The organism is Desulforhabdus sp. TSK (assembly GCF_022836495.1).
Lineage (GTDB): Bacteria > Desulfobacterota > Syntrophobacteria > Syntrophobacterales > Syntrophobacteraceae > Desulforhabdus.
Map to the genome: position 1 here is coordinate 1 of NZ_BQXM01000033.1, position 57,671 is coordinate 57,671.

Here is a 57,671-nt window from a genome sequence, read left to right on the forward strand (position 1 = left end):
CCACTTTTTTCCCTTTTCTGCCAGAAAACCCTCTTACTTCTGGCACAGAGAGACCATGCGACAGTCCCCCTATCCAGGTAAATCCGCATCCACTATAGCTCTCGGATTTCAATTCCGAGAAACCTCCCAAAGATACGCTGCCCCAGGCTGATCAAGGCGAAGTTGCATTTCTGCTTTGTCGAGTTTGCATACACCTGAATGAACATCGTATCGTCAATAATCATCCGGAATCGCAGGGCATTATCTGTTCGGTCCAGGTCGACGATGCTCCGGATAAACGCATGCACATGGAGAATCGATTGAGCTTCCTGCAGCAGGTCGTCAAGCATCGGGTTTTTCTCCGAGAAGCTCATTGAGTCCTCGTTTCATGCTCTCTATTCCATCAACGGCCATCTCCCATTCGTCCGAATCCGATTCTACCTCCCAGGCAAAACCCTTCTTTTTTACGGTTTCATTGCGCTCGAACTCATCGAAGCTCATGCCGTACTTCTTCCTGAAGAGCCTGTCGATATGCTCATATCTGGTCAATCTCCGCCGGTACTCGGACTCGAGCACTTCTCGGATCTTTTCCTCGGTCTTTACACCGTGAAGGCCAAGGTATTTGAAATGCTTAATGATCTGTTCGGAAATTGCTTCCATGGCATTCCTTCCTCTCGTTTTATTGCCTTAAGTGGAAAAGTGGAGCAACAGCACCTCAGAGCCTTCAAGCTGTCGACACAATCACCATATTGAGAGGTTCGGGTGCGGGGAAAGCGCCCAATCGCATATTCTCAACCTCGGTGCGGCGTTCCAGCATACGGTGCTGGTGCATCTTGAGTTGGTTCTCGAGTTTTGTTCGCTGCCCCTTGGTCGCGGGATCTTCGAACATTCTCATCTGGCCCCCACGGATTTCGAGCAACCGTTTCTGGAGGTGCTCCATGATGCCTTTATCAAACCGCTCGAGGTCGTCCAGGAGAATCGCGATTTCTTCGTCTCTCTTTTTCTCTACACGCTGGTAGTACTCCTGATATTGAGCGCGGGTATAGTTTTCGGCGCAATCCCTGAGATCAGCGATCTTCTCCCTGACAAGATCCAAGGTGGTCAGGTTGGGCTCACATTTTGGAACGCTCGGCCCGAGGAAGAGTTTTCGTCCCAACTCTGGATGAATCTGTCCCTCAATATCTACAAACACAGGTTCCAGTTCTTCGCGGATGACCCTTCCCACACGATCTTCGAAGCGCAGGAGGTAGTTCAAGATCACTCCCGGCAGCCCCACATAATCCGCGACCAAGCAGGTCAGCTTACTGCCCAGTTCTGCTGCCTTTGTTTCGCGGCAGTAGTGCACCATACGATCGAGCAACGGGTGTCCAAAGGCAAGAAAGTCGGGTTCGTGACCACGGGGCCAATCGCGGGTTGCTATGGAGCGTTGAAATGTGATGCGGGAATAAATCCTGGAGATCTTGTCGTCCTGGATGACTGAGGGGACCAGCAGTCGGTATACCTCTTTATGTTTAGTGGGGTGCAATTTGGTCCCGTCACGTTCACTGGAACCGGGATCGCCATAGACACGAAGAAAAGTCTCTACAAAGGCTTGGACATCCACGTACTGGGGGATAGCCTCCTGCGAGTCTTTGATGGATCCCTCTGCAGCCAGAATATCTTCCCGTGTAAACTGACGACAACCAGAAAGAAACTGCGTCTCGCGTAGCTTTGCCGCCATATCCTCCATCTTTTTGAGCTCTTGTTCCGCAATGGAGCTTACATCCTCTTCACCGAGGGATCGATCCAAAACACGAAGAATGAGATCGTCCAGAGAGACCCTTTCCAGTACGCCCAAAACTTCAGCCATGTTGCCGAGCTGCTTCCGAATGATTTCGATCTTTTCCTGCAAACGCTTAAAAATCTCGGCCTCTTTGGAACCCTTGATCAAAAGGTTGTAGATGCTTGCGATGCGCTTCTGACCATATCGGTGAATACGGCCAATTCTCTGTTCAAGCCGATTGGGGTTCCAGGGGAGCTCATAGTTTACCAGAATATGGCAGTAGCGCTGGAGGTTGAGGCCTTCAGATGCAGCGTCAGTTGCCAAAAGAATTCGTGTGTCGGGATCGTTGAAGCGGCTTTCAGCATAAAGCTTGGAGTCCACTTCCTGTTCATTCTCTCCCAGAGGCATACCTCCGTGGATGACCACAATACTGTCCTTCCCGAGGAACCATAGCTTTTCGATCTTGGACTTGAGGTATTCCAGCGTATCCCGGTACTCCGTGAAAATGATGACCTTCTCTTGAGGGTCGCGGGCGAAGAGCTCTTTCAGGAACTCCTTGAGCCATTCCAGTTTGCTGTCCTGCTCACTGCCAATAAGTATTTCCGCCTGTTCCAGGAGGCTTCGAAGAGTTTTGACTTCGTTCGTACGTTCCGCATACATACCCTCGACCCGGCGGGTCTCAATATATCTCTCCACGAGCTCACGATCTTCGTCTTCGAGGAAAGTGCCTTTCTCGTAATCCTTCACAAGATTGTTGATCTGGCGAATGTTGGTCCCGTTGATTTTTGTAACGGTCCTGGCTTCAACAATGCTGCCTATGCGACGCTTAAGGGTTTCTCTAAGAGCATAGAGGCTCGAAACCATGCGTTTCTGCACCAAGGTGAACAGAAATTTTCCGATGTTTCGCTCTGTAGCACTGATTTTTCGTTTTCGTGTCAGCTGCGCCCAACCTGAAGCCGTGTACTCCGATACCGTGTCGTAGATCTCTTGTTCTGCCTCGCTGAATTCGATCTCGATAGGATGAGGCTCACGATCCTTGAACTTCTTTATGAGCTGGCCGCCAGAGAGCTCATAGATTGTCTCCTTGCCTCTTCGGATCATGACCTTATCCACTCTCTCCAGAGCATCGCTTCGGTCCAAGTCCTCGGGAGTGGCAAACATAAATGGATCCAGTAAATGGAGGAGGTTGAAAAAATGCTCCGTATTGCCCGAATGAGGAGTGGCAGTGAGCAAGAGCAAGCTGTCTGTCTTCTCCTGAATGGCGGTGCCGAATTCAGCCCGATTGGAGTCGGTGGAAACGTAGTGGGCCTCGTCGATGATCACCAGGTCCCATTGTTTTTCTACCTTCATCAATTGATCGAAAATCAGATTTGTATTTCGCCGGGATGCTCCAGTGCCGTCATACTGTGGCTTCACCCAGTCAATGGAGGTAATGATAGAATTCTTGGCGAGCCAAGGGTTTAGATTCTCATCGACCAGTTCCTGAATGCCCTCCATCTTACGGCTGTTATAGATGTAGAAAGTCCTCAGGAAATGCCGCTGCATTTCCTTTTTCCATTGATCCTGAAGGGAGGCAGGGACGACAATCAGTATCCTGTTGCCGCGCTGTCGGGCGGTGAGCTCCTGCATGATGAGTCCCGCTTCGATGGTTTTTCCCAAGCCAACATCGTCTGCAATGAGATGGCGCTGCCGAAGGGATTCCATGACCTTCTTGACCGCAAGGAGCTGGTATGGCTCAGGGATCATCTTGGAATTACTAATGCTGAGCAGCTTATCGTACTCATAAACGAGAGAAAGCCGGGTAGCGTTTGTGTACAGGCGGTAATGATCGATGTGATCGATGCGGCCTTCCGCAAGATGATCGAATGCGGAGCCTACCGGCTCAACCGGCGTCAAAGGATAGAGGAAGGAACGGGGTTTTCCTTCGGCTTCGGGATAGAGTCGAAGTGTCCACGTACCATCCTTATTCTCATCGATTTTGCCTACTTCCCATATTTGGTTACGGCATCGAACCTTGTTGCCGACCAGAAAAGGACACGTCATGGTTTCTGTCTCCTCTTAAGGCTCCGAGCGATCCATGCGGAAAGCCGCGGGTCCAAGCTGAAGCCGCAATCCGGTGCAGGGCACGCTACGCGCATGAACGGCCCTCGGCGGAGTTCCATTGGCGTCATGCAATTGGGACAAGGAAGCACTAGCTCCTGCCGCAGCTCGCCATTTGAATGGGCATCGTCGGAACTCACTGGCGACTCGCCCATCGTGGTGCCTGAGCATTGCGGGGCTCGAACGCATATCCACAATCCAGCATCCGCGAACCAACTCATCGAATTTCCGCATAGAGGACAGGCATGCCCTGCCGCCAATTGTGCAGTGCTATCTTGAAGGAAATCTTCTTTTGACAAGCCATTCGATGCATCCGTCTTCATTTTATGTGGGTCGATAGAAAGGGACGTCACAATCTCCGCAACAAGATCCTCTGATTCCAAACGGAGCATGGATTCCCTGGTATCGTAATGTGAAAGAATATTGAGACTCCCGTGCCAGAGTACTTCTTCATCTATGATGGCTAATTTCTCATGCATGCCCACACGTGTATGAAACCATACTCCCAGCCTTTTCAATTGAGAAACGATTTCGTCGTATGATCCCTGTAGCCATTCGGGCTGTTCGCTTTGAGGCTTGGCAAAGACATGCATCTCGACGCTTCTCATCCTCAGGGAATTAAAGACCGGTGCATAGTAAGCCGCCCTATTCTTGGACAGAAAAGGTGAAAAAACTACAATGGACCTTTCTGCGTCCGAGAGATCGTCCCGAAAGGCGTGCGCGAAATGTTCATCGGAAAAATGTTTGATTGACTTGATTAGCATGGCGATTCCTTGATGGGTTGCTCTTAATGTCAAAGCCACCTAAATAGACTTCATGTTGCAGGCTGGTTTGGCTTTTGGAGGCAGATGGAGCTTAAGTCAAGAGCCGAGTTTTCAGGCGTTGTTGACATCTGTAGGCGCGCAAGCACTATCATGTTTGAGGACAAGCCAATTCTTGCCGCGTTTCAGAGACTGAGGGATGCACTCGGGCTTTGAGGAGAGATGGCACTGGAGGTCGGTGAGGGCAAATCACACCTAGCCATTGGTTGGCCCCTGTAACTCGTCGGCGTTGTCCATTTCGGTCTGCGCATAGCGGTGGCGGTTTCGTAGATCGTAGTCTATAAGGTCCGAAAGGTGTCTTTGACGGTGTTGGCCTTGCGTTCGAAAAACAATAGCGTGCCTCAAATTTGAGCATGCTTTCTTTGACCATTCGACGCATCAAATCCGAGGCGTCGACCACGTGGCCCCGATCCGGAAGCGGCCTTCGAAGCGGTCGCTATCGAAGCTCCGTGGTCGGCCTTCTTCTATGAGATCAAGTCGCGGCTCGTCATGTCGATGGAAAAGCTCGTTGGCGACCCTGCCGGTGGGCGTTTTGTAGGTAAGATCCAAAGCTTCAGAGGCAAACCATTGTACGCTGACAACCGCAATGAGGCAGACCGGAAGGATGCCTCGTTGCGGTGCATTGGGTTGAAGTTCTTCGCGTCGAATCAATGGATTCCTTGGTTGGGGGAGCACGAGTTTTAATCGTCACGGGTGAAGTAGCGTCCAGAGTCTGTCCACACGGCAGTTTCGTCCGTCGGAAAAAAACGAGAATGTCATCAGTGCGTCAATATGCGTTTTTTGGGCTTTGCCTACAAGAGCAAAGACTCGAGACGAGCATAACATGTGAGACATATGGCAACGTTGCTGGAATCCAAGTGCCCTCTTCCCCAATAGGTCGGATTTTCTGAGAGGAAAAAATAGATTTTCTCACACACGTGGAGGTTGAAAGTCGCTTTCCCGAACCCGATTTTAATGCTTATGCGGAAGATGAAGATGCATGGTGCAAGAAAACGAAACGAACTCATTCACTCAAAACGGTAATGCGCACCATGAGCTTCAGGCGACATGCGTGCACACTATATGCACACTCTGGTCTACGAAACAAAAAAGGGGTCACACTCACCCGTGTAACCCCTTGATTTTTCTGGTGCCGAAGCGGGGACTCGAACCCCGACAGGCGTACGCCCACTAGACCCTGAACCTAGCGCGTCTACCAGTTCCGCCACTTCGGCAAATAAAAGCGTTGCATTCAAGATTTGCGTACAGTATGTTAATTTTTTTTGTCTGTCAAGGTCTATTTTACTCGCTGTCGGAGGTCGAAGAGTTCTCTATGGATGTTTTTGTAGGCATAGATAACATTTCCAATTCTTTAAAGAATCCAGTTATAACCATCGGCAATTTCGATGGAGTGCACTACGGTCACCAAATCCTTTTTCAACAGGTCAAAGATTGGGCGCATGAAATTCAAGGGCAATCGGTGGTCATGACCTTCAACCCTCATCCCCTGGAGGTCCTCTTTCCCGGCAAAGGTCCCGCCTGCATCACTCCTCATGAACAGAAGCTGGAATTGATCGCCGCATACGGCATCGATGTGACCATCGTTATCCCCTTCGATAAAGACTTCGCCAAGATTTCAGCACACGATTTCGTCACCAGGCTGTTGGTCGAGAAGATCGGAGTCAAAGCGGTAGTAGTGGGGTACGATTATCGCTTCGGCCGGAATCGTCAGGGAGATATCGATTTCCTTCAAAAAATGGGAGAGCAGTACGGCTTTGAGGTCAGGACCCTCTCGGGCATTCGCATGGCGAAGACCGTCGTGAGCAGTACGGCCATCCGCCAGCTCATCAAGGATGGCAATATCCGGGAAGTGAACCGCCTGCTCGGCCACCCTTATGAGATTTCCGGCACGGTGGTGACAGGCCGGCAAAGGGGAGGACACCTCCTGGGGTTTCCCACGGCGAACATCAAAATGTCCTGCCAGGCCCCCCCAAGACCCGGCGTTTATGTCGCTCAGGCCATCGTGGACGGCACGACTTACGGCGGAGCCGTCAACCTGGGCTACAACCCCACCTTCGGTGACACCCCCTTCACCCTGGAAGTACACATTCTCGATTTCAACGAAGACATCTATGGAAAGACGGTCACTGTGCGCTTCTTCGATCGCCTGCGTGATGAGATGCGTTTTTCAGGCATCGACGAGCTCCGGGAGCAAATCAGCAGGGATGTGCTAAAGACGCGGGAAATGTTGAAGCACTTCCCCGTTGCCGCCGCTCACTGACGGAAGCGGCGCGCAGCAATGAAATTGTTTTAAAAATTAGTAGTTTACAATTGTCACTCCAGAGCATCGCTCAGCACAACTCTATGGATTAGAATGTCTACGACTCGAGCCGTCATTCCGGCAGCGGTTAGCCGGGATCCACAGAAAAAACTGGATGCCGGCCTAAAAACCGCCGGCATGACGTGGGGCGAAATGGACATCATACTCTGCGGACGTGCATTAAGCCTAAGTATCTGTTATTGCTAAAAGCTAATCACTAAAAGCTGAACGGTCACGAAAGATCCGCTTCCTCGGAATTCTCATCCTCCCCGATTTCATCCGTCTCCGCCTCCTCTTCTGCTCCTTCTTCATCGGGAGCGGTGAGAGCCGAGGGCCAGCCCTCACCCATGAGGGCTTCCACCCGGTCCTGCAGGGCCAGGATGAGAGGCTCCAGGGTATGGGTGGAGAGGGCCGAAATGGCCACGCCTTCGTGGCGATGCAACTGAAGGGCCAGGTATTCCGGTTCGACCCGGTCCATCTTGTTGAACACCAGGAGGGTCGGCTTCCCGTCCAGCTCCAGCTGCCTCAGAATCCTTCCCACGGCGGCCATCTGTTCTTCGAAACGATCATTGCTGATATCCACCACGTGCAGGAGCAGATCGGCGTCATTCAGCTCCTCGAGGGTGGCTCCGAAAGCATCCATGAGATCCTGGGGGAGGTCCCGTATGAAGCCGACGGTGTCCGTGATGATGACCTCGATCTCCCTGGGAAAGCGGAGCCGCCTGCTGGTGGGATCGAGAGTCGCGAACAGCTTGTTTTCCACGAAAACGCCGCTCTGGGTGAGGGTATTGAGGAGGGTGGATTTACCGGCATTGGTGTAGCCGACGATGGAAATGATGGGAGCTTCCTTGCGGAGCCTTCTGGAGTGCCGCTGGGTTCTGTTCTTCCGCACGGTCTGCAGCTGGTTTTCCAGGTGGGCGATGCGGTCTTTGATGCGCCGCCGGTTGATTTCCAGCTTGGTTTCCCCCGGCCCCCGCGCGCCGATTCCGCCCGTCAGTCGTGAAAGGGCATCGTCTTTCATGCCCAACCGCGGCAGGAGATACTTGAGCTGGGCCATCTCCACCTGGATTTTGCCTTCGCGGCTCTGGGCCCTCTGGGCAAAAATATCCAGGATGAGCTGGGTCCGATCGATGACACGCAGCTCCGTCGTGTCGGTAATGGAACGGACCTGAGACGGATTGAGCTCCTGGTCGAAAATCAGCAGGTCCACGCCACGCTGGAGCGCATTGAGTGCAATTTCGCTCAGTTTGCCCTTTCCAATAAGATACTTGGGATTGATCTCCCTCTGCCGCTGAATGATGGTTTCCGCCGCCTCGATTCCCCCGGCGTGGGCCAGCTCCACCAGCTCGTCCATGGACGCCTGCGCCTCTTCCCTGCCGGCGCTCGTGACGCTCACGAGCAGGGCGCGCTCTTCTTCCATGCCGGCGCGAATGGCAGGACGATTCCGCTCCAGTTCTTCTTCCAGAGACTGCACCAGCTGCTGGAAATCCAGGGCATCGGCATCATGGCAGGGCAGGAGCGGGAGCACCTCCCACCCCGGCTGATCCTCGCCACCGGCCGGGAGGATGTGGGCCACTTCCAGGTCGGTGGCCCCGCCGTGGGAATCCACCCGAATGGAGGCCATGCAGTCCAGGCGCAGGAAAACCAGGTCCATGAGATCGTCCTGGGAAACCGGCTCCCCCTGGAGATGAGTGTGCACCAGCCGGAGTCCGCGCAGGCGTCCCCTTCCTCCACGGCTCTTGGGGAGGTCCGGGATGAAAAGGGAACGAGGCCCTCCCACGAGAATCATCTCCACCACCCCGTCTCGTCCTACCAGGAGCCCCAGTTGACGGCCGCTCTCAAAAGAGAGATGCGCCAGGTCGCGGGCGAGGTCCGTGGAAATCACCTGGCGCGCGGGAACCTTACGCCGGTGGAGCTTTTCGATACGCTGGCGGACACTGCTTTTAAGGCCGGAAACATGGCCCAGGAGTCTATTGATGAGAACCCTCCCCTCGCATCTATTTCTTGCGCTCGTCGATCAGGCGGATGGCCTTCCCCTCGCTCTTGGGAAGGCTGTTGGGCTCCACCAGCTCCACCATGGGGGTCACCAGCAATTCACCTCTCAGCTCATGAGCGATCTTCTTCTGAATGCGCTGCAGCTGCCGCATGTCTTCCACGAAGATCCTGTCGTTGACCTCCACCCGGACGATCATGGTGTCAATGCTGTTTTCCTCGCGCAGGACGATGACATAATTGTTTCCCACCTCGGAAATGTTCATGAGGACCTGCTCCACCTGCACGGGAAAAATATTGACCCCCTTGATGATGAACATGTCGTCGGATCTGCCCTGCATGCGGTCCAGGCGCCGATGCACACGCCCGCAGGGGCAGTCACCGGGGATGATGCGTGTGAGATCCTTGGTGCGGTAGCGAATGATGGGCATGCCTTCCCGCTTGATACTCGTCAGCACCAGCTCGCCATACACGCCGTCGGGGACGGGCTCCAGCGTCCGCGGATCGATGATCTCCACCAGGTAGGCATCTTCCCAGACATGCATGCCTGTCTGCTCCGGACACTCGAAAGCCACTCCCGGACCATTCAGCTCGGACAGCCCATAGCTGTTGAAAACACGGATCCCGTAGAAATCCTCGATGCGCCGCCGCACCTCTTCGGAATAAGGCTCCGCCCCTACAAAGGCGAGGCGCAGCGAGAGATCCCTCCGGGGGTCGATCCCCATTTCCGTCATGATGGGCATGAGGAGGAGCGCATAGCTGGGAATGATGTGGATGACGCTGGTGGAGAAGTCCTTCATGAGCTGGATCTGCCGCTTGCTGTTGCCCGCCCCGGCAGGAATCGTCAGCATCCCCAGCCGTTCGGCCCCATAGTGGAACCCCAGTCCGCCCGTGAAGAGCCCGTATCCCGTGAGATTCTGAAAGGTATCCCCCGGACGGGCTCCAGCCATGTACATGCATCGGGCAAGAAGATCGGCCCAGGTTTCCAGATCGGCCCGCGTGTAAAAGATAGCCGTGGCCTGTCCCGTCGTTCCGGAAGACACGTGCAGACGCACCAGCTCGTCCTTGGAAACAGAGAGGAAGCCGTAGGGATATTCGTTGCGCAGGTCGGCCTTGGTCGTAAAGGGCAACTTCCGGATATCGCTGACGCTCTGGAGAGAGGAGAGATGCTCCGAAACATCCCCCAGCTTCTTCTTGTAAAAAGGAGAGAGCGATGCATGCTGTACGGTCTGTTTCAGGCGCTCCAATTGAAGGGCATCCAGTTCGGATCGAGACAAAGCCTCGACCGAGGCATCCCAGTATGAATTAGTTTTCGTCATGATTGGCTCTTGATAGAACTCATGGCTGCAAATCGCCGTCTCACGGCTGAGGAGGCATCAAAGCGCAGCTCAACCCCGGCATATTCGAGCACATGGCTTTGGTCTGAAGATTAAGTAGAGTACGCCTCCCGACCGATGAAACGGGCGCATCGACCCAGGAGGATGACAAAAAAGCGAAGGGGATGGCAGGAACGGAGGCTCCAGCCGGCGGGAAAGCGCCGTGGAGAGCCGTCGTCGCTGCGCCGCACGCAGGCATTCATCAGCTGCGAACCGACACGTCACCCCCATACGCCAGATTTTCGAAGCGGGTGTATGAGTTGATGAAAGCGAGCTTCACATCACCCGTCGGACCATTTCGCTGCTTGCCGACAATGATTTCTGCAATGCCCTTTTCCGCCGTGGTGGGATTGTACACCTCATCCCGATAGATGAAGGCGATGACATCGGCGTCCTGCTCGATGGCCCCCGATTCGCGCAGGTCGCTCAACATGGGGCGTTTGTTGTTGCGCTCCTCCACCTTTCGATTGAGCTGAGAAAGGGCGATGACCGGGATGTTCAATTCCTTGGCGAGGCTTTTCAGCGCTCTGGAGATATCGGAGATCTCCTGCTCCCGACGCTCGGAACTTTCCCTCCCGCGCATGAGCTGCAGGTAGTCCACAATGACCATCCCCAGCCCCTTGTCGAGCTTCATCCGCCGGGCCTTGGCACGCAATTCCAGCGTGGAAATGGCCGGAGTGTCGTCAATATAGATGGGGGTTTCCATGAAGGCTCCCGCGGCGGAAAGCATCTTGGCGCATTCCTGCTGGCTCAGAAATCCCGTGCGGATCTTGTGGGAATCCACGCGCGCCTCGGCGCAAAGCAGCCTCATGGCCAGCTGCTCCTTGCTCATTTCAAGGGAAAAGACTCCCACGGGCACGCCACTCTGGAGAGCCGCGTTCCGGGCGAGATTGAGGGCAAAAGCCGTTTTCCCCATACTGGGGCGGGCAGCGATGATGATGAGATCCGAGGGCTGAAATCCCGCCGTCAGCTTATCGAGGTCCGCAAAATGACTGGGTACCCCCGTGACCATGTCGCGATATTCCTGGAATCGCTCGATGGCTTCAATGCTCTTCTTGACGATTTCCTTCAGTGACGAGTAATTGTTGCGGATGCGATTCTCGGTGATGGCAAAGATGGCGGCTTCGGCATGATCGAGGATTTCTTCGATCTGCTTTCCACCTCCATAGCACAGAGAGCTGATTTCGTTGGCGGCCTGAATGAGACGGCGCAGGAGCGCCTTGTCATTGACGATCTTGGCGTAGATGCCCACGTTGCTGGCGGAGGGCACCGTGTCCACAAGGGACGCCAGATAGGGGGCCCCCCCAACGGAATCCAGCTGCTGCTTTTCCGCAAGCAATGAAACCACCGTCACGAGATCGATGGGCTCATTGCGTTCGAAGAGCTCCTGAATCGCCTGAAAGATGATTCGGTGCGCCTCCCGGTAGAACTCGTCCCCTCTCAGGATCTCCAGCGCCGAAGCCAATCCTTCATTATCAATTAAAATTCCCCCTAGCAGGGATTGTTCCGCTTCCATCTGCTGAGGGGGAATTTTTTTGAGCTCTTCGACTATACCGTCCAAGGGGCTACTCTTCCTTTTCGACCACCACGCTCACGTTCGCTGTAACATCGGCATCGACGCGAATGGGCACCGAAAACTCTCCCAGCTGCTTGATGGGCTGATCCAGCTGAACACTCTTGCGGGCCAGGTCAAACCCCTTTTCTTCCAGCATTCCCACGATATCCACGGCCGTCACCGACCCGTACAGTTTGTCTTCTTCCACGACTTTGCGCCGCAGCGTGAGCTTGACCTGGTTCAGCTTCCCAGCCAGGGAAAGCATTTCCTGGCGAACCTGCTCCCGCTTCTGAGCCAGCATGCGCTTCCGGTGCTCCAGCTCCCGCACGTTCCTGCCGGTGGCTTCCAGGGCCAGTCCCTGGGGGTACAGATAATTGCGGGCATATCCAGGGGCGACGTTCACCACCTGTCCGATTTGACCCAGCGATAAAATGTTTTCCGTCAAAATCACTTTCATGCCTGTCTCCTTGGTTGAACGCTCTTAAAACTATTTCATAACCCGCATCTCTCGCTGGCTACCCGCACGGCAAAAGGCATTCGATCCGGGGCAGCGCATCACGGGGAGGTTGCGGAGGGTTTTCTGGGAAAACGTCGAAAATCGATCCATACATCGGCCAGCCCCAGGAGGATCATTCCGAGGGTGGCCGGCATCTGCAACAGGCAAAAGCCGTAAAGAACGGCTCTCAAGATGCGGGGCAGGCGCCATCGCTCAAAGTAATGGGAGGTCACGGCCAGCCCCTGAAACAGATAAACGGTCCCAAGCACCATGCTGACATTCATCCCCAGCAGAGACAGGGTGCGTACCGGGAGCAGGATCATGAACCCCGCTGCAATCACACCCCACACCAGCATTTCGGGGGCCTTCCATGCGGTCCATCTCTCCCAGAGGGGCATGGGCAGGCCATGCAACCGGCAGTATCGCAGTGCAACAAAGAGATTGAGCCAGCACACCACCAGGATACTGGATGCCGCAACCCCCGGCATGAGACGCACGGCCGTAGGAACGAAATCCAGCAAAGACTGTTCCAGGATGCGCGTCTCAGGGGAAGAGGCTGCGTATTGCTGAAGCACGGCGGAAATGGTCTGCCCGAGGGATTCCTCCATGTGTCGGACAAGTCCTCCCTCGATCTCCATTGAAATCAGCCAGAAGGCCACTGTCCCCAAGCCAAAGAGAAAAATGCCGGCCAGCGCCACCGTTTTCTCCACCGACCAGCGACTCCGCATGCCCCAGCCCATCACCAGCCCCACTCCCAGCAGGCCCACGAAGAAAGGAGCCGCCTCGACCATGCTCAACAGGGACAGAGCCAGGAAGCCCACAACGGCGGCAATGCCAGGGACCCAGAAGCCCCAGGGGCTTCCCCAGCGATAGAGGAACAGGACCGTTGGCATGGGAGTAAAAATACCGAAAAAAGTCCCTGCCAGAGGAATCACCAACATGGAAGCAAAGAAGATGAGCGTCGCTATAACACCCAGAGCTAGCTCTCGTCTCCATGCAGGAGAACCCGAATATGGCGATCTGTTATCGCTGGGGGCCATGGGATTTTTCAGAAGGGGCCGGGGCCCCCTCTCCTAAACGGTATGGATCGTCGTGTAGGGCAGCAAAGCAATCTGCCGGGCGCGTTTGACGGCAAGGGTCATTTTACGCTGGTGCTTTGCACAGTTGCCTGAAATCCGGCGAGGAACAATCTTGCCCCGCTCGGTGACAAAATAACGCAGAGTTTTGGAATCTTTGTAATCTATCTTCAGTTCGGCATCCACACAAAAACGGCAGACCTTGCGCCGATGAAATGTACGTCTCTTACGTCGAAAAGCCATGATCTCTATCCCCTTATCGTCAAGAAGTTTTCAAAAGAACAGGGTATCCGAGGAGGATGTCCTATTCTTCCTCACTCTCGTGCTCTTCTTCCCCTTCAAACTCTTCCTCAACTTCCCCTTCGGCGAGGGCTCGCCTGCCGGAGCCTTCAGCCTCTTCATCCTCACCGAAAACGGGAGGCGTCACGACCGCACGAGGCTCTTCCTTGTCCGGGTCGAAGCGATCGTCCAGCTTCACGGTGATGAACTTGAGGAAACGCTCGTCCAAACGCATGTTGCGTTCGAGCTCGGCAACCATCTCAGGTCCCCCTGCATATTCCATCAGGATATAGAGACCTCTCGTCCTCTTCTTCACCGGGTACGCCAGTTTTTTCTTGCCCCAGGGAACGTAGGTCAGCACCATGCCGCCGAGGGAGCTGACGATATTTTTCACCTTGTCGTCCACCACGGCGGTCACTTCGTCCGGCAAATCCGGATCGACAATAAAAAACGTTTCATACTTTCTCATCTAAATCATCCTCCTTCTGGGTATGAAGCCCCTTCCGATCCACGGATTGGAGCAAGGAGCTTGCTTCACGCGAACTTTGTCAGCTACCATATTCCCGGAAAGAGCGTCAAGGAGTTTTTTCTCGGTGGGGAAGTCTTGTGGGAATGGGATCTGTGGAGACATACGCCGGGGCAAAGAGCGGCTCATTCTGCGGGAGTTTTGCTGGAGGGAGTCACGAATTCCAGCACCAGCTCGTTTTCCTTCACCCATCCCAACTGCTGCCGCACCAGCCGCTCCTGAGCATGGACATCTTTTTTCAAGCTCTGAATTTTACTATAAAATCTATGATTTTTCTTTTTGAGATCCACAATTTTTTGCTCGAGCTCATCAACCTGCCGGCTTTGCTGCCGATATCCCAGAATGCCCTGGGATGAAAAAAAAAGCCCATAGAGGAGCAACAGGTTGAGCAGCAGAAAGAACACCGTCAGGAGCCGAAGGACGAGCATTCCGTCCAGGGGCTTGCGGGGCTTTGCCACCGGTGGCTCATTGCGCCGGTTGGAAGAATTCCTTTGAGTCATCACGATGCGCTACCCCAAAGCCCTCTCGGAAATTTCCACCGAAGGAAACAATCTCGGATCCGTATGAGGGAGAAAGAGTGCACCCCTGAACTCGTTCATGAGCTCCATATTCACATTGAGCTCTATGTACGTGATCTGGTCACAGATGGTTTCGACGTCCCGGAGTAGAGACCGATCCAGGAGCACCATGGCGGCTCCCCGGCCCGCGGTGTTTCCCAACCCCTCGTACGTTTCCAGGGGGAGATCCGGAATCATGCCGATGCGGATGGCCATGGCCGGATCAATGTTATTCCCGAATGTCCCGGCAACATAGAATTTTTTGACGTCTTTGAACTGAAGGCCCACTTTGTTGAGGATGACTGTGAGGATCGTGTACATGGCCGCCTTGGACTTGAGAAATATCCCCACATCGATCTCGGTGATGAGCAGGTCCTCTCCGTCAGCGGTTTCTTTGGCCCAGGCCAGCACAAAAGCCGGCCCGTCAGGAGTGGAGACAATCCGTGGAGATTCCAGTTTCGTGTTGATCTTTCCCTGGATGGTAAGAATCCCCGCCTGGAACATTTCCGCCACCGTGTCTATGACTCCCGAGCCGCAGATCCCCACGGGCTTTTCGTCACCCAGTACGTGATAGGAAGGTTCCAGAGTGGCGGGGTCAATCCTCACCCGATCGATGGCACCCGGAGCGGCCATCATCCCCCGCTCCATAACTCCTCCCTCCAGGGCGGGCCCCGCAGCCCCGGCACAGGCAATGAGCCAGTCCCGATTGCCCAGAACGACTTCGGCATTGGTCCCCACATCCACCAGGAGACCCATTTCCTCGGAGCGGTGAAACCCGGCAGCCAGGATTCCCGCAGTCAGGTCCCCACCGAAGTAGGCCCCAACGTTGGGAAAGACATACACCAACGCTTCGGGATGGATCCTCAGCCCCATTTCCCGCCCATGGGTAAAGGGAAACCGGTTCATGGCCGGAATATAGGGCTCACGGCATATGTGGGAAGGGTCCAGCCCCAGGAAGAAGTGGCTCATGGCGGTATTGCCCGCCACTGCCAGGGCGTAGACCTGATCCTCCCTATAACCCATCTGGTCCAGCATGCTCCCCATGACCTGATTGAAACTTTCCAGGAGCAGGCTCTGGAGCTTCCGGATGCTCTCGTCTTCCCTGGCGTAAAGGATGCGCGTGAGGATGTCCTCCCCGATGGGAATCTGTGGATTGGCCACGGACGTATGAGCAAGGATTTCCCTCCTTGCCAGGTCCACCAGGTAAAAGGCCAGGCTGGTGGTTCCGAGATCTACCGCAAAGCCCAGAACAGGCGGCTTTTCGGGAGGGTCCGGTTGAACCTCCAGCAGCTCCCAGTGGCAGGAGGCATACCCAACGATCGCCGTCACCCGGTACTTTCCCTCCCGGAGTCTCCGCATCCAATGATTGATCCTGGCCGGGTTGACATGGATAGGCGTATACCCCCGCTGCTTGAGGGCTCGGATCAATCGATCGAGGTCTCCCGTATTGTCGTTTAGATGAGGGGGAACGAGCTCCAGGTGAGGGGCTTCCACCAGAGGGAGGGATTTCAGCCAGGGGGGTAAAAAAGATGACATCCGTTCGTTCAGTCCTTTCAGTTTCTGTGGGGCTCGGCCGGCAAGGCAAAGTATGCATGCCGATAGCAAATAATCCTATCCGAATTGAACTATAAGTTAGCCAATAGATTGAGAAAAGAAAAGTCTTTTTTCTCTGCCTTCCTGGAGCGCCATGCCATATGCAACATATTATTTTTTCTAATATTTCAGCTTGACACGGTTCGGGCTTTTTCGTAATGTCTCCGAGGTCAAGGATGACGACGAATTCCAGTCCGGCTGCAAACATCGGCCCCATTCGCTTGGTGAACTATACGGAATACACTGCGGTTTTTGGATAGAAGCCTCATTTTTGCCATGGTATCTGATGCTCCCCGACGGCTGCCTGTTTCGGCTCCCTCCGGAACGGCGGCATCTCCTTCGGCGACTGAAGCTAAAGAGCAAGATCCATCTAGAGCATCGACCTTCAATGTTCCTTTTGAACGACGACTCAATCTGTTGGAGTAGGAATGACCTATGGAAGAAGACATCCAGATCAAAGAATTGGTGGAAGTGATCGCTCGCGCTCTGGCCGAATACCCCGATGAGGTAGTTGTGAAAGAAATTTGCGGGCAGCAGATCTCCGTCATCGAGCTCCGCGCAGCCAAGGTGGATTTGGGGAAGATCATCGGAAAGGAAGGCCGCAATGCCCACGCGCTGCGCACACTGGTGAATGCCGCCGCCACCAAGCTGCGTAAACGGGCTGTCCTGGAAATCCTCGAGTAAAATGAAAAGCCAACCTTGAGGCCTGGGGAGCCACCGAAAGTCATGAGTGCCTCGCAAGACCCACCGAACGTCTCCACCCCTGGGGGGGAAGATCGTCCCCCGTGCTACGGAGATGCCGACACCGTCTGCCCACGGGATGAGGACGGTGTCATGCAGCCACGAGCCGCCTGCCTTTCCTGCGGCGTCTTGAAAACATGCCTGCAAAAGGCCTTGCGTGCACAGGGCCTCATCAGGGAGCCGATCCTCGAATCTCCCGTTGTTTCAAAGGCGTCCCAATTTCTCAAACGATGGTCCGACAGGAAGCTGATGCACAAACATTCCGGAAACGCATGACCTTACTGCAGTCGTGATCCATGCGAAGGCTCATCATCCTCCACCAGGGCGCTCTCGGAGATTTTCTGCTCACGATCCCCGTTCTAGAAGGGATCTACCAATGTCAGCCGGATCTTTTCATGGACTTTTGGTCCAGGCGGGAACATGTCGCCCTCATTGCCTCCAGACCGTGGGTCCACACAGCCTCCTCCTGCGAAGGTCCGGAGCTCCTTCCCTTTTTTCATGATGATCTGTGGCCGGAAGCGCCCCTTCCCCCCTTTTTCCAGGATGCCCACGCCATGGTGGTTTTCGGTCAGGCACGCAGCAGGATTCTTGCCGGCCGACTGTCCCATCGCGTCCCTTACCCCGTAAACTGGATTCAGTCCTTTCCCGATGCCGCAGAACAGCCACGCGCCGTCTCCCGCTTTTTGCGAGAGCAATTCGTGGCCCTCGGCTGGCCCGTGAAAGAAGTATCCGTCCACATTGAGCCTTCCCACGAAGAGCGCGCAGCAGCACGAGCATTTTTGTCATTTCACGGATGGTCGCCGAAACAGAAACCCGTGCTCCTGCACCCAGGAAGCGGCGGGAGAAGAAAAATCTGGCCTCTCCGCAACTGGTGGTCTCTTCTGCACTGGCTCCGCAGCCATCATGACGGCCCCATCCTCTTGAGCCGGGGTCCGGCGGATGAAGCCCTGGAAGGATTTGCCACTGAAGCGGCCGGCAGGCTGGGAATCCTTTGCCTGGAAGACCTGCCGCTCAACCGCCTCAGTGCATTTTTGAGTGAATGCCGTTTTTACATGGGAAACGATTCAGGAGTCAGCCACCTCGCGGCCGCCACCGGAATCCCCTGTCTCATCGTGTTCGGTCCCACCAATCCATCCGTCTGGGCGCCCCGGGGAGGTCACGTACACCTCTTCCAAACCCAATGGGACCCCACAGACAACCTGGCATGGTCTCCTCTGGCCTCCCTCGAACCCCTGGATCCGCTGCTGGTGAGAAACCTGGAAAAGCTCCTGATGCATACTGCGAACGGTTAAGATCTTGATCTTTGCAGGTTCAAGAGGCATGGGTCCTTTGAAGAGGTGCTCACAAAGACAGCAATTTTCTCCTCAGCAGCTTGCCGGTGGGAGTCCTCGGCAGGCGGTCCACGAATTGGAATATTCTCGGCAGTTTATAAACGGCGATGTATCCTCTCAGAAAATGCTTCAATTCTTCGGCAAGAGCCTCGCTGCCCTCGTATCCAGCTCTGAGTACAACAACCGCCTTGGTCACCTGCCCCTTATCGGGGTCGGGCACCCCCACAACCCCTACATCCACGACAGCCGGATGCCGAGCCAACGCTTCTTCCACTTCCGCCGGCCCGATGCGGTACCCGGAGCTCTTGATCATATCGTCTTCCCGGGAAACGAAGAAAAGGTTGCCGTCCTCGTTCATGGTGACGGCATCCCCCATTTGATTCCAGCCGTCCACAACCCCCCTCTCCTGAGACATGAGGAGCCGCCCGTCATCCTCATAGGGCTTCCAGTAAAGGGTTCCCGAAGGCCCTTTGAGGATCATGCTGCCGACTTCTCCGGGCTTGCAGTCATGTCCTTCAGAATCGATCACCCTGACGTAGACCCCCGGCAGAGGCTTTCCAAAAGAATTGAGAACGGGTTCGGGGTTCATGGTGTTGGAAGTCACCAGGTGGAGCATTTCGGTCCCCCCCAAACCTTCCCAAATGGGCTTTCCCGTAAGCTCCTGCCACCTGCGCAGCGTGTCGGCACCCAGCGCATCCCCGCCGGAAGTGTAGAGGCGCACGGAACTGAGATCGTATTCCTTAAAGGCAGGATATTTCATCAAGGCTCGGTAACCGGTGGGCAAGCCCGTGACCACAGTGATCCCGTGTTTGGGAATCAGTTCCATCATTTCAGGGGGGGAGAACTTGGGAATCAGGGATACGGCCGCACCCCCGTCGAAGGGCAACAGGGTGAAAGTTCCAAAACCGGCGGCAAAGGAAACAGGAGCGGCTCCCCCCAACACATCCCCCGGCTTCAGTTTGTACACATACTTGTTCACTACTTTGGCCTCGATGATGGTGGGCCGCACAAAGTGAACACAGCCCTTGGGCATCCCCGTCGTCCCCGAAGTGTAGAGAATGATACCGATGTCTTCCGGACCGAGCATCACCGCGTCCAAGGCCGGGCTGCCGCCTTCCATCATTTCCTCGAACAGCAGGTTTCCGGCCGCCCGAACCTCGTGGGGTTCCCCTCCGATCACCACCACTCGGGTCCCAAACGTGAACTGGGCTTTGGCTTTTTCCACGGCATCCATGAGGGGAGCGTTGACAATCAAATACTTCATTTCCGCATTGTTGGCGACAAAAACGACTTCTTCCACCGACCAGAGGGGTGAGGTGGGGACAGGAATGGCCCCAATCTTTTCGATGGCAAAGATGGTGATGAGTGCCTGAGGCGTATTGGCGAGGCGAATCCCCACACGATCCTGGGATTCCACTCCGGCGTTCCGAAGGGCATTGCCGAACCTGTTCGCCATTGCCTGCAATTCAGCATAGGTGAAAGACTTGTCCATGAATTTGACGGCGATATTCCCTCCCCTGCCTTCGCGGACATGACGATCCAGCAAATAATCAGCGAGGTTGAGCTGCGGGGGAATGTCTGAAAATTCTTCCGGGATTACGTATTCCGGCCAAAACTCTCTGGGTGGCAAATAACTCTCGGGTATCTTACCCATCTCAACGCCCTCTTTGCATTTAGGTCTTTATTTTGGCTGACTATACACATGGAGAAATCTGAAACCGGACGAGGAAGAGACGGTGAGCGGCCGGAGTTCGAATGTGAAAGGACTGATCAGGAGAGTACCGGGAGCACACGGAAAAGCATCGGAAAGGGATCGAAGCCGGGAGGGTTTGCAGTAAATGCTTCGAAGTGTAGACAGGACAACGAAAAAGTTCTTGCCTGCTTCGCATAAAGCTCGGCCTCCAAAGAGCGTCCCCTTGAGCACGATTCGCTATTCTCAGACAACGAAAACGAATGCCACAGGAAACGGAAGGACCGGCAGGGATGATCCTGCCTTAGAGATTGGAGGAGACGATTTCCAACCCCTTCTCTTTCAGATGGACCAGGATGGGGCCCAAATCGCATTTCTTCAGACGGATGGAATAGACGTTTTCCTGTCCCGCCATCTTGGGCTGATGATAGATGCTGATGACTTCGACATCATGGTGTTCAAGCACCCCGACAATCGCCGACAGGACCGATTTGTCGGACGCCCCCTTCACATCCACTCTCGAGGAATAAGGCAGCAGGCCCATCATGGTGATGAATGCCGACAGGATGTCCACGACGGTAATGATCCCCACCAGCTTCCCATCTTCAACGACCGGCAACCCTCCGATGCGCCTCTCCAGAATGACATGAGCGGCGTCTTCCAGAGGCATGTCCGGATTGGCCGCATAGGGCTTTCGGATCATCACGTCTTCAAGGTTGAGCTCTTCCAGCATGGAAGCGATCAGGACTCCTCGCAAATCAGCGTCCGTCACCCATCCGATGAGATGGTTCTCCCCATCCACCACGGGCAAATGGCGAATGGAGCCCTTCTTCATGAGAGCCAATGCTTCCTGGATGGAAGCACCCTTATTGATGGTCACCACTTTTGTGGTCATCCAATGGCGCACGATCACTTGAATAATCCTCACTCTGAACGAAAAAGGCGGGCAGACAAAAAACTTCAACAATTTAGTCAGTAATTGCAAGAACTTCGATATGATTACCCGCCCAAGCTAAGCGATAATCCGCAAAAATGCAAGAAAAAATTCCAGCAGCAGGACGCCCCCCTTTCTGTGCTCCCATCCCCATGCCGTGCCCTATAGACATTGGTTTCCCTTCCTTCCCTCCATCCCTCCATGCCCATGTGTGACTCCCTTTCATTTCACGAGATTTCTTTCCAATTGACGGAGTCCTAAGCTCATGCTAACAGTTTCGCAGGCGTCCATTATGCTGTTATTCATGCTGAAATGCCGGAAGCGGCCCGATGGAGGCCTCCCTTGGCCCAGGGATACCGGCAAGGGCGACCTCGCATTACATGCAATGAACGTAACTTCAGAGATGGATGGAGGTGGATCATGGCTGTGCGGGTACTGATCGAAAGAGTGATTGATCTGGGACAGGAAGCAAAACTGAGCCGACTGCTCACGCAACTGCGCAGCAAGGCCTTGGAAGCGAAGGGTTACATTTCAGGGGAGACCCTCCGCGCCTGGGACAATCCCAACAAGTTTCTCGTCATCAGCACATGGAACAGCTTCGAAGAATGGAAGGCCTGGCAGAACCACCCAGAGCGCAAGAAGTTCGAGGCAGAGGTGAGCAAGCTCCTGCGAAGTCCGGAGACGGCGACCGTTTACACGCAAATCTGATGAACTCCCCCCGAGACATGAACCACTCTGAGCGACAGCGGTTCAATTCAACCCTCAATCGCGGCAGGAAGGCCATCTCCTGCCGCGGGCAAAAACCTTTTATTCCACTTTATTCCATATTTCGCTGCACGCGATAAACACCCTTTTCACCCCTCAGGGTGGACATGACTCGCTGCAGATGCTGGGTATCCTTCACCTCGATCCTCATTCGACAGACGCTGTTGTCTTTTCCCTGAGAATCGACCTGCAGGTCCAGAACGCGGACATCCAGCTGCCCCAAAATGCCGTTGAGGGTAGCCAGCATGCCTTTGTTCCCGGAATAAATCACTCTGATGTCAACAGGATAGACCTTCCCATCCCCGGAATCCCACTGCACGTCGATTTTCCTTTCCGCATCGCCGCGCACGATGTTCCTGCAGGAAAGTCGGTGCACCGTAATGCCGCGTCCCCGCGTGATGTAGCCCACGATGGGCTCTCCGGGCACAGGGTTGCAGCAATGGGCCATGCGGAGCATGACATCGTCTATGCCGTGGACCTTGATGCCGTCATCCTGGGCAGTGGGTTTGCGCTTTTCCAGCGCCAGGGACTCTTCCTTCTTTTCGACCTCCTGTTCCTGTATCACCGAAGGGAGTCTCCCGATCATCTGCACCGGAGAGATTTTGCTGTATCCCACGTTAGCCAAGAGATCATCCACCGTCTTCAGAGAAAAGGCCCTGGCAACCTCCAGCAATTCCTGTGAGTTGATATAATTATTAAAATTCAAACCCTTTTTGCGGAATTCACGTTCGCAGATTTCTCTTCCCAGAGCCACCGATCGTTCCCGCTCTTCCGCTTTGATCCAATGGCGAATGCGCTGGACCGCCTTGGATGTCTTGACGATTTTGAGCCAGTCCTTGCTCGGGTGATGATTGGGCGCCGTCAGGACCTCCACCGTATCCCCATTTTGAAGCTCGTAGCGCAAGGGTACGATTTTACCGTTGACCCTCGCTCCCACACAGCGATGCCCGACCTCCGAATGCACGTCATAGGCAAAATCGAGGGGAGTTGCACCCCGCGGAAAAGACTTGACCTCCCGTCGGGGCGTAAAGACATAAACCTCGTTGGGGTATAACTCCGCCTTGTCTTCCAGGGCGACAGTCCGAGGGTCCCGCCAATCCCCGTTCCATTCCAGCAGCTCCCGAAGCCAGGAAAACCGCTGCGTCTCTTCTTCCGTCGCTTTCTTTTCCGAATCTCCCCGCTGTTTGTAGAGCCAATGGGCGGCGATTCCCTCGTTGGCAATCCGGTCCATCTCTGCCGTACGGATCTGGACCTCCATTTTTTCGCCATGAGGGCCGATCACCGTCGTGTGGAGGGATTGATACATGTTGGATTTGGGCTTCACGATATAATCTTTGAATCGGCCCGGAACAGGCTCCCACAGGGTGTGTACGAGGGCCAGGGCTTCGTAGCAGGCTTTCAAGGAATCGACGATGATTCGGAAGGCGATGACATCGTAAATGCGCTGGAGGTCGAGATTCTGCCGCTTCATCTTGAGATAAATGCTGTAGAGATGCTTGGATCTCCCGCTGACACGCCCCTGGAGATCGTGGTCCTGCATCTGGGCCATGAGAATGCCCTTCACTTCTTCGATGTATCGCCGCCGGTCTTCCTCGGTCCTGGCCAGGCCCTGAAAGATTTCGCCGTATTCCTCGGGCTCCAGGCATTTGAAGGCCAGATTTTCCAGCTCCAGCTTGATCCAGTCTATCCCCAGGCGTGCCGCCAAGGGAGAATATATGTCGAGGGTTTCCCGGGAGAGATTCTGCTGGGCCTTGGAACAGCGGTGCTGAAAGCTGCGCATGTCATGCAGCCGATCGGCCAGCTTGACCAGAACCACGCGCACATCGGGCGAGAGGGCCAGGATCATTTTGCGCACGTATTCCGCCTGCTGTTCTTTCCCGGTGCTGAAATCGAGCCGAGTGACCTTGGCCACCCCCTCCACCACGCGGGCCACGCCGGGGCCAAATTCTTCGCGGATCTCCTCCAGATCCACCAGTCCCTCTTCCAGTGCATCGTGAAGCAAGCCGGCAACGATGCTTTCCTCATCCAACCGCATCGTCGCAAGTATTCCCGCGACGTCCAGGGGGTGATCCAGGTAGGGCTCTCCGGCCAGGCGCGTCTTGCCGCGATAGACTTTGCCCGCAAAGACGTAGGCCTTTTCGAGGAGTAAAATGTCCGCCTTGGGATAATAGCTCAGCACACTGTCGACAATTTCAAAGAATCTCACGATCTTCTTCCAACTCAGTGACTGTCTGAAAATTCGTTTGCTCGTCATTCCGGCAGTCTTTGAACCGGAATGACGAAAGTGGGTTAAGTCAGCCCCACAAAAGTCAACACCATTGCCCTCCTGCCGGGCCAGTTGAGACCAGGGAAACTCCAAGGGTCACTCAATCCAGGATCTTCTCACCGGTGATGTTCTCCACTTCACGCAGTAACCGGGGGATCAGCTCGGATTCAGAAACGGTTTCCACGCGCTCACCCTTTTTGAAAAGAATTCCCTTTCCTCTGCCGCCCGCAATACCGACATCGGCTTCCCTGGCTTCCCCGGGACCATTCACCACGCACCCCATGATGGCCACTTTCAAGGGGGTTTTGACCTTCCTCAGCAGCCGTTCCGCCTTTTCCACAAGAGGGATGAGCTCAATTTCCGTTCGGCCGCAGGTGGGACAGCTGATCAGTTCCACACCACGCTCCCGGAGACGCAGCCCCCTGAGGATGCTGTAAGCGATGGGAATTTCCTCCTCCGGATCCCGGGTGATGGAAACCCTCAGAGTGTCCCCGATGCCTTCAAAAAGCAAGATTCCGATACCCAGAGCCGATTTTACCGCCCCATCCACGAGGGTCCCCGCTTCGGTGACTCCCAGGTGCAGCGGATAGTTTGTCTTTTCAGAGAGAAGCCGGTAGGACGCAACGGTATTCAAAACATCGGAAGACTTCAGGGAAACTTTAATGAGATGGAAGTCATGGTCCTCCAGGAGGCGGATATGCCTCAAAGCACTCTCCACCATAGCCTCGGGAGTCGGATGCCCAAAGCGGGCGAGAAGGTCCTTTTCCAGGGATCCGCTGTTGACACCAATGCGAATGGGCACCTGGCGCTCCTTGGCGGCCCGTGCGACTTTGGCCACCTTGTCCTCACCGCCGATATTTCCTGGATTGAGGCGCAAACCGTCCACTCCGGCCTTCAGCGCACCGAGAGCCAGCCGGTGATCGAAATGAATGTCCGCTATGAGAGGAATGCCGATTCCCTTCTTGATGCGTGGCAACTGCTCCACGGCCGCTTCATCGAGGACCGCCACCCGAACGATTTCACAGCCTGCATCCTCGAGACGCCTGATCTGTTCTATGGTGGCCTGCCCATCCCGGGTATCCGTGTTGGTCATGGACTGCACCACCACGGGTGCCCCTCCGCCGATGGGAACGGATCCCAGGTGGATCCGACGCGTAAGATGCCTTGGCTGCAATGAGCTCAAATTGTGATCCTCCCCTTGGAACTGCTACTGGTCACTGCCCATGGACCGACCCGGGACAGTTTCAAAAAGGCCAGCAATTGCCCACCCGGGTCGGATTACGACACCGGAATTTTAAAAGCCTCCCATGGCTTTGCCAAGATTTATTCCACAAACGGCCTTTCGCAGTAAAGGATTCTATAGTATTAATGACGACAAGGTAAGATTGCGGGTCCAGGCGACAACAATCATGCAGTTCCCCTGAAAAAGTGCTCCCATATGAAAACGCTTAAAATCCTCTTCTGCACCTCTGAAGTCTCGCCCTACTCCAAGACGGGAGGCATGGCGGATGTTACAGACGCTCTCCCCAAGGCCCTGCAGCAGTTGGGCTGTGATGTTCGCATTTTCACGCCTCTTTATCGCTGCGTACGGGACAGGCTTCAGGATCTGACTCTCCTTGCGGAAGGTCTCAGCATAGCAGTGGGTATTCACGACTACCACCTGCAGTTGTGGGAAACCCGCACCACCTCAGGATTGCCCCTGTACCTGCTGGAAAAGGATGAATTTTTTGACAGGAGCCACCTCTACGGCACGCCCTCCCACGGCGACTACGAAGACAATGCCGAACGCTTCGTCACATTCTCCCGGGTGATTCACCCCCTCTGCTCCCGGCTGGGGTGGTATCCCGACCTGCTCCACCTCCACGATTGGCAGACGGCCCTGGTGGCCGCTTATCATTATTTTCAGTGGCGCCATGATCCCAACTTCAGGGGCTCCGGAACCCTCTTCACCATCCACAACCTGGCATTTCACGGGCTCTTTCCAGGCAGCCATTTCAGCCTGACGGGCCTGCCCATGGACATTTTCACCCTGGAAGGAATGGAATTCTGGGGAAACTGCAGTTTCCTCAAGGCGGGGCTTATTTACAGCGACTTTCTCACAACCGTCAGTCCCACCTACAGCAAGGAAATTCAACAGCCCCGTTTCAGCTACGGTTTGGAGGGGATTCTGCAGCGCAGGCAAGACCGCCTGGCGGGCATCCTCAACGGCATAGACACCAGCGTGTGGAACCCTGCCATGGATACCCTGATTCCTCAGCGATACGACAGTCAAGATCTCTCGGGAAAAGCCCGCTGCAAAGCCCACCTTCTATCAGATCTCGGCTTTCCCGAAGAGAGCCGCCATAAGCCGCTCCTGGCAAGCATCGGTCGGCTGACCACCCAAAAGGGAATCGACCTCCTGACGACGGTCATGGAATCACTCCTGGACCTCCCCGTCACCCTGGTGATTCTGGGGACGGGGGACACCGAGCTCGAACGTCAGCTGCAGCAGATGGAAAGCCTTCATCCCCGGCAGCTCAGACTCCTTTCACTCTTCGATGAGTCTCTCGCCCACCGGATCGAAGCCGGCGCAGACATTTTTCTCATGCCTTCACGCTATGAGCCCTGTGGACTCAACCAGATGTATAGCCTGCAATACGGGACAGTACCGGTAGTCTATGCCACGGGGGGCCTGGAAGATTCCGTGTCGGACGTCATGCAGGATACCGACGGCACAGGCTTCAAGTTTTATGAGTACACTCCTGAAGCCTTCCTGGAAGCTATTCGCTCCGCCCTGGCACTCATGCAGGACACCCCCCGATGGACGGAGGTCCAACGCCGGGGCATGGCCCGGGATTTCTCCTGGAACCGCTCCGCTCGGGAATACCTGAGTCTCTACGAGAGGATTTTAGCGGAAAAGGGATGAGCAACACCTGGAGGACCGGCAGGCAGGACGATTCGCTCAGCCCGTCAGGACTCCTGGGAATTTCCCCGGCGAAGGCTGGGCTTGCCCGCAGAGGGAGCAGTCCCCCAGGATGGAGCATCGTGGGGGACTGGCCACGGAGAAGACGGTTCCCGGCTTCTCTACTGAAAATGAAGCGAAAAAGCCTGCTTCCGTCATGTGACCGGAATCTTGATTTCTTTTGCCTTGGATTCTTCCGTCTTGGGAAGAGAGATTTTCAGGACACCCTTCTCGAACGAGGCCTCGACCTTTTCGGTCTGGACACTGGCGGGCAATTGGTAGGATCGTTGAAAAGATCCATAATATCTTTCAGTATAATGATATTGCTCGCTGGATTTGTCTTCTTCTTTTTTCTTCTCACCCTTGATGGTCAGGACATCCCCCGAAATGGTCACCTCGATGTCCTTGGCCTCCAATCCCGGCAATTCCGCCTTGATGATCACACTGTCGGCCGTTTCAGAAATGTCCGAGGTAGGGAGCCACCTTTCCCCAAACACTGAAGGAAAACGGCTTTCCCCGAAAAACCGATTCCAAAGGCTGTCCATTTCCTTGCGGAAGGTGCTGAGCTCGTCTCTGAAGGGTTTCCGCGGTACGAGATCCATAACCATTTCTCCTTTCTCAATGTGTAGTCGCCCTCGCTGGAACGGTGTGACAGATGTTCCGAGCATATCCAATCTTGCACAAAACTAATGCTTCAGATGGTACGGCGCAAGGGCAGCAGCGGAAAATCCGTATAATCCTTTCGAGGAGAAATGGGCTCTCAGGGGAAGATGTCGGCCACGGATACCCGGATGTGATGCGGCTTGTAAGGGTAGCGGTCCACTTTTTCCCTGCGGGTCACCCCTGTCAGCACGAGAATCGTCTCCATACCGCTTTCGATCCCTCCGATAATGTCGGTGTCCATCCGGTCGCCGATCATGAGGGTCGTTTCTGAATGCGCGCCGAGCTGCCGCAGGGCCGAGCGCATCATAAGGGGATTGGGCTTCCCCATGAAATAGGGTTTGACCCCGGTGGCTGCTGTGATCATAGCGGCCACCGCTCCGCAGGTGGGGACAATACCCTCCTCTGTAGGACCCGTCACATCGGGATTGGTGGCAATGAAACGGGCCCCCCCCTTGATGAGGCGCACGGCACGGGTGATGCGCTCGAAGCTGTAGGAAGTCGTTTCACCGACAATGACATAGTCGGGAACCTGTTCCGTGATGGTGTAGCCGATCCCCTCCAGGGCGGTTAGCAGTCCACCTTCCCCGATGACGAATGCCGAACCGAAGGGGCGCTGTTGCTGTAAAAAGCGCGCCGTGGCCAGAGCCGAGGTAAAGATAGACTCCGAGGGGATATCGAGCCCGATGGAGCAGAGTCTTTCCTGCAGATCCTCGGGGGTGAACCTCGAATTGTTCGTCAACAGGAGGAAGGGAGCGCCTGCCTGCCGCAATCTCTCGACGAAGGTATCGGCACCCTCCTGGAGTTTCCTGCCGTTGACCAGCACGCCATCCATATCGATCAAGTAGGCCTTGGGCATACGCTTTCCCCCATCGCACGGCACGCATCTCTCCACTTCTTCTCTCATGCGTCTGTTCCAACAATCGCAGGAGGGTAGGATTGACGTGTGCTCCTTATTCTCAATGTTCCACCAGGTGCTGGAGCAACAGAGTGGACAGTCCCAGAAAGGTGAGAAACCCTCCCACATCCGTCGCAGTGGTGACAAAAATACTGGATCCCAGGGCAGGATCCAGCTTCAATTTGCGAAGTGTTATGGGGACCATTGCACCAAAAAGGCCTGCCAGAACGAGATTCGTGGTCATGGCCATCCACAGGATCAGGGAGAGCCACCAACTGCCCAGCCAGGCGTAGGCGATTCCGGCCATGACCAGTCCGCATATCAGGCCGCTGAAAAGGCCCACACCGACTTCCTTCAAGAGGACCCGCCAGTTGCCGCTGATCTTGATTTCCCCGAGAGCCAGGGCGCGCACCACCACCGTCAGGGATTGCGTGCCTGCATTGCCTCCCATACCCGCTACGATGGGCATGAGAGAAGCCAGGGCCACAAACTGGGAAATGGTACTGGAAAAGAGGCTCACCGTAAACGCAGCGAGAAGCGCCGTGCAAAGATTGACCAGCAGCCAGGGTACACGCAGCTTGACGGAGCGGGGCAGCGGCGAGGAGATCTTTTCGTCCGTATCGAGGTTCGCCAAGAGATACATGTCTTCGGTGGCTTCTTCCGTCATGACATCGAACACGTCATCGTAGGTGATGATCCCCACCAGCCGGTCGTCGGCATCCACCACGGGCATGGCCAGAAAGTCGTAATGGGTCATTTCTTTGGCTACCGCCTCGATGTCCTCATCAACGCGCACGGAAATGACATTTTTATGCATGACCGCCGCCACATCCTTCTCGGGATGCGCCATGATGAGGTCCCGCAGGGAGACAAACCCGGTAAGCCGTCGCGCCTGGTCCACCACATAGACGTAGTAGATGGTTTCCTTCTTGAGGGCTTGAAACCTCAGCTGGTCCAGGGCGTTCCGAATGCTCCCGTCGGCCCGCAGGAAGGCATAGTCGGTGGTCATGTAGGCCCCCGCGCTTCCTTCGGGGTAGGTGATCAGCTTGAGAATATTCTGTCTTTCCGCCTGCATGAGCAGAGACAGCAGCCGTTCCTGGGATTTTTCATCCAATTCCTCCACCAAATCCGCACGATCATCCGGGCTCATGAGACTCATGAGCTCCACCAGGATGTTCTTGGAGAGGAATTTCAGGGTTTCCTTCTGAATATCGAAGGGAACAAATTCAAAGATATCCAGAGACTCGGACGTCCCCAGGAGCTCGATGAAACGGGCGACCTCGGCAGGAGGGAGCATGGCGAGCTGTTCAGCAGCATCAGCGGGATGGAGGGGTTTGAACCTCTCCAGAAGAGCTTCGCGATTCTCATCGCGGATCCACGCGCGCAGCTCTTCCGACTGTTCTTTGTGATCCATATCGTTAACTCCCGAAAGGGCATTTTCATTCCATCTGGGCAGACTCGCTATTGCCCATACTGCAGGGAAGGCACCCTACTCTTAGCAGATGACATGGGGGTTGGCAATGTCTGTACCGCCGGGGTGGAGGAATGTACCCCGGAATCGAGGAGGGAGGTCACCGGAAGAGATCTGGGAGGGCAGCCGGCATTCGGCCGGTCAGGGGAGGACTTCCAGGATGCCAAATGAAAATGGATTCAGAGTCATTCCAGCCCGGCATCTTCATCCGCGGTAGTCACACGGTTGACCTCTTCAAAGGTTGTCAATCCCCGGAGGGCCTTTTTGATTCCGTCATAGCGCAGGCTGTGAAAATTGATTTTTCGGGCGCACAATTGAATATCCGACGCGGATTCACCCCGCGTGATGAGACTCCGCATCTCATCGTTGATGAGTATGACTTCGTGAATGGCGACCCGCCCCGAATATCCCGTGTTCTTGCACTGGAAGCATCCTTTGCCCCGGTACAGGTAGATTTCGCGTCCCTCTCCATTGAAGAGGTCTTTCACCTCCTCGGGCGAAGCCGGATATTTTTCCCTGCAATGGGGACAGATCTTCCGCACCAGGCGCTGGGACATGACCCCGATGAGGGACTGCGAGACGAGAAAGGGCTTGAGGCCGATGTCGATGAGCCGCGTAACGGCCTGAACGGCACTGTTCGTGTGCAGGGTGGCCAAAACGAAATGACCGGTCAAAGCCGCCTGGCAGGCGATCTGGGCCGTTTCCATGTCCCGGATTTCTCCGATGAGCATGACATCGGGATCCTGCCTCAGAAAGGAGCGGAGTGCCGTGGCAAAATCCAGGTCCACGGCTGCATTCACCTGGATTTGGGAAATCCCTGCAAGCCTGTATTCGACGGGGTCTTCGATGGTGGTGATGTTGATCTCGGGTTTGTTCAAATGCTTGAGCACCGAAAAGAGCGTTGTGCTTTTTCCCGAACCTGTGGGACCGGTGACGAAAAAAATCCCGTGAGGGATGTCCATGATCTTCCTGAGAGTCGTCAGGTTCTGCCTGGAGAACGCCAGGTCCGACAGGTCGGGGATGTCCTGCGACTGCGTCTGTCCCAGGATGCGGAGCACAATTTTTTCCCCGAAGATGGTCGGGACGCTCGAAAACCTGAAATCGATTTTCCGGTTGGGAAGCTCCAGGTTGATGCGGCCGTCCTGAGGCCTGCGCCGTTCGGTGATGTCAAGATTGGCAAGAATCTTCAAACGGGAGACGACGGGAGACAGGAGCGACTTCTCCATCATGCTTCGCTCCTGAAGGAGGCCATCCACGCGAAAGCGGATGCGCACCTTGTCCTCCCCCGGCTCGAAGTGAATGTCACTGGCATTCTCCCTCACCGCCAGCAGGAGGAGCCCCCGCACGAACTCCACCACGGATTGGGACCCCGCAACCTTTTGCAGCTCTTCTTTGGTGAGCTCGCTGATATCCTCGATCTGGATGCTGTCCGTCACGATCTTGTTGGACAGGTCCTTCAGGTGCTCTTCCGACTGATATTCAATTTCAATGGCTGCTTCGATTTCATCGGGAAACGCAAAGGTGGGGCTGATACGACGCCCGATGATTTCCTCGGCCGTCTTGAGGTTCAGGGAATCGGCAGGATTGGAAAGCGCCGCCGTGACAGCGTCGCCAAACTGGTAGATGAGAATCATCTGGTGCTTGCGGGCAAACTCTTCGGGCAGCAGGTGCACGACGGAACGCTGAAAAAGCGTCTTGCGCATGTCCACATAGGAGAGATTCAGGGAATCGGCCCACAAACGGCCCAGTACCGCTTTAGGGGTGTTGTTGATGCGCACCAGGTGCAGGAGGATGGCAAAACCGTTCTCTTTGAACTTTTCCTCCAGTCGGAAGGACGATTCCTCGGTAAGGATTCCCCTGGTAACAAGCAGATTCAAGAATGCCGAGTTCTTAATCACGGTCATCTTTTGCGTCCATGCCCTTTCCCGTTGCGCGTCCCGGAGCTATTGCCACCCTGTCGAGCGGCATGCAGCCCTTTCACTTCCCCTCAACCTTTGCCCTGTTTCGAGCGAATATCTGCCAGGTTTCCTTGATGAGCAGTTTGATCTCCTCCAACGGCGTGTCCTTCCGAATGTAATTCGCCGCGCCCAGGGAGAGGCATTTCTCCACGCTCCCCATATCCACGACGGACGAAAGCATGATGACGAACGCCTGAGGAAATTCCGCAAAAAGATCTTTGAGGACCTTGTCCCCCGTCTCGCCGGGCATGTTGATATCCAGCAGCAGCAGGTGAGGCTTCGTCTTCCGGTAAAGGTCCAGGACCTCCGTCCCGTTTCCGGCCTCTCCCACCACATCGCACTTCATCGAATGCATCACCGCCTTCATGAGCACCCGGCAATGACGCTCATCATCGGCGATCAAAACTCTCGGTTTTTTAGTGTCCATCATTTCCCCGTCCTATGGGCAAAGTAAAACTGAACAGGCTACCCGAAGGCTCCCGACTTTCCACCATGAGATCCCCCCCATGGGCTTCAACGATTTTCTTGGCAATAGCCAGCCCCAACCCTGTGCTCTTTTCCCCGCCCGTGGGAAGTGCCGCAGATTTTTGGAATTCTCCAAAAATTCTGCTTCGATCCTCCATGGGGATGCCCGGCCCCTCATCTCCCACGGTCACCCGGGCCATATTTTCTTCTTGTCTCAGAAGGACGGACACCCTGGACCCGGGGGGAGAAAACTTGATGGCATTGCTGAGGAGGTTATCGATCACGCGTCCGATCTTATCCAAATCAAACGAACAATCTGGAAGCTCTGAAAGATCTTCCTCCATGACGATGCGTTTCTCTTCAGCGATGACCGTGTGAACCCGAATGCGCTCGCTCACCAGTCGATCGAGAGCCCCCGGCTGCCGCTGCAGCTCCAGCCGACCACTCTCGATGACCGAAATGTCGAGAAGCTCGCCCACCAGTTTGAGCATGCCACTGCTCACCGTATTGATGATGTTGATGTATTCCTTCTGCTCCTGTGTGAGGGGGCCTGTCGCTTCCGTCAGGATGATTTCACTGAGCCCCCGGATGGAAATGAGGGGATTTCGGAGATCGTGTGCAGCCGTCCCGAGGAACTTGTTCTTCAGGTGATTCATTTCCACGAGCTGCTGGATGAGCGCTCCATTTTTCAAAACCATATCGCCGAGCAGCTCCAGCTCATGCGCTCGGTCCCTCTCTCTCGCCCAGGATTCCAGGAGAGCTGCCAGCAGCTTTTCAGGAAAAGATCCCCTACGATAATTATGCGACAGATAGTCTTCCATCAGTCTCTGGATATTTTGCATGTCCATTGGGCTCACTCTTCATCCGACAAAGGGAGCATTCTCCGGGGAATGCGTCGATTCCCACTTCCTTCAGGGACGTCAGCAGAAAGTTGAGATGCGCAATGTCTTCCGTTCCGGAAATCAAACGGCCCTGGTGCGGGGCCAAGACCTGGTACGGAACCGAAGCAATGCGTTTCAGAGCGTATTGCAGGGCCTTCTCGGACGAAATGTTCTCCCTGTGAAACTGAAGCATGGCAAAGACGGGGCATTCCTGCTCCGAGCGGGGGCAGACAGAGTGCCCCTCACAACGACGACATTCCATGCCCAGTTCCAGGAACAGCCCCTTTTCCTGGACCATTTGACTGCTGAAGAGGTCTCCGGAAAAAAGGACGCCGCTTTTCCGGTCGAAGGTCACAAAGCTGCCCGAAGAGCAGGCAAAGGGAACCTGGAAAAACTCCAGCGTCCGACCCGACGAAAACTCAAGGCGGTGTCCGATATCTTCCAGGGAGCATGGAATCGATGATTCCACGTGCTGCTGTCCCAGGGCCAGGAAGGCTTTATGGGATATGACCTTCAGGTCTTTACGGTGGATGAGGGCTTCCAGGTGGCAGAGTCCGCCCCAGAGCCGCGGGTCGGCGCTTTGGTAGACCAGTGCCTTGATGGCGGACGGCGGCAGCCCCATCTGCATGATCTTCAGGATGAGGGAGGTGAACTGGGCGCGGCTTCCCGCGTCGATGAGCACGGCCTCCGCCTGATCCACTACACAGTAGGGATTAGGCCTCCATCCATGGTCCATTTCGGTGGTCCCCACCCAGTAGATGCCGTCCCCGACCTTGACGGGACGATCATAGTCCAAACTGCTGCTCCGCAAGTGCGACATGGAAGCCTCTACACAGCCCCATAGGCCGATTGTGACGTGTTCAAGCTCAACCCTTGACATGCGGGGGAGAACCAGCCGCTCCCCTGCCCTCATCAACCACGACGGCGTCCTTCATGGAGGGATTCCGGCTGCTCCGCAAGGGCCAGTGCGGCTTCCAAAGCGATTTTGTCTTCCCGAACCAGTCGGCCCAGGCTGACGTCGAAGGAAGCGAAGTCTTCAGATTCCGTCGGCACCTGGGCACGGATCTGCGCCAGCTTATTTTCACGGATATAATTTCGCACGCGATTGCTGGAGACCAGTTTTTCATGGGCCAGCACGAGGGAGCGCCCATCCTTTCCCGGCAGGAGACACTGGGAAAAAACCACCAGGAGCAGATCAGCCAGCTGCTGCTGAATGAGACCCTGGCGATGAAGCGGGCAGCGGTTCACCATGTTTTCAAGGGCCGATGTGGCGTTGGCCGCCATGAGAGTGCTCAGCACGAGATGCCCTCCTGCAGCTGCATCGAGAGCCATCTCAAACTCCTCCTCGCCTCGAATTTCTCCCAGCACAACAATATCCGGCGCATGCCTGCAGATTTCCGTCAATCCCCCGGAAAACGAAATGGCATCGGACCCCAGCTCCCGTTGATTGATATTGCTCTTGTCCGACCGATACACATGCTCGATGGGGTCTTCCAACGTGACGATGTTGCAGCCTCTGCTCTCGTTGACGGTGCTCAGCAGGGCACGAAGGGTCGTCGATTTGCCATGCCCCGCCGGGCCGGTGATGAGGATCAGACCTTGTGGCCTCCGGACAAGTTGCACCAACCATGAAGGAAGGCCGAGCACTTCTGCCGAGGGAAGACTCTCGGGAATCCGACGAATGGCGAGGGAGATGCTCCCCCTCTGGGTGTACGCACTCACCCGAAAGCGTCCGGCCTGTTTATATTCACTGGCGAAGTGGAACGATTTTTCCGCAAGAAATTTGTCCCATTGGTCGTCGTTCATCAGGGCTTTTGCATAGGCGACACACTGAGCGGAAGTGACGCAGGGCATGTCCGCCCGTACGAACTGACCCAGGATTTTCAACGTGGGCGGAGCTCCGACAGTGATGAGGAGATCCGATCCCTCCGACTGGGCCAGGTGCTCCAGCAGTGTGAGTATTGTCATGGGCGCTCTCAGCCCCTGCTGAATCTCCAACCCGGAAAAGCACTTTCCTCCCCTCTCCTGCATGTGCTGGAGGGCGAGGTCCATTTGGTAGGAGGATGCGAGGAGTGGATGGACCGTTTTGCCCGTCAGGAATTCCACCTCGTGCATCGCAGCCTTGTTGCCCGGATTCTCCATAGCCAGGGAAAGTGTCCGCCCATCGACATCGTATGGGATGACCCTGTACTTCTCCATGATCCTGAATGGGAGAAGGTTCAGGAGGTCCTCGCTGACATCGCTTTCCAACAGGTTGACGCCCTGAGTATCTGTCTTTTTGCTCAAAACCCTCAAGAAATCGTCGTCGGAGATGAAACCCATTTCGATGAGCAGCGAGCCGATTTTCCCCCCTTTGCTCGCCTGAAGGTGCAATGCCGCGTCCAGTTGCTCCTGTGAAATCAATCCCTCCTGAATCAGCGCTTTCCCCACGGGAATTTGAGTGCAATCATCCACCCTCCCGGCAGTCCGCTGTCTTTCGAGGAGCATCGTCTTGATTTCGTTCTGAGAGACCTTGCGATTCCCCGAGGTGCTGACCTTCTCATCTTCGATGATTTCTTCAAGCATTTTGGAAAGATCATAAACCTCGGACATGCACTGTCTCCTGGAACAAACCGAGCAGGAGCTCTCCGCGACTTGCCCCGGCAAAGCCCCTGCCGTGAGGAAAACCCTCGTGAACGCTCCCGTTCAAAGCCGAAAAACCGCCTCCCCCTGCCGTCGAACCCTTATCCCCGAGTCGGACGACATACATATACTCTGCACGGATGAGATCATGATTGTTTGATGACCCTGCAGGAGCGGCTTCCAGCCGCGACTCTCTTGGAAATCAGATATCTTTGTCGCGGCTGGAAGCCGCTCCTACAAAAAAGCCCAAACTTCAACCGACCCCAGTATAAAAGTCGGTTTGCGGTTCAGAATCTTTAACGCGATTCTTGCTGGTGGGAAACAGCAGGGGAAAGACTTCCCCGGCAGGAACAGGTTGGGGGAACGGAGGGGCAGCCGCCTTTTCCCGGCAGGCAAAAGGCGGCGTGACGGGTCACACTTCGATCATGCTTTCCTGGAGCAGGTCAAGGTCTTCAATTTCTTCTTCCAGGTAGGCCTTCAGTTTCTTTTTGAGACGGCTCTCGATCTGGCGCACCCGCTCCCGACTGATGCCGAAGCGATCGCCGATCTCCTGCAGCGTCATGGGGTCTTCGGTCAGGAGGCGGTTGTCGAAGATGACCGCTTCCTTTCCCTTCAGCTGCTGCCGGAAGAGCCCCAGTTTTTCGTGCAGAATGGCTTTGGCTTCCTGGTCCGCAAGCTGGTCATCGACGGGTAGATCGTCCGAGGGCAGGAAGGATTTATGAGTGTCCTCGGAATCTTCCTTCAAAGGACTGTCGAGGGAGATCTCCCAGCTGTTCAAGCGCTGATCCATCTCGACGATTTCCGATTCCTTCACATCCAGTCGGTGGCTGAGAAGTTTTGCAGTGGCCTCGATCCCCTGGGATTCCAGTCGCTCCTTTTCCTTGCGCAAATTGAAAAAAAGCTTTCTTTGGGCCTGGGTCGTTCCGATTTTCACCAGCTTCCAGTTGTCCATGATGAACTTGATGATGTACGCTTTGATCCAGAAGGAAGCATAATAGGAAAATTTATAGCCACGATAGGGGTCGAATTTCTTCACGGCCTGCATCAGCCCGACATTGCCCTCCTGGATGAGATCGTTCAGATTCTGCATCCAATACCGCTGGAAATCCATGGCGATCTTCACGACCAGCCTCAGGTTGGCCGTAATGAGGCGATACCCTGCCTCCATATCCTCTTTCTCCCGGTACCGAATCGCCAGTTCTCTCTCTTCTTCGCGGCTCAGCAGAGGATATCGCTTGATCTCTTCCAGGTAGAGGCGGAAAGGGTCGAAGGTGACGGACCGGGATCTTTCGGATGAGGACACCACGGACGTCGTGATTTCATTGGCCCTCTCGTCTTCGTTGAAGGAAGAAGCCTCTTCCTCCTCGAGCCCCTCTTTTTCAGAGGCCTTTGCCGGTCTTTTCCTGATATTTTTTATCATGCAGAATACTTCCTTCCCTCTTGACAAATATACCCAGATAATGGGGATGCATATGCTTTCTTTCGGAAAATCACAAAAATTCTGGAGTCTTGGTCATAAATATTAGTATAGGTTATAGTCTAAAACAAGACGAAAAGAAACCCATGCCAGGAAACGCGCCGCCCGAAGAAAGCCATTGCATTTTGTTTCTCTCTCCTTTATAAGGTCCAGGCAGATTTTAGGGGTTCGTCAGACGTGCATTCACCCTTGCGAAATGGAGTACGGCAGCACACCGAAGGCTCCAAATGACTTTCCCTGTTCCATGTGCCACGCTCCCAATTGAGGAAACCCGACCTGCAAAATATGTTGCGATCACCCACTTCCTTAAAACAACCAACTGGCTTTTGAATACGCCGCAATGATCATAACCATCGACGGCCCTGCAGGGGCAGGGAAAAGCACGGTTTGCCGATTGCTTGCCAAAGCACTGGGATATGTGTACCTCGACACCGGCGCCATGTACCGCGCCATTGCCTGGGCACTGAAGGAGAAGGGCTTGACATGCGCGGAAGACCCGGAGTGCGCCGCCTGTCTGCCGACGCTTCCCCTTCGATTTTTCATCGCAGAGGGTGCCCTGACCATCACCTGCAACGGCAGATTCCTGGACGATGAGCTGCGGGAGCCCGAAATCACCCGGGAAGCCTCCCGCATCTCCCAGTCTGCTGCTGTCCGCAGCTTCCTGACGGAATGGCAGCGTCGGCTTGCCTCGGATGGCCGGGTGGTTGCCGAAGGACGGGACATGGGTACCGTCGTCTTCCCCCACGCCCCTGTGAAGGTTTTTCTCACGGCGGATCTCGCCACGCGCACGCAACGGCGACAGGCACAGTACCGTGAGAAGGGGATTTCCGTGGATTACGCTGAACTGGAAGCTCAAATCCGGGAACGCGATGCAGCCGATGCAGAACGTGCTCTCGCCCCCCTGCGGCCCGCACCCGACGCCCTGCTCCTGGATACTTCCGGGATGGATATTTCCGGAGTCATGGAAAGGCTGCTGCGGTTTGTTCGGGAGAAAGACCGTCCCTGAAAACCAAAACACGTTACGGCCAGGAATTTATTTATTGCTGATTTCTTCGATATTTGATATTTTGTTTAATTCAAAAGCGGCCAATGCCGCAAATTTGGACTAAGGGGGTAATGAGCTCAATGGTTGACAAAGAAAAAACGAAACAAGAGATGACCGAAGACCTGGATATGGACACCTTCATGGAAGACGATGTCGATTTCGATCCCGACATGATGGAAGACATGGACACCATGCAGGATCTTTACGATCAGAGCTTCCGCAATATCCAGGAAGGCGAGGTCATCCGCGGACACATCGTCCAGGTCAGTGACGATTTCGTAATGGTGGACATCGGGTACAAGTCCGAGGGACAGATCCCCATCTACGAGTTCAAAGATGAGACGGGGGTGATACAGGCGGCCATCGGAGATGAAGTCGATGTGCTCCTGGAGTTCCACGACGACGAAGACGGATCCATTCACCTTTCCAAGGAAAAGGCCGCCAAGATCAAGGTTTGGGACGACATCAGCCGGATCTACAATGAAGACGGCATCATCGAAGGAAAAGTGGTTTCCAAGGTCAAAGGCGGGCTGGCGGTCGATATCGGCGTTCAGGCCTTTCTGCCCGGCTCCCAGGTGGATCTGCGCCCCGTTAGAAACCTCGAATACCTGATCGGACAGTCCTTCCCCTTCAAAGTGCTCAAGTACAATAAAAAGCGTAGAAACGTCGTTCTTTCCCGCCGTGCGCTCCTGGAAAAAGAGCGCGAGGAGATGAAATCCCAGACCCTCGCCAACCTGGAAGACAGCAAGGTTGTGGAAGGAATCGTCAAAAATATTACGGATTACGGTGTATTCGTGGATCTGGGCGGCATCGACGGGCTCCTGCACATCACCGACATGAGCTGGGGTCGTGTGGGGCATCCCTCGGAAATGTTCCAGATCGGAGACAAGATCAACGTCATGGTCCTCAGCTTCGACCGGGAGCACGAGCGGGTATCCCTCGGCCTCAAACAGCTGATCGCGGATCCATGGACCAAGGCTCAGGAAAAATATCCCATCGGAACCCAGGTGAAGGGCAAAGTGGTCAGTCTCACCGATTACGGCGCCTTCGTGGAGATCGAGGAAGGGGTGGAAGGCCTCATCCACGTTTCCGAAATGTCCTGGACCAAAAAGGTGCGTCATCCCTCCAAGGTGCTCAGCGTAGGGGATGAAGTCGAAGCGGTGGTCCTCAGCATCAATCCCGAGAACAAGCGTATTTCTCTCGGCATGAAGCAGCTGGAGCCCAACCCCTGGGATGTCATTGCCCAGAAGTACCCCGTGGGAACGACCATTGCCGGAAAAATCAAAAACATCACCGATTTTGGTGTTTTCATCGGCATCGATGAAGGCATCGACGGGCTGGTGCACATTTCCGACATTTCATGGACCAAGCGCGTAAAGCACCCCTCGGAAGTCTTCAAGAAGAACCAGGAAGTTCAGGCCATCGTGCTCAACATCGACAAGGAGAACGAACGGTTCTCCCTGGGGATCAAGCAGCTCGAGCCGGATCCGTGGGAAAGCATCCCCGACCGTTATCCCCTGGGCAGCATCATTGCCGGTCCCATCACCAACGTGACCGATTTCGGCCTCTTCGTGGAACTGGAAGAAGGGATCGAAGGACTCGTCCACGTCTCGGAGATCAGCAAAGAGAAGATCAAGTCGCCGGTGGGCCAGTACAAACCGGGCGACCGGATCACCGCCAAGGTGATCAATATCTCTCCCAAGGATCGCAAGATCGGTCTTTCCATAAAGAAGGTGGAAGAGCAGGAGGAGCGCACCAACTACGATGATTATCTCCACAGCTCCAAGGCCGCTACTTCCAACCTGGGTGAACTGCTCAAGGAAGAAATGGAAGCGAAGGCCAACAATCCCGCTCCCGACAAAGACTGATTCGACCGACTCAACGCCTCGCCGTTAAACTCCAACACCCGGTTCATGCTCTCTGCTTGAAACCGGGTGTTTCCTTTTGAAAGGGAAGCAAGTATGCGACTCCGAAGTTTCTGGTTTCCAGGGCTTTTCCTGCTGCTCATCATCCTGGGCTTCTTCTGGGTGGCGGGGCCGGAGCTCGACTTCCTGTCCAGTCCCAATCAAATTGCGGTGGTCGAGGTCCGTGGATTGATCGACAATTCTCAGGAGACGGTCAAAGCCCTCCGGAAGTATTGCAGGGATGACCACGTCAAAGCCGTTCTCGTGCGCATCGAATCCCCCGGAGGCGGCATCGGCCCGTCCCAGGAAATTGCCCGTGAAGTGACACGCACCCTCAAAGAGAAACCGGTTGTGGCCTCCCTGGGAGGGATCGCCGCTTCGGGAGGCTACTACATCGCCTCGGCCGCGTCCCATATCGTTGCCAATCCAGGAACGATCACGGGCAGCATCGGAGTCATCATATCCTTTCCCAACCTGAAGGAGCTCTTCGACAGGGTGGGCTATTTCACCAACGTCATCAAGAGCGGCCCTTTCAAGGACATGGGCAATCCCGGGCGTGAGATGACTCCCGAGGAGCGGGCTCTCCTGCAGGAAACCATCGACAAGGCTTATGGCCAGTTTGTCAGGGATGTGGCCCGGGGGCGCCATTTGCCCGAGGAAAAGGTTCGGCAGATCGCCGACGGTCGCCTCATCATGGGAGAAACCGCCCGGGAGTTGGGTCTCGTGGATGCTCTGGGAAACTTTCAGGATGCCGTCGAAGCGGCGACGGCTCTGGCGAAGATCGAAGGAGAACCGGAGCTGGTTTATCACAAGAAACAGAAACGGACCCTCCTGGACTACCTCCTCGGGAGCGAAGCCAGTGAGAGTCTAAACCATTTTCTCAATGGCTCGGCCAACTTTCTGCGCTATCAGATGCCCTTCCCTTGAGAGAGCGAAGCAAAAGAGTCTTTCAGCTCGTGAAAAGGCTGACGTCCCCGGCGCCTTCACGCAGGACTTCGGGAACATCGTCGACGAGGGAAATGACGCTCGACGGCTTACCGGGCACGGACGACCCGGCATCGACAATGAGGTCTATGGCGTGGCCCAGCTTGTCCTTGATGTCGATGGGGGAAAACAAGACCTCACCCGTTTCGGGATCGGTGGCGCTGGTACTGATGACGGGATGCCCCAGGCCCTGCACGATGGACAGGCAGATGGGATGGTCCGGTACGCGAATCCCGACGCTCTGCCGCTTGGTCAACATTATTTTCGGCACCAGGCGGGAGCCCTCAAGGATGAACGTGTAGGGGCCCGGCAGGAGACGCTTCATGGTCTTGTAGGCATAGTTGCTGACTTGAGCGTACTCGCCGATATTTTTGAGATCGCTGCAGATGAAGCTGAATGGCTTGCTGGGGGAGCGCCGCTTCAGCTTGTAAATCTTTTCGATGGCGTTTTTGTTCAAGAGGTCGCACCCGATGCCATAAAAGGTATCCGTGGGATAAGCGATGATTCCTCCGTTGGCCAAAACGTCCACGATCTTATGGATCTTGCGCGGTTCCGGATGCTGCGCGTTGATCTCGAGAATCAGGGCCAAAGCGTTTTCTCCTCTATGGCTTCAGAAGCTCCCCTGCCTTGAACAAAGGGTTTTCACGCTCCTGATGAACGATTAAGATGAGATGGAAGTATCCGACAAGAAAAGGAATGCGGGAAGCCATTCAGTACCCCGGTCAGGCCCTCGGCGCATAACGGCTATGCGGCATTTTATCTCCTGACGAAAATAACTGGACCTTTCATCCCATGTCAAGACAAGAAAAGGATTCGTTGTCAGCCATGGCCCCACCGGACAAGCATTTCGCCTCCATCGACGTCGGCTCCCACACCCTCCGCATGCTCATCGCCCGGTGCAACGCGAGGGGGGAAGTCTTTCCCCTGGTCACCGAACGCCGCATCACCCGCCTGGCCAAAAACTTCCAGCAAAACGGGCAGCTGGGAGATCAAGGGATGGAGGGCAGTCTGAAAGTCCTCGAGGAATATGCCGCCACCCTCAAGCGATACAAAGTGGAATCGGTCGCCTGCGGAGCCACGGGCGTCGTGCGCCGGGCGGCCAACAGCGATGAGTTTCTCCAGGCTATCCATCGGCGGACAGGGATCCCCGCCGCCATTCTCTCGGAAGACTCCGAAGCCCGCCTTTCCGCCAAAGGCGTTTTGAGCGTTCTGCCCCCTTCTGAAGGGCACATTCTCACCTTCGACCTGGGGGGCAGCAGCACCGAGTTCCTACTGCTCCATACCCGGAATCCGCATCCCATCTGGCACACCAGCATCTTCATCGGCGCCGCCACCCTGACGGACCGCTTTCTTCGGGTGGATCCCCCTTCAGCCGCTGCCGCAGCAGAAGCCTCAGCCGACGTGCAGGCCTCTTTGGCTCCCACCTTCCAGACCATTCACTCGCTCCTGTCCGACACCACGGGAGGCACAAACCAGGAAACAGGCTTCCCCCGGGAAAGCCTCCGGCTGGCAGGCACGGCGGGCACGGCGACCACCCTTGCGGCCATGTATCTCGAGATGGCAACGTACGACCCTGAACGCGTCAACGGGCTGGTGTTGGAAAACCGGTGGCTTTCGGCCATGACCGAACGGCTCCTCCGCTCCCCCCTGGCACAGCGACGCAGCATCCCGGGCCTGGAAGCTGGCCGCGAAGACATCATCGCCGCAGGCGCTCTCATCGTGATGGAAATACTGAAGGGCTTGCACCAGTCCCAGGTCACCGTCAGTGACGCAGGGCTCCTGGAAGGCCTGCTCCTGAATCACATCGAAAGGGAATACGGCCGACCGGAAACTCTGGTTAGTCCCTTGACATGGGGGACCCAAAGGGTTAAAGGCCTCACCAAAACAGAAACCTAAAAAAACTCAGACATTAACGGAGAAATGGAATGGAAAGCAACCCTGTTGTGCTCATACCGGAGGCCCTCACCTTCGACGACGTTTCCCTGCTGCCCGCTTATTCCGAAGTTCTGCCGCACGAGACAAACCTTGAAACACGCCTCACGAGGGAAATCACCATGCGGATTCCTCTCACCAGTGCGGCCATGGACACCGTCACGGAATCCGAGACGGCCATCAGCATCGCCAGGGAAGGCGGCATCGGCATCATCCACCGCAACATGTCGGTGGAGCGCCAAGCTCTGGAAGTCAACAAGGTGAAGAAGTCCGAGCGGGGCATGGTCATTGACCCGGTGACCGTGGAGCCGGAGCAGAAAATCTCCGACGTTCTGGAGCTCATGGCCCGCTATCGCATCTCGGGGGTCCCCGTCGTCAAGAACGGCCAACTGGTGGGCATCATCACCAACCGGGACCTGCGCTTTGAGAACAACATGGACCTCCAGGTTTCAGAGGTCATGACGAAGGACAACCTGGTCACAGCCCCCGTGGGCATTTCCCTGGAAGAATCCAAAAGGCTCCTCCACAAAAGACGCATCGAGAAGCTCCTGGTGGTGGATGACGAAGGCAAGCTGAAAGGCCTCATCACCATCAAGGACATCACCAAGATCATCAAGTACCCCAATGCCTGCAAGGACGAACTGGGCCGCCTGAGGGTAGGAGCGGCCGTCGGGGTCGGAAAGGACACCCCTGCACGCGTCGCCGCGCTCTACCAGGCCGGCGTGGACGTCCTCGCCGTGGACAGCGCCCACGGCCACTCCCGCAACATCCTGCACACCGTAAGACAAATCAAGGCCGATTACCCGGACCTGCAGGTCATTGCCGGGAATATCGCCACGGCATCAGGGGCACTGAGTCTCGTGGAAGCGGGGGCCGACGCCATCAAAGTCGGCGTGGGACCGGGCTCCATCTGCACCACACGCATCGTGGCCGGCGTGGGCGTTCCCCAGATCACGGCCATCATGGAATGTTCGAAAGTCGGCCGCGCACACAATGTTCCCATCATTGCCGACGGGGGCATCAAGTACAGTGGAGACTTGGTGAAGGCCATCGCCTCGGGCGCCGACAGTGTCATGATCGGGAGTCTTTTTGCGGGCACCGATGAAAGCCCCGGAGAGACCATTCTCTACCAGGGACGTACCTACAAGGTCTATCGGGGGATGGGGTCCCTGGGCGCCATGAAAGAAGGAAGCAAGGACCGCTATTTCCAGGACCAGGTTTTCGAGCCCCAGAAGCTCGTTCCCGAAGGCATCGAAGGCAAAGTCCCCTATCGCGGCCCCATTTCCGCCATCGTGCATCAGCTCATGGGGGGATTACGGGCCGGCATGGGTTACGCAGGGTGCGCCAATCTGCAGGAGCTGCAGACCAAAGCCCGCATGGTGCGCGTCACGAGCGCAGGACTTCGCGAAAGCCATGTTCATGATGTCATCATCACGAAGGAAGCGCCCAACTACCAGGTGGATTTGAAGTAACGATCCAGAATTCAGGAAGATACGCATGCTATTCGATCAGCTCCATGAAGAACGGGTTTTGATCCTGGATTTCGGTTCTCAGTACACGCAGCTCATCGCCCGCCGGATACGCGAAAGCCACGTCTACTGCGAAATCCACCCTTTCAACATGCCTCTTGACGCTGTAAAGTCTTTCCAGCCCAAAGGGATCATCCTTTCGGGCGGCCCCTCCAGTGTTCATGATGAAGGCGCCCCCCTTTCCGATCCGGCGCTTTTTGCCCTGGGAATTCCCATCCTGGGAATCTGCTACGGCATGCAGCTCATGGCCCACCAGCTGAATGGGGCCGTGGAAAAGGCCGACCGCCGGGAATACGGCCCCGCTACCATCGACATCGACGCGCCCGACGAGATTTTCCGGGACGTGGAGGACGAAACGGTGCGGGTCTGGATGAGCCACGGGGACCGTATCCTCAAGCTTCCGGAAGGCTTCAAGATCCTGGCCCACAGTGACAATTCGCCTGTCGCCGCCATGGCCGACCACGGACGTCGTTTCTACGGCGTGCAGTTCCACCCGGAAGTCGTGCACACCCCCTGCGGCAAGACCCTTCTGGAAAATTTCCTCTTCCGCATCTGCCGCTGTCAATCGTCCTGGACCATGAAATCCTTTGTGGAATCCGCCATACAAGCATCCCGCGAAGGCGTGGGGGACGATCAGGTCATCTGTGCCCTCAGCGGCGGTGTCGATTCGTCGGTGGTGGCGGTCTTGCTCCACAAAGCCATCGGATCGCGCCTGCACTGCATTTTCGTAAACAACGGACTCCTGCGGAAGGGCGAAGCCGAAAGCGTCCAGAGGATCTTCCGGGACCATTTCGAGCTGAACCTCATTTACGTGGATGCATCCAAACTCTTCCTGGATCGCCTCAAAGGAATCACGGACCCCGAGCAGAAGCGCAAGATCATCGGCAATCTCTTCATCGAGCTGTTTGAAAAGGAAGCGGGGCAGCTCACCAACGCAAAATACCTCGCCCAGGGGACACTGTACCCCGATGTCATCGAAAGCGTCTCCTTCAAAGGCCCCTCCGCCACCATCAAGACGCACCACAATGTCGGCGGACTGCCCGAGCGCATGAAGTTGAAGCTCATCGAACCCCTGCGAGAGCTCTTCAAGGACGAAGCGCGCATGGTGGGGAGGGAGCTGGGTCTGCCCGAACGGGTCATCATGCGCCATCCCTTTCCCGGGCCGGGACTCGCCATACGCATCATTGGCGAGGTTACCCGCGAAAACCTGTACATCCTGAGGGAAGCGGACAGCATCGTCCTGGAAGAAATGGAGGCTTCGGGCTGGTATGACCGCGTGTGGCAGGCATTTGCCGTGCTCCTCCCCGTACGCTCCGTGGGGGTCATGGGGGACGAGCGGACCTACGACCAGGTCATCGCCGTGCGCATCGTGGAGAGCGTCGATGCCATGACGGCCGACTGGGCAAGAGTCCCTTATGAAGTGCTGGGAAAAATCTCCAACCGCATCATCAATGAAGTCAAAGGCGTCAATCGCGTCGTCTACGATATTTCCTCCAAGCCGCCCAGCACCATCGAGTGGGAATGAGAGCGGAACCGGTTTGAAACGTGATGCAGCCTTACAGGATTTGGGGGGACGCTGAAGAACGCTGACAGGGCGCTGACTCACGCTGATACAGCCTTTTTTGTCAAGAGGCCATAAGTCGGCATCCATCGCCTGGGGTAGGGTGCATTTTATGCACCATCCGTACTGAAGAAATGCTTGTGTCAACAATGGTGCGTAAAACACACCCTACCCACGCTGATAAGCCCTTTTGGGGAGGAGGGGGGGAGGTGCTGCGGCTTGATCCGGGCCGCGGCAATGTCCCGGAGCGATTCCATGCCCGAGAAAGAAGAACGCTTCTACCGCTACCAGCATCAAAGCAAGGCGGACTGGCTCACCTTTCAGACCCGGTACCGGGAAACGGATCTCTGGATACGATCCCGGAAGGATTTGAGGCAGGAAGCCCTGACGGCGGTACTGAGGTATCGGCGCCAACTGGAGCAGTACATCGCTGCATCCCCACAGTTCCTCACCTCCCTGGCCCCCCTGCCGGAAGACTCACTTGCTCCTCCCCTGGCCCGCTGGATGATAGAAGCCTCACGAACGGCCGGCGTAGGCCCCATGGCCAGTGTCGCCGGCGCCGTGGCTCAGTCTGTCGCCCGGGACCTCAAGCTTCTGACTCCGGCCCTCATCATCGAAAACGGGGGGGACTGCTACCTGGACATCCAGGAAGAGATGACCGTCGGCATCTACGCAGGCCCCGATTCTCCCTTCAGCGGGCGTATGGCCCTGCGCTTTCCCGCAGAACGCTTCCCCCTCGGCGTCTGTACCTCCTCGGGCACGGTGGGGCATTCCCTGAGCTTCGGAAAGGCCGACGCCGTTACCGTCGTCTCCAAAGACGCCGCCCTGGCGGATGCTGCAGCCACCGCCCTGGGGAACATGGTGCAGAACCCCGGCCATATCAAGAAGGCCCTCGCCCGGGCCGCTCAAATTCCCGACATCGAAGGGGTCCTCATCATCGTCAAAGACAAGATGGGACTCTGGGGAGACCTCGAGATCATCCCCCTCTGAGACTTGCTGACGGCGTGGAGCAGCGCCGACCTCCCCGGAGTGCTTCGCCCCCCCCGCCCTGGAAAAATGCCTTGAGTTTTCACCGCCGGTTGATATAGTAGCACCTTGTCCCGTACCCCGTGACATGTGAATGATATTTGTACATAATTCTTCCCAGCGGCGCATGTGAAATGAAAATTGTTGTAATGTCAGACACTCATCTGTCCAATGTGACGGACGAATTTCGCGCGATCTGTTCCCGCTACTGTGACGATGCCGACATGGTGATCCATTTGGGCGATTGGGCAAGAGGACCCATCCTGGATTTTATGGAGCACTATCCACTGGAGGCGGTGGCGGGAAATACGGATGATTACTCCATCCAGAACCGTCTCCCTGCCAGCAGGATCCTGCAGGTGCAGGGGTGGAAGATCGCCATTGCCCATGGGTGGGGATTTGCATCGGACCTGCAGCAGAGACTGAAAAACGAGTTCAACGGAGTGGACGCCATACTCTTCGGGCACACGCACATTCCCGTGAATGCTCAGCAAGAAGGCATTTTCTGGTTCAATCCCGGCTCGGTATTTCTGGGACGCGGCACCTCCGAAAAGACCTTGGGAATCCTTCACGTGGATGAACAGATTCAGGGTGAAATCATTCGATTATAGGAGAAACGCATGCAGAATCTATGGGCTCCGTGGCGTATAGATTACATCCTTGGCAAGAGAGAACCTTACTGCATCTTCTGCCCCGAGGGGGACGGACATTCCGACGAAGAGCGGCTCATCCTCCGCAGAGATGAGCTGACGATGGTCATGATGAACAAATATCCATACAACAATGGACATTTGCTTGTGGCACCCTGGCGACACGTTGCCGCCGTTGAAGAGCTTCAGGGTGACGAAATGCTGAGCCTTATGCAATGGGTGCAAAAATGCATCGCCATCCTGAAAAAAGTCATGCACCCGGAAGGCTTCAACGTCGGATTGAACCTGGGAACAGTGGCAGGAGCGGGAGTGAAGGATCACCTGCATTTTCATGTGGTACCCCGCTGGAACGGCGACACGAATTTCCTCCCCGTCCTCGCCGATATCCGCAGCATTCCCGAGCACCTCAAGGCGACCTACACGAAGCTGATCCCCCACTTCCAGAAGGAGAGTGGGCATGAAAATCTTTAAGCTGATCCTGACCTTACTGATCTTGGGCTTTGCGACCCTCTTTGCGTGGGAGAATCTTTCCACGTTCCAACAGGTCATCCCCTTTCAGCTGAACCTTTATTTTCGGGAGGTCCAGAAGTGGGAGCACCATATCTACACGGTGCTCGGCATCGCTTTTGGCCTGGGCTTTTTCCTGGGAGCTGTTCTTGTACTGAGGCCTTATTTCAGGTTGAGACGCCGACTGGTCCAGGAGCGCGTAGAAAGAGAACAGATGCGGGCCTCCCAGGAAGCCGCTAGAGTCGAAAAACCGAATCCGATTCCGCCGCCGGTGGTGGAAATCCAGCCGGAGCCGGCAGCTGCATCCCCATCCGCCCCTGAAAATCCAGCATCCGATTCCGGCTCCGCCGAAGCACCTCCAGCCAAGCCGACTCAGGGATAATGCCGCTTCCTCTGGCGGGAAGCCGCGCTGCATACTGAGCGTTGATGTGCGCTGACTTGCCCATTCCCTCTGCACTTTGCACGAGGGCGAGTCTGCGCACGTCACGGGTCTACTGCAGACGCCACTCCACTTTTACCCCTCTTCCCTCATTCCGAAAGCGTGTACTTGTTCAGGTAGCCTCGGGGGGTCACCATCCAGCCGTTCCAGAGGTAGGTCTTGCTGTTCCCCACGATGAGGATGGACTGCATGTCCACCTCTTCAAAGGGGATTTCTCCCAGCGTTGTGAGGCACTTCCACTGGCCATCGCGCATGGCTTTGCGGAGGATGGCCACGGGGGTTTCGGGGGCTTTTTCCCGGAGCAGGACTTTCTGAGCCTTTTCCAGAAGATCGGGACGGGTTTTGCTCCGCGGATTGTAGATGGCCATGACAAAATCAGCGGAGGCCGCGGCCTGCAGCCTCTTCTCGATGAGATCCCAGGGGGTGAGGTGGTCGCTGAGGCTCACCACGGCGAAATCGTGCATGAGGGGAGCCCCCAGGATGGAAGCCGCCGCATTGAAGGCGGCCACACCCGGAATCACCTCCACAAAGAGATCCGGAGCCGACGCATTCACGCCATCTACTGAGGCAGCGGTTTCATCCTCCATTGAATGCCTGACCCCGCCGGGCGAGGCAACCCTCAGGGCCCGCTCCCGGCAGATGTCGAAAACCAGGCCGGCCATCCCGTAGATCCCGGCATCGCCGCTCGATACGAGCGCCACGCGGCGGCCGGCAAGGGCGCGGTCGATGGCCAGCGCGCAGCGGTCCACTTCCTTGCGCATGCCGCTGGAAAGCACTTCCTTCCCCTCCAGCAGCTCGTCAATCAAACCCAGGTAGGTCTTGTAGCCGAGGATCACCTCTGCAGCAACGAGCGCGTCGAGCGCTTCCGGCACCATGTAGGAGCGGTAGCCGGGCCCGAGGCTCACGATGGACAGGCGACCCGGGCCACGGCCAGCGTCACGTTGAGTGTCTTCTGTTTGGGAACGATGAGGGTTTGGCTCCGGGCGCTCAGTAGAGCAGTTGCTTCGCATACGCTTGAGACTCCTATGTGTCGGGCCACCTGTTCCGATGGGTTGGGAACGGTGATCTTTTCTACCGCATCGCGGGGATAAAAATAGACGGGACGATCGAGGGCTGCAGCTGCTCCCAGGAGCCCCGTTTCATCGGCCTTGAGGTCAATGCTCGAAAGATTCCGGATGGAGGCTGCCGAGAGGTTTTCGCGCAAAAAAACCTCCCGCAGGAGATCCAGGATCTCCCCGGCGGGCGTCCCTCGATTGCAGCCGATGCCCACCACGAGGTTGCGGGGGCGCAGCACAAGGCATTTCAGGGAAGAAGGCACCAGGGTCTCCGAAACCCAGACGCCTGGATTTTCCGCATGACCTCCCGCGTAATCGGGTGCCTCGGAACAACCATTGAGGTTTTCCTGTATGGGGACTGCTGCAGAGGATGCCGAAACATCAGGAATCTGCGTCAGCCAGTCGATGGAGGGTTCATGGGCCAGATAGCTCCGCAGCCGACCTTCCGGGTCGTAGATCCAGAGAGGCTCCTCCTCGAGCAAGGCCCGCGCCACGCGGCTGAGCATCTCAAAATTCTCGATTTCAAGGCCTGCTTCCCGGGCGATGAGGTCCAGGGCAGGCCTTTTCTGTACATCGGTGGCCGTGGTGATGACGGCCTGCCCCCCGGTCAGGCGGGCGACCTCTCGCGCCAGCCGGTTCGCTCCTCCCAAATGCCCAGAAACCAGGCTGATGACGAATTTGCCCCGTTCATCCAGCACCACGACGGCGGGATCATCCTTTTTGTGGCTCAGATGGGGGGCGATCTGTCGCACCACGATGCCCGTGGCCATAACGCAGATAAGGGCGGAGAATTTCGGCCAGACCCACTGGAGTGCATCCGCCAACCGGTCGAATCCCACGGCTCCCATGGCCAGAGCGAACCGATGCCGGACAGGGACATAACAGACACTCCCCGGCAGCTGCCCCTGCAGCTGCAGAGCGAGATTCGCCCCATGCTTCGTCAGGGCCAGGATGGCCACGGATGGAGACTCAGGCGGGGAGCTGCACTTTTCGAAAACCATGCTCGAAGGACTCGTCGTAGAGTTTGGATTTTTTCAATTCCTTCCCGGTGCGGGCGTTGAACACTTCACCCACCATGATGATGGCCTGGCGGCTGATGCCGGATTCCTTGACTTTTTCCGCAATGTCCCCGAGGGTCCCCTTCACCATACGCTGGTCCGGCCATCCCACACGATAGGCCACGACCACCGGCGTCTCTCGACCATAGCTCGGCACGATTTCTTCCACGAGCTTCTCGATCTGCTGCACACTGAGATAAATCACCAGGGTCGCACGGTGGGCCGCGAGTGACCGCAGGTCCTCACCCTCGGGAACAGGTGTGCGCCCCGCCATGCGCGTCAAGATGACCGTCTGGGAAACCTCGGGGAGCGTCAATTCCTGGGTGAGGGCTGCAGCGGCGGCAAAAACCGCTGAAACCCCGGGCACAACGGCATAGGGAATTGCCTCCCGGTCCAGAAGCTCCATCTGTTCCTGGATGGCGCCGTACAGGGCGGGATCGCCCGTATGGAGGCGAACTACCCGCTCCCCTCCCAGGTACCCCTCCCTCAGAAGGGCATGTGTCTCCTCCAGAGTCAGGGGGGCGCTGTTGTGGATGCGGGCTCCCGCCCTGCATCCCTTCAAAAGGGTTTCGGGCACGAGGGAGCCCGCATAGACGATACGGTCGGCCTCCTCCAGGAGCCGCCTGCCCTTGACCGTGATCAGCTCCGGGTCGCCAGGACCGGCGCCGACAAAATGAATGGGGTATTTCATGGCATGCCTCGCATCCAAAACTGTAAAAAGGGACGCTGATGACGCTGACCAGGCGCTGAAAAACGCTGATAAAAACTTTTGGGGAGGTTGGAGAAAAAACAGCGTTCGTCAGCGCGCGTCAGCCTGCGTGCGTCAGCGTCCAATTTTCAATTTATCCAATATCCATCATTTAGAGGCCCTCTTCCACACACTGATCACGAATACCGGGTTGAGGGCTTCCAACCGCAGGGTTTTGCCGATGGGAGCCGATCGGCTGACCTGCAGTTGGATGATCTCCAGCTCATAGTCTTTGTCCCCCCAGAACGCCCGCACAGCCTCCAGGGTATCGAGGGTCACGGCGGTGAGCACCAGCCTCCCCCCCGCGCGCATCCGTCGCAGAAGGTGATCGAATACTTCGGGCAGGTCCCCGCCGCTGCCTCCGATAAAAACCCGGTCGGGGTCCGGCAGTCTCCCCAGCAGCTCCGAGGACCTGCCATGAAATGCCTGGATGGGGGAGCCGCAAAGGCGTTCGATGTTCTCCTGCAGGTCTCGGTAACGGTGCGGGTCTTTCTCCACGGCCGCCACACAACGCAAAGGCACGAGGCGCGACGCTTCGATGGAGACGGAGCCGCTCCCCGCCCCCAGGTCCCACAAGACGAGGCCCGGTTCCAGTTGAAGAGCGGCGAGGGCTACCGCGCGGACTTCCATCTTGGTGATCAACCCGGCCTGGTGGCGGAACGCCGATTCGGGAAGCCCTAGAACCGTGCGCGGCAGGGCGGCATCGCCCTCCAGATCCACTGAGGAAGAGGCAGTCTCCTCAGGCGTGCCCTGTCGAGGGGCATCTTTCCTCTCATCCAATACCGCCACCAGGTTGAGAGAGGAAAAACTCCCAGTCGCAGCCTCGCGTGGAGAAAGGCGATGGATTCGCTCGGAGGAAGTCCCCAAATCTTCCCCCACGACCATGACCCGATCTTCCATTCCGTTTTCCAGGAGCTGCCGGGCGATCCAGTTGGGAGTGTGCTGCGGGTCCGTGAAGCATACGAACCGGGGATGCAGGCGGAATTGGAGCAGCCACCGGGGATCGCCAACGGCGGCACCACGGCCGTGGAGGCTCAGGACCTTGACATCTTCCCACGGTTCATTGAGGCGTGCAAAAAGAACCTGGACACTCGTGATGTTGGGAAACGTCACGAGGTGATCTTTTCCCAGTCGCTCCGCCAGGCGGCGTCCTATGCCGAAGAAGAACGGGTCCCCCGAAGCCAGAACGGCCGTACGGCGCTCCCGTGATATTGCGCCCACGGCATCCAGCCACGCGTTCAACGGCCCCTTCAAGGGGAGCTTTTCGCCGGGATGACTGGCAAACCAGTCCAGGTGACGGGCTCCGCCTGCCAGCACTTCCGCCCGTTCGATCCAAGGCAGGGCCGCCGCAGGAATGTCTCCCACCCGCATTCCCATCCCCACCAGGACCACGCAGGGCGGGGCCCAGTCATCCGGTCGAAGGCCCCTCATTTTCCCCCGGCCCTTTCCACATCCACCAGCAGGGTGCCGTCGTAATCGAAAACCAGCAACCGCAGAGGTAGCCGATATTCCACCAGTCGCGCCGACTGATCCAGGGCCTGGACGGCCACGCCCCGGATGACGTCCTGAGCGTTCCGCTCCCGCAGCAATTCCAGGGCGTGGCGGGCGGTATTGGCTTCGGCGAGGCTGCCGCAAAAGCTCCCGTCATACCCCAGGCTCGCCGCCAGCTCTGCCAGGGGCGTCAGGTCCAGCGAGACCCTGTGGGCGTGGGTGTATGCATGCCCCTGGGCCATCTTCACCACCTTGCCGAAAAAAGCGCTGTGTATGAGCCCCTGAAATCCCATGCGCCAAGCTTCTTGAACGGAGAAGGCAAAGAAATCGGCAACCTGGACAAACGCCTCCCCGGGCAGGTCGGGAAGGAGCTCCTGCGCAAACCGCTCACTCTTTCCCCCCGTGCTGAGGACGACGCGGGTGCACCTGTTGGACCGCGCCACGGAGAGGGCCGCCTGGATGGTCTCTTCGTACGCCGTGTGGGAAAAAGGCTTCACAATGCCCGTTGTTCCCAGAATGGAAATCCCCCCCACGATGCCCAAACGCGGGTTGAGGGTATGCCGGGCCAGTTCGGCGCCTTTGGGAACTTCGATCTCCACCCGGAGAACACCCCCGTCCAAGCACCCGGGAAGATGCTCTTCGGGGCCATGAAACGGCAGGAGCACATAGGGCTTTGACGGCGCTCCCCTCGGGAAAAGATCCTCCGCCCCCCCGGCAGGTTCCAGACCGGCCACCCCCGGGCAGCCCCGCAGGAATTCCTCGTGGAGGTTTTGGGACAGCATTTCCCTCGGCATGGGATTGACGGCCGGCTCCCCCACGGGCACGGGCAGTCCGGGTTTGGTGACCCTTCCAACCCCTTCACCTGCCACCAGGCAAATGCCGGAAAACTTCTGCAAACCTCCTGCAGGGAAGCTCACAGTCGTCTCACCGGACGAAAGCGCCCGGATAGAAGGACCAGGCGTAGAAACGAAGCGGACTCGAGCCCTCACCTCCGCCTTGTGGGTGACATCGGGATCGTCTCCCCCGTCCTTGACGACAACCGCCACGACATCCATTCCGTCCCTGTAAATGCTCTCCACAGGAATGGGCAGGTAATACCCGGCAGGAAGCCTCACGGCGATACATTGCGGGCTCTTTCCCGTCAGGAGAAATCTCAGGGCTGATCGAGCAGCCGCCGTGGCGGCGGTGCCCGTGCTGAAGCCCCGCTTGAGATTCCTCTTGTCTCGATCTGAATCGCATCCCGTTCTGGACATGCTCCGCCGCTCTATTCCCCGCCCTTCACACCGGCGGCAGCCTCGGACGGGGCATCAAAACGTTCAGGATAAAGCTGCGATGCAAGCTGCTCCACGGCATCCACACAGCGCGGACCGGGGCGGGAAAAAAGGAGCTCATCCACGAAGAGAATTTTCCCGTCCCGAACCGACCGGAGCCGATCGAAATGCGCCCTCTTTCGGGGATCCAAGGGGTTCCGGTTCATAGGGCCCTGCTGAACGATATAGACATCGGGATCGGCCAGGAGAAGGGATTCAAAATTAAACTGCACCATGGCCTTTTCGTTCTGCAGGGCATTTTCCGCTCCCGAAGCCTGGAGAATGCTCTCGACGATAGACCCTCTGCCTGCCCCTGTCAGGGGTTCGCCCCGGACTTCGAAAAACACCCGGACCCGCTTTTGAAATCCCGAAAGACGCGCTGTGACTTTCGCCAGCCGCGCCTTCAACTCAAGCACTTTGCTTCGGGCGATATCTTCTTTTCCCGTGAGTACGCCCAGACGTTCCATGGTGGAAAAGATATCCTCGAAAGAACGGGGAGCAAACACGGCCACGGGGATCCCTGCCTCGCGCAGACGCTCCATCTCCCCGGTTTCTTCCCGACGGCTGGCGCTCTGAATGACCAGGTCCGGCTTCAGCCCCAGGATCATTTCCACGTTGGGGCGCATATGCGTTCCCACGGAGGGTCTCGCCACAATTTCGGGGGGGTATTCATCCGCCTGGGTTCTCGCCATGATTTCCGGTCCGGCTCCCACGGCAAAGAGCATTTCCGCAAAGGCGCCGTAGAGGGGAATGATGCGCCTGGCGGGCTGAGGCAGCTCGATGACCTGCCCCAGATCATCCTTCACCTGGACCGCCGCCGCCAGGGAAGGCACGAAGAGCAGCAAAGCGGAGAGGAGAATGAAAACCCTTTTGATTCGATCCATATGCAGCACTTTCGTTAGGGTAAAAAGACCACTTGCCGTTTGCCCGTCATGGGAACATCCTGCACCCAGACCCGCGTCTCGTAGACCCTTTCGAGGATCTCCGCCGTCAGGACTTCTTCGGTGGGCCCATCCGCCACGACGGCACCCTCCTTGAGAAAAATCATTCTCCGGCAAAACAGGGCCGCCAGGTTGACATCATGCAAAACCGTCAGGACGGTCAGTCCCTCCTCGCGGTTGAGCCGGTCCAATACCCGGAAGACCTGCAGCTTTCGATGGACATCCATGGCGGAAGTCGCTTCATCCAGGAGGAGAACCGGGGCTTCCTGAGCCAGGGCGCGGCCCATCACCACACGCTGCCGCTCGCCGCCGCTCGTGGCCGAAATCAGCCGGTGTGAAAGCTCCTGGATGTCCATGATTTCAACGCACCGACGCACCACCCTTTCATCTTCCAAGCTGTCCATCTGCCAGCGCTTTTGATGGGGGTAACGTCCCATGCGCACGATTTCCAGGCAGGAATAGGGAAAGCGGATTTGAGATTCCTGGGCCACGGCAGCCATGCGACGGGCCCGATCCTTGGCGTTGAGGCGCTCGAGAGGGCTTCCGAGAATGCTCACCTCCCCTTCCTGAAGGGGGACGACGCCGGTCAGGGTCAGGAGCAGTGTCGTCTTCCCCGATCCGTTGGGTCCCAGGATCCCCACGAGCTCACCCGGCTGGACCTCGAAGGAGACCCCCTTGAGCACCTCATGGCCTGGATACCCGCAGCGGAGGCCCTCCACCCGGATCAGAGCTGAAGATACTTCTTGCGATGCATCAGGAGAAAGCAAAAAAAAGGTCCTCCCAAAATTGCCGTCACCACTCCCACGGGAAGCTCTTCACCACCGGGGAGAATGCTGCGCGCCAGAGTGTCTGAAATGAGAACGAGGAGGGCTCCCGCAAGAATGACTGCAGGCAGCAGGCGTCGATGTTGGGGACCGAGTCCCAGGCGCACCAGGTGCGGGACCACCAGGCCGACGAATCCGATGACCCCGCTGACGGCGACAGCCGCAGCCGTCACGAGGGAGGCAGCCAGGAGCAGGCGGAAGCGCAGGCGCTGCACATTCACACCCAGCTGCTGCGCCTGAATGTCGCCAAGCGTCAAGATATCGAGCTCCCGCGCATAGGAAAGAATGATTCCCATGCCCACGAGCAGGTACGGCAGAACCAGGAGCACGTGAACCCAGCTCTTGCCCGAGAAACTTCCCATGATCCAGAAAACGATGGTGGAGATGGAGTCTTCATTGAGGCTCTTGAGCAGGCTGATCCAGGCGGATAGAAACGTGGAAACGATGATTCCCGCCAGCACGAGGGTCGTCGTCTGGATGCGGCCATCCACACGCCCCAGGAGGTACACCATGTAGAGTGCCAGGACCGCCCCGGCAAAAGCGGCTGGGGGCAATGCGTTGACGCTGAGGAAATGCACGCCGCCGGCACCCAGGAGGATGGCGAGGGAAGCCCCGAAAGCCGCCCCCGTGGAGACTCCCAGGGTAAACGGATCGGCCAGGGGGTTCAGCAGCACCCCCTGGTAGACCGCCCCGGCCAGGGCCAGCGCCCCTCCCACCACCAAAGCCAGGCACACCCGGGCCAGCCGCACATGGAGAACGATATAGCGGGCGGTTTCATCCACCCCCTGCGCCGCCGAGGGGTCCAGAGGGGAAGCCCAGAGGCGCAGGATGGATGCATAGGGAATTTTGTACGCCCCGATCCCGGAGGTCAAGAAAGCGGCCAGAGCAATGGTCAGCAGCAACAAAAGGGGCAGCAGGAAGGGCACGGAAAGAAAAGGTCTTCTTTCTTTCCCATGTTCTCCCCAAGAAGGACCACCCTGCGGCAATGGATCCCTCCCTTCTTTCACCCTGCATCCTTCCCGTTCGCCATGGATCTGGGAGCTCCGCCCCTTTCAGGACTCCAGCCCACGCTTCTTGAGGATCATGAGGGAAAGGTAGTGAGGCTGCTGCATTGCCTGAAGCTTCTGGAAGTCGTGCTCCACGATCTGGCCTTCCT

Annotated in this window: 52 protein-coding genes and 1 tRNA gene (1 of these 53 running past the window's edge); 15 read left to right on the forward strand and 38 right to left on the reverse strand. The window is 56.5% G+C overall.

Annotated features, from left to right (window positions below):
• Nucleotides 1-92: 92 nt before the first annotated feature.
• The 6 genes from MWC30_RS16790 to MWC30_RS16815 form a co-directional block, all read right to left on the reverse strand.
• Nucleotides 93-329: a hypothetical protein gene (locus tag MWC30_RS16790; protein ID WP_244085357.1), complete on the reverse strand. Its 237-nt coding sequence runs from the start codon at nt 327-329 to the stop codon at nt 93-95.
• The gene (locus MWC30_RS16795; RefSeq protein WP_244085358.1) at nt 322-639 is read right to left on the reverse strand and encodes a hypothetical protein; all 318 of its coding nucleotides are present in this window, start codon (nt 637-639) and stop codon (nt 322-324) included. The genes MWC30_RS16790 and MWC30_RS16795 overlap by 8 nt, the downstream gene beginning before the upstream one ends.
• A 64-nt stretch (nt 640-703) precedes the next feature.
• On the reverse strand, nt 704-3,784 hold the full coding sequence (locus MWC30_RS16800) for an SNF2-related protein (RefSeq protein ID WP_244085359.1): 3,081 nt from the start codon (nt 3,782-3,784) through the stop codon (nt 704-706).
• A complete protein-coding gene (locus tag MWC30_RS16805; protein WP_244085360.1) occupies nt 3,781-4,605 on the reverse strand; it encodes a phospholipase D-like domain-containing protein in 825 nt (274 codons plus the stop codon). The genes MWC30_RS16800 and MWC30_RS16805 overlap by 4 nt, the downstream gene beginning before the upstream one ends.
• A gap of 435 nt (nt 4,606-5,040) precedes the next feature.
• Nucleotides 5,041-5,313, reverse strand: coding sequence for a hypothetical protein (locus MWC30_RS16810; RefSeq protein WP_244085361.1), 273 nt, complete (start codon nt 5,311-5,313; stop codon nt 5,041-5,043).
• A 476-nt stretch (nt 5,314-5,789) separates the two neighbouring features.
• Nucleotides 5,790-5,876 (reverse strand) — tRNA-Leu (locus MWC30_RS16815).
• A gap of 98 nt (nt 5,877-5,974) precedes the next feature.
• Here MWC30_RS16815 and MWC30_RS16820 point away from each other — a divergent pair.
• Nucleotides 5,975-6,922 carry a bifunctional riboflavin kinase/FAD synthetase gene (locus tag MWC30_RS16820; protein ID WP_244085362.1) on the forward strand — a complete coding sequence of 316 codons (948 nt, stop codon included), beginning with the start codon at nt 5,975-5,977 and terminating at the stop codon, nt 6,920-6,922.
• Between the two features lie 271 nt (nt 6,923-7,193).
• On the opposite strand, the gene hflX is transcribed toward MWC30_RS16820, so the two are convergent.
• The 9 genes from hflX to MWC30_RS16865 all read right to left on the reverse strand — a co-directional run bounded on the left by hflX (nt 7,194) and on the right by MWC30_RS16865 (nt 16,354).
• Complete coding sequence (gene hflX / locus MWC30_RS16825) at nt 7,194-8,846, reverse strand: GTPase HflX (RefSeq protein ID WP_244085363.1); 1,653 nt, start codon at nt 8,844-8,846, stop codon at nt 7,194-7,196.
• 112 nt (nt 8,847-8,958) lie between these two features.
• Nucleotides 8,959-10,272, reverse strand: coding sequence for a phenylacetate--CoA ligase family protein (locus MWC30_RS16830; RefSeq protein ID WP_244085364.1), 1,314 nt, complete (start codon nt 10,270-10,272; stop codon nt 8,959-8,961).
• A gap of 259 nt (nt 10,273-10,531) precedes the next feature.
• The gene (gene dnaB / locus MWC30_RS16835; protein ID WP_244085365.1) at nt 10,532-11,890 is read right to left on the reverse strand and encodes a replicative DNA helicase; all 1,359 of its coding nucleotides are present in this window, start codon (nt 11,888-11,890) and stop codon (nt 10,532-10,534) included.
• A gap of 4 nt (nt 11,891-11,894) precedes the next feature.
• Complete coding sequence (rplI, locus tag MWC30_RS16840) at nt 11,895-12,341, reverse strand: 50S ribosomal protein L9 (protein ID WP_244085366.1); 447 nt, start codon at nt 12,339-12,341, stop codon at nt 11,895-11,897.
• Between the two features lie 98 nt (nt 12,342-12,439).
• On the reverse strand, nt 12,440-13,420 hold the full coding sequence (locus tag MWC30_RS16845; protein WP_256461270.1) for a YybS family protein: 981 nt from the start codon (nt 13,418-13,420) through the stop codon (nt 12,440-12,442).
• A gap of 33 nt (nt 13,421-13,453) precedes the next feature.
• Nucleotides 13,454-13,699 carry a 30S ribosomal protein S18 gene (rpsR, locus tag MWC30_RS16850; RefSeq protein ID WP_244085368.1) on the reverse strand — a complete coding sequence of 82 codons (246 nt, stop codon included), beginning with the start codon at nt 13,697-13,699 and terminating at the stop codon, nt 13,454-13,456.
• Nucleotides 13,700-13,760: 61 nt separating this feature from the next.
• A complete protein-coding gene (gene rpsF / locus MWC30_RS16855; protein WP_244085369.1) occupies nt 13,761-14,204 on the reverse strand; it encodes a 30S ribosomal protein S6 in 444 nt (147 codons plus the stop codon).
• Between the two features lie 182 nt (nt 14,205-14,386).
• The gene (locus MWC30_RS16860) at nt 14,387-14,719 is read right to left on the reverse strand and encodes a septum formation initiator family protein (RefSeq protein ID WP_244085370.1); all 333 of its coding nucleotides are present in this window, start codon (nt 14,717-14,719) and stop codon (nt 14,387-14,389) included.
• A gap of 51 nt (nt 14,720-14,770) precedes the next feature.
• On the reverse strand, nt 14,771-16,354 hold the full coding sequence (locus MWC30_RS16865) for an ASKHA domain-containing protein (RefSeq protein WP_244085371.1): 1,584 nt from the start codon (nt 16,352-16,354) through the stop codon (nt 14,771-14,773).
• 492 nt (nt 16,355-16,846) lie between these two features.
• Here MWC30_RS16865 and MWC30_RS16870 point away from each other — a divergent pair, with 492 nt between their 5' ends.
• A complete protein-coding gene (locus MWC30_RS16870) occupies nt 16,847-17,095 on the forward strand; it encodes a KH domain-containing protein (protein WP_244085372.1) in 249 nt (82 codons plus the stop codon).
• A 353-nt stretch (nt 17,096-17,448) separates the two neighbouring features.
• Nucleotides 17,449-18,444 (forward strand): glycosyltransferase family 9 protein, encoded by a 996-nt coding sequence (locus MWC30_RS16875; protein ID WP_244085373.1) that lies wholly within the window; start codon nt 17,449-17,451, stop codon nt 18,442-18,444.
• Between the two features lie 49 nt (nt 18,445-18,493).
• Here MWC30_RS16875 and MWC30_RS16880 read toward each other — a convergent pair whose 3' ends face one another.
• Together MWC30_RS16880 and MWC30_RS16885 are read right to left on the reverse strand one after the other, a co-directional pair.
• Complete coding sequence (locus MWC30_RS16880) at nt 18,494-20,137, reverse strand: acyl-CoA synthetase (protein ID WP_244085374.1); 1,644 nt, start codon at nt 20,135-20,137, stop codon at nt 18,494-18,496.
• Nucleotides 20,138-20,477: 340 nt separating this feature from the next.
• Nucleotides 20,478-21,086 (reverse strand): CBS domain-containing protein, encoded by a 609-nt coding sequence (locus MWC30_RS16885; protein WP_244085375.1) that lies wholly within the window; start codon nt 21,084-21,086, stop codon nt 20,478-20,480.
• A 441-nt stretch (nt 21,087-21,527) separates the two neighbouring features.
• On the opposite strand from MWC30_RS16885, the gene MWC30_RS16890 reads away from it, so the two are divergent.
• Nucleotides 21,528-21,815 carry an antibiotic biosynthesis monooxygenase gene (locus tag MWC30_RS16890; protein ID WP_244085376.1) on the forward strand — a complete coding sequence of 96 codons (288 nt, stop codon included), beginning with the start codon at nt 21,528-21,530 and terminating at the stop codon, nt 21,813-21,815.
• 109 nt (nt 21,816-21,924) lie between these two features.
• Here MWC30_RS16890 and MWC30_RS16895 read toward each other — a convergent pair whose 3' ends face one another.
• Both MWC30_RS16895 and ispG read right to left on the reverse strand, forming a co-directional pair.
• A complete protein-coding gene (locus MWC30_RS16895) occupies nt 21,925-24,078 on the reverse strand; it encodes a bifunctional (p)ppGpp synthetase/guanosine-3',5'-bis(diphosphate) 3'-pyrophosphohydrolase (RefSeq protein ID WP_244085377.1) in 2,154 nt (717 codons plus the stop codon).
• Between the two features lie 160 nt (nt 24,079-24,238).
• Nucleotides 24,239-25,321 carry a flavodoxin-dependent (E)-4-hydroxy-3-methylbut-2-enyl-diphosphate synthase gene (gene ispG, locus MWC30_RS16900; RefSeq protein WP_244085378.1) on the reverse strand — a complete coding sequence of 361 codons (1,083 nt, stop codon included), beginning with the start codon at nt 25,319-25,321 and terminating at the stop codon, nt 24,239-24,241.
• Between the two features lie 255 nt (nt 25,322-25,576).
• Here ispG and glgA point away from each other — a divergent pair, with 255 nt between their 5' ends.
• The gene (gene glgA / locus MWC30_RS16905; protein ID WP_244085379.1) at nt 25,577-27,043 is read left to right on the forward strand and encodes a glycogen synthase GlgA; all 1,467 of its coding nucleotides are present in this window, start codon (nt 25,577-25,579) and stop codon (nt 27,041-27,043) included.
• Nucleotides 27,044-27,234: 191 nt separating this feature from the next.
• Here glgA and MWC30_RS16910 read toward each other — a convergent pair whose 3' ends face one another.
• The 9 genes from MWC30_RS16910 to MWC30_RS16950 form a co-directional block, all read right to left on the reverse strand.
• The gene (locus MWC30_RS16910) at nt 27,235-27,681 is read right to left on the reverse strand and encodes an Hsp20/alpha crystallin family protein (RefSeq protein WP_244085380.1); all 447 of its coding nucleotides are present in this window, start codon (nt 27,679-27,681) and stop codon (nt 27,235-27,237) included.
• Nucleotides 27,682-27,839: 158 nt separating this feature from the next.
• Nucleotides 27,840-28,646 (reverse strand): TIGR01457 family HAD-type hydrolase, encoded by an 807-nt coding sequence (locus MWC30_RS16915; RefSeq protein ID WP_244085381.1) that lies wholly within the window; start codon nt 28,644-28,646, stop codon nt 27,840-27,842.
• A 52-nt stretch (nt 28,647-28,698) separates the two neighbouring features.
• Complete coding sequence (mgtE, locus tag MWC30_RS16920; protein ID WP_244085382.1) at nt 28,699-30,051, reverse strand: magnesium transporter; 1,353 nt, start codon at nt 30,049-30,051, stop codon at nt 28,699-28,701.
• Between the two features lie 242 nt (nt 30,052-30,293).
• Entirely contained in the window at nt 30,294-32,012 is a 1,719-nt protein-coding gene (locus MWC30_RS16925; RefSeq protein ID WP_244085383.1) for a GspE/PulE family protein, read from the reverse strand.
• Between the two features lie 73 nt (nt 32,013-32,085).
• Nucleotides 32,086-32,496 (reverse strand): response regulator transcription factor, encoded by a 411-nt coding sequence (locus tag MWC30_RS16930; RefSeq protein ID WP_244085384.1) that lies wholly within the window; start codon nt 32,494-32,496, stop codon nt 32,086-32,088.
• The gene (locus MWC30_RS16935; RefSeq protein WP_244085385.1) at nt 32,483-33,379 is read right to left on the reverse strand and encodes a sensor histidine kinase KdpD; all 897 of its coding nucleotides are present in this window, start codon (nt 33,377-33,379) and stop codon (nt 32,483-32,485) included. Before MWC30_RS16935 ends, MWC30_RS16930 begins: the two co-directional genes overlap by 14 nt.
• Nucleotides 33,330-34,208 carry a hypothetical protein gene (locus MWC30_RS16940; protein ID WP_244085386.1) on the reverse strand — a complete coding sequence of 293 codons (879 nt, stop codon included), beginning with the start codon at nt 34,206-34,208 and terminating at the stop codon, nt 33,330-33,332. The genes MWC30_RS16935 and MWC30_RS16940 overlap by 50 nt, the downstream gene beginning before the upstream one ends.
• A gap of 116 nt (nt 34,209-34,324) precedes the next feature.
• Nucleotides 34,325-36,004: an ATPase, T2SS/T4P/T4SS family gene (locus tag MWC30_RS16945; protein ID WP_244085387.1), complete on the reverse strand. Its 1,680-nt coding sequence runs from the start codon at nt 36,002-36,004 to the stop codon at nt 34,325-34,327.
• A 442-nt stretch (nt 36,005-36,446) separates the two neighbouring features.
• Complete coding sequence (locus MWC30_RS16950) at nt 36,447-37,454, reverse strand: RNA polymerase sigma factor RpoD/SigA (RefSeq protein WP_244085388.1); 1,008 nt, start codon at nt 37,452-37,454, stop codon at nt 36,447-36,449.
• 397 nt (nt 37,455-37,851) lie between these two features.
• On the opposite strand from MWC30_RS16950, the gene cmk reads away from it, so the two are divergent.
• The 3 genes from cmk (at nt 37,852) to sppA (ending at nt 41,387) form a co-directional block, all read left to right on the forward strand.
• Nucleotides 37,852-38,517 (forward strand): (d)CMP kinase, encoded by a 666-nt coding sequence (gene cmk / locus MWC30_RS16955; protein ID WP_244085389.1) that lies wholly within the window; start codon nt 37,852-37,854, stop codon nt 38,515-38,517.
• Between the two features lie 119 nt (nt 38,518-38,636).
• A complete protein-coding gene (locus tag MWC30_RS16960) occupies nt 38,637-40,424 on the forward strand; it encodes a 30S ribosomal protein S1 (protein ID WP_244085390.1) in 1,788 nt (595 codons plus the stop codon).
• Between the two features lie 93 nt (nt 40,425-40,517).
• Nucleotides 40,518-41,387 (forward strand): signal peptide peptidase SppA, encoded by an 870-nt coding sequence (gene sppA, locus MWC30_RS16965; protein WP_244085391.1) that lies wholly within the window; start codon nt 40,518-40,520, stop codon nt 41,385-41,387.
• 22 nt (nt 41,388-41,409) lie between these two features.
• Here the strand turns inward: sppA and MWC30_RS16970 are convergent, their stop codons facing one another.
• Nucleotides 41,410-42,027 carry an L-threonylcarbamoyladenylate synthase gene (locus MWC30_RS16970; protein ID WP_368860875.1) on the reverse strand — a complete coding sequence of 206 codons (618 nt, stop codon included), beginning with the start codon at nt 42,025-42,027 and terminating at the stop codon, nt 41,410-41,412.
• Nucleotides 42,028-42,269: 242 nt separating this feature from the next.
• Here MWC30_RS16970 and MWC30_RS16975 point away from each other — a divergent pair, with 242 nt between their 5' ends.
• The 7 genes from MWC30_RS16975 (at nt 42,270) to MWC30_RS17005 (ending at nt 49,031) form a co-directional block, all read left to right on the forward strand.
• The gene (locus tag MWC30_RS16975; RefSeq protein WP_244085393.1) at nt 42,270-43,340 is read left to right on the forward strand and encodes a hypothetical protein; all 1,071 of its coding nucleotides are present in this window, start codon (nt 42,270-42,272) and stop codon (nt 43,338-43,340) included.
• A gap of 29 nt (nt 43,341-43,369) precedes the next feature.
• Nucleotides 43,370-44,848 carry an IMP dehydrogenase gene (gene guaB / locus MWC30_RS16980; RefSeq protein ID WP_244085394.1) on the forward strand — a complete coding sequence of 493 codons (1,479 nt, stop codon included), beginning with the start codon at nt 43,370-43,372 and terminating at the stop codon, nt 44,846-44,848.
• 25 nt (nt 44,849-44,873) lie between these two features.
• Nucleotides 44,874-46,430: a glutamine-hydrolyzing GMP synthase gene (gene guaA / locus MWC30_RS16985; protein WP_244085395.1), complete on the forward strand. Its 1,557-nt coding sequence runs from the start codon at nt 44,874-44,876 to the stop codon at nt 46,428-46,430.
• 291 nt (nt 46,431-46,721) lie between these two features.
• A complete protein-coding gene (locus MWC30_RS16990; protein WP_244085396.1) occupies nt 46,722-47,456 on the forward strand; it encodes a UPF0280 family protein in 735 nt (244 codons plus the stop codon).
• Between the two features lie 170 nt (nt 47,457-47,626).
• Nucleotides 47,627-48,103: a metallophosphoesterase family protein gene (locus tag MWC30_RS16995; RefSeq protein ID WP_256461271.1), complete on the forward strand. Its 477-nt coding sequence runs from the start codon at nt 47,627-47,629 to the stop codon at nt 48,101-48,103.
• Nucleotides 48,104-48,112: 9 nt separating this feature from the next.
• Nucleotides 48,113-48,613: an HIT domain-containing protein gene (locus tag MWC30_RS17000; protein WP_244085398.1), complete on the forward strand. Its 501-nt coding sequence runs from the start codon at nt 48,113-48,115 to the stop codon at nt 48,611-48,613.
• A complete protein-coding gene (locus MWC30_RS17005) occupies nt 48,600-49,031 on the forward strand; it encodes a lipopolysaccharide assembly protein LapA domain-containing protein (protein ID WP_244085399.1) in 432 nt (143 codons plus the stop codon). Before MWC30_RS17000 ends, MWC30_RS17005 begins: the two co-directional genes overlap by 14 nt.
• A 146-nt stretch (nt 49,032-49,177) precedes the next feature.
• Here MWC30_RS17005 and MWC30_RS17010 read toward each other — a convergent pair whose 3' ends face one another.
• The 9 genes from MWC30_RS17010 to cobI form a co-directional block, all read right to left on the reverse strand.
• Nucleotides 49,178-49,993 (reverse strand): precorrin-3B C(17)-methyltransferase, encoded by an 816-nt coding sequence (locus MWC30_RS17010; protein ID WP_244085400.1) that lies wholly within the window; start codon nt 49,991-49,993, stop codon nt 49,178-49,180.
• Complete coding sequence (locus MWC30_RS17015; RefSeq protein ID WP_244085401.1) at nt 49,990-51,144, reverse strand: cobalt-precorrin 5A hydrolase; 1,155 nt, start codon at nt 51,142-51,144, stop codon at nt 49,990-49,992. The genes MWC30_RS17010 and MWC30_RS17015 overlap by 4 nt, the downstream gene beginning before the upstream one ends.
• Nucleotides 51,113-51,892, reverse strand: a complete 780-nt coding sequence (gene cobM / locus MWC30_RS17020) for a precorrin-4 C(11)-methyltransferase (RefSeq protein ID WP_244085402.1) — start codon at nt 51,890-51,892, stop codon at nt 51,113-51,115. The genes MWC30_RS17015 and cobM overlap by 32 nt, the downstream gene beginning before the upstream one ends.
• A gap of 165 nt (nt 51,893-52,057) precedes the next feature.
• On the reverse strand, nt 52,058-53,380 hold the full coding sequence (gene cbiE / locus MWC30_RS17025) for a precorrin-6y C5,15-methyltransferase (decarboxylating) subunit CbiE (protein WP_244085403.1): 1,323 nt from the start codon (nt 53,378-53,380) through the stop codon (nt 52,058-52,060).
• The gene (gene cbiD / locus MWC30_RS17030; RefSeq protein WP_244085404.1) at nt 53,377-54,693 is read right to left on the reverse strand and encodes a cobalt-precorrin-5B (C(1))-methyltransferase CbiD; all 1,317 of its coding nucleotides are present in this window, start codon (nt 54,691-54,693) and stop codon (nt 53,377-53,379) included. The genes cbiE and cbiD overlap by 4 nt, the downstream gene beginning before the upstream one ends.
• An 11-nt stretch (nt 54,694-54,704) precedes the next feature.
• Nucleotides 54,705-55,634 carry an ABC transporter substrate-binding protein gene (locus MWC30_RS17035; RefSeq protein WP_244085405.1) on the reverse strand — a complete coding sequence of 310 codons (930 nt, stop codon included), beginning with the start codon at nt 55,632-55,634 and terminating at the stop codon, nt 54,705-54,707.
• Nucleotides 55,635-55,648: 14 nt separating this feature from the next.
• A complete protein-coding gene (locus MWC30_RS17040) occupies nt 55,649-56,458 on the reverse strand; it encodes an ABC transporter ATP-binding protein (protein WP_244085406.1) in 810 nt (269 codons plus the stop codon).
• Nucleotides 56,416-57,441, reverse strand: a complete 1,026-nt coding sequence (locus tag MWC30_RS17045; protein ID WP_244085407.1) for an iron ABC transporter permease — start codon at nt 57,439-57,441, stop codon at nt 56,416-56,418. Before MWC30_RS17045 ends, MWC30_RS17040 begins: the two co-directional genes overlap by 43 nt.
• A gap of 126 nt (nt 57,442-57,567) precedes the next feature.
• On the reverse strand, nt 57,568-57,671 hold the final stretch of the coding sequence (gene cobI, locus MWC30_RS17050) for a precorrin-2 C(20)-methyltransferase (RefSeq protein ID WP_244085408.1). The gene runs 616 nt beyond the window's last position; 104 of the gene's 720 nt are visible here — the last part of the coding sequence; the start codon falls outside the window, past its right edge; the stop codon is at nt 57,568-57,570.

Coding starts and splice junctions, on each gene's coding strand:
- MWC30_RS16870 (WP_244085372.1), top strand. CDS start 16,847: ATGGAAGAAGACATCCAGATCAAAGAATTGGTGGAAGTGATCGCTCGC.
- MWC30_RS16880 (WP_244085374.1), bottom strand. CDS start 20,137: ATGGGTAAGATACCCGAGAGTTATTTGCCACCCAGAGAGTTTTGGCCG.
- MWC30_RS16930 (WP_244085384.1), bottom strand. CDS start 32,496: ATGATGGACACTAAAAAACCGAGAGTTTTGATCGCCGATGATGAGCGT.
- cmk (WP_244085389.1), top strand. CDS start 37,852: ATGATCATAACCATCGACGGCCCTGCAGGGGCAGGGAAAAGCACGGTT.
- MWC30_RS16890 (WP_244085376.1), top strand. CDS start 21,528: ATGGCTGTGCGGGTACTGATCGAAAGAGTGATTGATCTGGGACAGGAA.
- MWC30_RS17005 (WP_244085399.1), top strand. CDS start 48,600: ATGAAAATCTTTAAGCTGATCCTGACCTTACTGATCTTGGGCTTTGCG.
- MWC30_RS16820 (WP_244085362.1), top strand. CDS start 5,975: ATGGATGTTTTTGTAGGCATAGATAACATTTCCAATTCTTTAAAGAAT.
- MWC30_RS16795 (WP_244085358.1), bottom strand. CDS start 639: ATGGAAGCAATTTCCGAACAGATCATTAAGCATTTCAAATACCTTGGC.
- MWC30_RS16910 (WP_244085380.1), bottom strand. CDS start 27,681: ATGGATCTCGTACCGCGGAAACCCTTCAGAGACGAGCTCAGCACCTTC.
- MWC30_RS17015 (WP_244085401.1), bottom strand. CDS start 51,144: ATGGTTTTCGAAAAGTGCAGCTCCCCGCCTGAGTCTCCATCCGTGGCC.
- MWC30_RS16960 (WP_244085390.1), top strand. CDS start 38,637: ATGGTTGACAAAGAAAAAACGAAACAAGAGATGACCGAAGACCTGGAT.
- glgA (WP_244085379.1), top strand. CDS start 25,577: ATGAAAACGCTTAAAATCCTCTTCTGCACCTCTGAAGTCTCGCCCTAC.
- cbiE (WP_244085403.1), bottom strand. CDS start 53,380: ATGAGGGGCCTTCGACCGGATGACTGGGCCCCGCCCTGCGTGGTCCTG.
- MWC30_RS17035 (WP_244085405.1), bottom strand. CDS start 55,634: ATGGATCGAATCAAAAGGGTTTTCATTCTCCTCTCCGCTTTGCTGCTC.
- rpsF (WP_244085369.1), bottom strand. CDS start 14,204: ATGAGAAAGTATGAAACGTTTTTTATTGTCGATCCGGATTTGCCGGAC.
- MWC30_RS16915 (WP_244085381.1), bottom strand. CDS start 28,646: ATGAGAGAAGAAGTGGAGAGATGCGTGCCGTGCGATGGGGGAAAGCGT.
- MWC30_RS16935 (WP_244085385.1), bottom strand. CDS start 33,379: ATGGACATGCAAAATATCCAGAGACTGATGGAAGACTATCTGTCGCAT.
- mgtE (WP_244085382.1), bottom strand. CDS start 30,051: ATGGATCACAAAGAACAGTCGGAAGAGCTGCGCGCGTGGATCCGCGAT.
- MWC30_RS16805 (WP_244085360.1), bottom strand. CDS start 4,605: ATGCTAATCAAGTCAATCAAACATTTTTCCGATGAACATTTCGCGCAC.
- MWC30_RS16845 (WP_256461270.1), bottom strand. CDS start 13,420: ATGGCCCCCAGCGATAACAGATCGCCATATTCGGGTTCTCCTGCATGG.
- MWC30_RS16830 (WP_244085364.1), bottom strand. CDS start 10,272: ATGACGAAAACTAATTCATACTGGGATGCCTCGGTCGAGGCTTTGTCT.
- guaB (WP_244085394.1), top strand. CDS start 43,370: ATGGAAAGCAACCCTGTTGTGCTCATACCGGAGGCCCTCACCTTCGAC.
- MWC30_RS16950 (WP_244085388.1), bottom strand. CDS start 37,454: ATGATAAAAAATATCAGGAAAAGACCGGCAAAGGCCTCTGAAAAAGAG.
- cbiD (WP_244085404.1), bottom strand. CDS start 54,693: ATGTCCAGAACGGGATGCGATTCAGATCGAGACAAGAGGAATCTCAAG.
- MWC30_RS16875 (WP_244085373.1), top strand. CDS start 17,449: ATGCGAAGGCTCATCATCCTCCACCAGGGCGCTCTCGGAGATTTTCTG.
- guaA (WP_244085395.1), top strand. CDS start 44,874: ATGCTATTCGATCAGCTCCATGAAGAACGGGTTTTGATCCTGGATTTC.
- MWC30_RS17000 (WP_244085398.1), top strand. CDS start 48,113: ATGCAGAATCTATGGGCTCCGTGGCGTATAGATTACATCCTTGGCAAG.
- MWC30_RS16975 (WP_244085393.1), top strand. CDS start 42,270: ATGGCCCCACCGGACAAGCATTTCGCCTCCATCGACGTCGGCTCCCAC.
- cobM (WP_244085402.1), bottom strand. CDS start 51,892: ATGAAATACCCCATTCATTTTGTCGGCGCCGGTCCTGGCGACCCGGAG.
- sppA (WP_244085391.1), top strand. CDS start 40,518: ATGCGACTCCGAAGTTTCTGGTTTCCAGGGCTTTTCCTGCTGCTCATC.
- MWC30_RS16865 (WP_244085371.1), bottom strand. CDS start 16,354: ATGTCATCTTTTTTACCCCCCTGGCTGAAATCCCTCCCTCTGGTGGAA.
- MWC30_RS16800 (WP_244085359.1), bottom strand. CDS start 3,784: ATGACGTGTCCTTTTCTGGTCGGCAACAAGGTTCGATGCCGTAACCAA.
- rpsR (WP_244085368.1), bottom strand. CDS start 13,699: ATGGCTTTTCGACGTAAGAGACGTACATTTCATCGGCGCAAGGTCTGC.
- MWC30_RS16990 (WP_244085396.1), top strand. CDS start 46,722: ATGCCCGAGAAAGAAGAACGCTTCTACCGCTACCAGCATCAAAGCAAG.
- MWC30_RS16995 (WP_256461271.1), top strand. CDS start 47,627: ATGAAAATTGTTGTAATGTCAGACACTCATCTGTCCAATGTGACGGAC.
- MWC30_RS16790 (WP_244085357.1), bottom strand. CDS start 329: ATGCTTGACGACCTGCTGCAGGAAGCTCAATCGATTCTCCATGTGCAT.
- rplI (WP_244085366.1), bottom strand. CDS start 12,341: ATGAAAGTGATTTTGACGGAAAACATTTTATCGCTGGGTCAAATCGGA.
- MWC30_RS16925 (WP_244085383.1), bottom strand. CDS start 32,012: ATGACCGTGATTAAGAACTCGGCATTCTTGAATCTGCTTGTTACCAGG.
- MWC30_RS16945 (WP_244085387.1), bottom strand. CDS start 36,004: ATGTCCGAGGTTTATGATCTTTCCAAAATGCTTGAAGAAATCATCGAA.